The following is a 57,671-nucleotide window of genomic DNA, read 5'->3' on the forward strand; positions in this document are numbered from 1 at the left end:
TCAATCACCGTTTCACCATCATTGGGAATGTACACCACAAGTCAATCATCTATTGTAAAAATTGTCCAAGGTAATTCTTTTTTTTTCTCTATCTGGTATCTGAAATTCAGAACAAAAGATAGAGAAACATACTCGGAAAGAGCAAGTTCTACCTGTGGATACTTTATAAAACGAACTTTGTTTCTGCCCAGATACCGGCAGGAACAGAAATAACAACCGTTATGCTTGGATTATTTCATTTTACAGGAATCATCTTACCTATGGTTCTTTCGGATTGAAAAGAATATGAAAATAAAACTTGACCAATTTAAAAATAGGATTCTTTAGATGGTCCATCGTTCTAGGTCAAAGAAAAACAGAGAAGGAAACATATGAAATTTATTTCTAAAACACTGTTATTCTTTTGTTTTTTCTTCATAGGTTTTTGTACGAGTGATACAACCCCTATTCCCAAACTAGAAAAGGGAATTCTCAACCTTCGAAATTTTTCCTTTTCTCAAGAGCAAAAATTTTCTTTAGAAGGAGAATGGAAATTTACGCCAAGAGAATTCACACTAACACCAAACGAAAAAAGTATTTTAGTTTCCATACCAGAATTGCCCCATTGGAATTCTTACAACCAGGTTCACAACCAGGAGAAAGTTGGATATGGGATGGGAAGTTATCACTTATCTATCCTCCCACCAAAAGAAAGGGCAACGCTTGCCATAGATTTTACAGATTTTTTTTCCGATGCAGAAGTATACCAAAACCAATCCAAAATTGGAACGTTTGGTTCTATCAAAAACCCTAATGCCAACTTCGATATAAAACCTCAATTGATTCGCATTTTACCTTCAGATCAAAATCCAATTGAACTGACTGTATTTGTAAGAAATCGTTTTTATCCATTAGGTGGAATCCGAATTCCGCCAACGATTGGAGTTTACGAATCACTCAAAACATCTCGAGAAAAAGATATACTCACAAATGCCATCGTTGTGGGTGGTTTTATTTTTTTAGGATTTTATCAGTTGGGAATGCATTACACAAGAAAGAAGATAAAGGGATCTTTTTATTTTTTCCTTTTTTGTTTTGTCATGTCTCTTCAGATTCTTGCCGCAGGGCCAAGAATTTTATTCGTATTTTTTGAATCCGTTCCAAGCGAACTAGTATTTCGAATCGATTATTTCACACAATACATTGGAGTGATATTAGGTTTGAATTATATCCATAGTTTGACCAAGAAATACATCTCAAAAAAGATAATCTATATCTCATCTGGATTGCTCATCATCCCGGCCTGCCTTTCCGTCTTTGGGTCTATTTACTTGATTACCTCCATCCATCACTACGTTTTGAGTATCATCATCCCAATACTCATTGTCGCATTATACTTAATCGTTAGTTACATTAGAGACAAACGTGCGGGATATATCTATTTGGGTTTGTCTGTTATACTAATGATCGGCTTTACTAGCCATGATATTATTTTATCATTACTTCACAAAACGCAGCCATTACTACTAAACTATGGATTATTACTTTTTGTTTTTTTTCAGTCCATCTTTTTATCTAAACATATCTCTGGTGAAATAGTTTCCGCAGAATTAAAATTTAAAGATGCCTTACATCAATTGGTACAATCAGAAAAACTATCTTCCCTAGGTGTCATGGTGGCAAGTGTCGCACATGAAATTAACTCACCGCTCAGTGCCGTTATTATGACGAGTGACTCCATTCGAGATGACATCTCAACATTCTTTAAGGAATTACCTTATTATGAACCAATCCCCAAAGACTGTTACCCAATTTTAATTTCCCTAGTGGAGTATTCACTTTCACAGGTAGAACTTTTATCCGGAAAAGAATACCGAGAACAAAAACAAAAGATCAGCCAAAACTTAGAGACACTTGGAATCAATGATACAACAAGGGTTTCAGAATTGTTGGTTTGTTTGGGTTTAAAGGAAATTCCTAAAGAATGGATTTCCGTTTTTTCGGAAAAAAGATCTGATTCCCTCCTTGTGTTGGCAGAAAAAGTGGTGCGCATCCTTCAAGGCACAAACACCATCCAAACTGCGGCAAATAGAGCCATAAAAATTGCCCAAGCATTAAAAAACTTCACACACTTTGATCCGAAAGCCGAAAAACAATCCATTCATCTCTCCGATTCGATTCAAAACATCATTGCCATTCTTGGAGGATACATCAAACAAGGAATTCAAATCTCAACAATTTCAGAAACAATTCCACCTATAGACTGTTATCCGGATGAACTAAACCAAGTTTGGTCGAACTTATTACAAAATGCCATCCAATCAACGAATGGAAAAGGAGAAATAAAAATAGAAATTGGACAAACGAGTTTGCAGAACGAACCTTTTGCATTTGTTTCCATTCAAGATTCTGGCCCAGGGATCCCTGAGGATATTATTGGAAAAATTTTTGATCCTTTTTTTACAACAAAACCAGTGGGACAAGGCACAGGACTTGGACTTTATATTTCCAAACAAGTCATTGAAAAACATAGAGGCATCATTGAAGTTCATTCGAAACCTAAAGAAACTAAATTTATCGTGTATCTTCCGTATGTTTCCAAGGATAACGATATGAAATTAAGTTAGTTTCTAGTTTGAAAATTTTAAAATTATCCTATTTTGGATCTGGCAACCGAAAACTAACAATCGTTCCCTTCCCCTTTTCGCTTGTGGCCCAGATTTCACCACCATGCAATTTGATAAATTCATTACAAAGAATAAGACCAAGACCTGTTCCCTTTTCACCTTCTAATCCAATACTGGTCACCTGGGCATCCACACGAAATAATTTTTCTAAATCCGAACTATCCATACCAATTCCATTGTCATGGCATTCCACTCGAATTCCATCTTCATCTTGTTTAGCGATGATTCTAATTTCCCCATTTTCATTTGTGAATTTAATCGAATTTGTAATTAGATTTCTAAGTACAGCCTGGATCATTTCTGAATCGGCATATACATAGGCTAAGGCGGAAGGGATATCTAAGGTAATACGAATTGATTTTTTTTTGATCAAAGACTCTACTTGGTCAACGATCTTTGTGACAAGACTCAAAAGGTTAATTTGTTTAGGACGGAAAGGCATATTCCCAGTTTGAGTCCTGGCCCAATCCAAAAGTTGTTCTAAAAGACCATACAACATAGATGCAGAATTTTGAATTTCAAATATGGTATCTTTTTTTTCTGCATTGGAATGTGAGTCAAAATCTTCATAAAGAAGTTCTGTTAATTGTTTGAATGCACCCAGCGGATTTCTTAAATCATGAGCAATGATAGAAAAAAATATGTCTTTGGTTCTGTTGGATTCACTAAGTAATTTTTCTGAATTGTGTAAGGCTTCAATGGCTTTGTTCTTTTCAAAAACTTGTTTTCTAAGTAATTTGGTTCGGTCAAAAACCTTTTTTTCTAATTCAAAACGGTAAGTGATCAAACGTTGGTATTGCAGTGTGATAAACTCAGACAAAATTGAAAACGGAATGAGGAAAGAAATTAAATAAATATAAGAATCAAATACCCCTGGGTATACAAATGGCCCCACTCCCATCCTTGTCATAAGGATACTGGAAAGATACAAAAGAAAAACACCTAAGGTTACTCCTCGGATTTGAAACCGATAACCTAAATAAATCAAAATCAAAAAAGATAAAAAGAAAAGATAAGGAAAGTGATAAACAATAACCGCTTGTACTAAGATAAAAGCAGTTGTCCATAAGATGAGTTTGATGGATAAATCCTCTAATTGGAATTTCCTCCATGCCATAAAAAATGGAACGGTAATAAAAATCCCAATGGTGTCCCCAAAAATGATTACAATCAAAGTGCGAACGATTTCAGAATTATTTAGTTTATAAAAATACCCGAAGGAATAGAGAACTCCACCTAAACATAAAATGGAAATTACACTCGAAAGAAAGGAAACATAAGTAACAAAATAAAAATTATCTTTTGCGGAATTAAGACTCTTGCGAATTTTTTTAATCCAAAAAGTATATGCCAGAGCAGATTGGAATGTGTCCACTCCTGCTGTCAGGCAAATACTGAGATACAAATCAAACTGGCTTAAATTGTGATGACTACTGATTAGGCCATCTTTGTTGGAAAGAAAACTTGCCAACCAAACCACTGGTAAAAACCAATATCCAAAAAACAAACAACCAATGAGTCCAATTCCAGAAGGGATCCAGAGGACTGCCAGGTTCACTGGTTGGAAGGCAAAGTATTCCATCCCTAATTTGGCAGTTCCAATATAGAGGAGAAATAAAATGAATGCCTTTAGGAATTGCTTCCAGTTCATGCGGATAGAATAAACGAAGGACAATTAGAGAAAAGCGAAATTATCTTTGAATTTCCTCTATTATGTAAGGAATACCCCAAATACAGAAGAGGATTCTTATCAAGGGATTTAGAAGGTATAAAAATCCTAGACTAATTTCCAGACAAAAGAGACTTAAAATCGCTACTTATGTCTTTACTTTTCATAAAGTAAGTGCCAATTAACATTGAATCGACGATTCCTTTATATTTTTGCCAATCGGCGTAACTTTCTATTCCCGATTCGGCAACACGAATGATGGACTCATCTAATTCAGGAGCAATTTCCTCTATTAGATTTTTATGAATTTCGAATGTGTCTAGATCTCTAGTATTGATACCAATGGTTGTGGCACCAGCATCCAGTGCCGTTTTTACTTCTTCTCGGTTGTGAGTTTCAACAAGTATTGAAAGACCCAAATCTTTAGCATACCGATGTAGAGAAGTTAGATCTTTGGGAGATAGGATTCGCACAATGAGTAAAATCGCCGAAGCTCCATAAGCGTAAGCTTCATCAATTTGTATTGGATCAATGATAAAATCCTTTCTGATCACAGGGATAGAAACGGACTCAGCTACTGCTTTGAGGTCACCCAAAGAGCCAAAAAAATATTGGGAATCCGTGAGAACAGAGATGGCGCCAGCACCTGAAGATTCATAAATAGACGCGATTTCTACGGGAAAATAGTCGGGCCTTAGGATTCCAGAACTGGGGCTTCCTTTTTTACATTCAGCAATGACAGAAATGGAATTTGTTTTGAGTTGGGATTCCCAAGGTCTTAAGGGAAGGATCCGAGGAGGAAGCTTTTTCCCCCTGGCCAAACGAACTTCCTCGTGTTTGGTCTCAACTATCTTATGTAAGATAGGATTCAAAGAGACTCCTTTTAAAATGCTTTTAATGCAGCATCTTCTGAGTCGTAAATATCAAAAAGAGAAGTAAGTTCGATTACGTCAAAAATACGTTTAACAGCGGGTTTGATATTAGAAATTTTTAAGGAACCGTCTTTGGAATTGAGTTTGCGAAGGGTTGAGATACAAGCTCGGAACCCAGAAGAAGACATGTATTCCACATCTTTCATGTTTAATAGAACCTTTCTATGCCCAGCATTATCGATGAGTTCCATTAGGCCCTCTTCCACTTCATTTGCCACAGAAACGTCCAATCGACCTTCCAGATATACAACCAGTTTTCCGTCTTTCACTTCGTGTTTCAGCACCGATTTACCCAACCTGATATGATTTTACAAAATCATCGTATTTTAGCGGACTGTCAATCAATGTTTTCTGAATCCATTCCAACGCCATCCGACCTCGACCAGTTCCAAAATTTCCTGATTTTAGGAGGTGGATCCTCTGGTGATTCCTCAGCCAGGTTATTATCTTCTCTCGGAAAACGTTGTATCTTGGCAGACCAATTTCCCGAACGTGCCAATTCAAGTTTATATGTTTCTGTTTTGTCAGACAATCACCCACAGGAAATTTTAAAAGAAATCCATTGTATCATCAAAAGTCCTGGTGTCTTGCCGAATCATCCTATCTTAGAAGAAGCAAAAAAAAATGAAATCCCCGTTTATAGTGAAATTTGTTTGGCTCGCATTTTTTACAAAGGACCAATCATCGGAATTACAGGGACCGATGGAAAGTCGACCACTACAGCCCTCACCTATCACATTCTAAAATCAAAATTTCCAAATTCAAAGATGGGTGGAAATATCGGAGTTCCATTCACTTCCTTTTGTATGGAACCACTCGATCTCGTTGTCCTCGAACTTTCCAGTTACCAATTAGAAGATTCACCTAACTTAGAATTAACTTCATCTGCTATTTTAAATTTAGCCTCAGACCATTTGGAAAGGCATAAAACCATGGAATCTTATGCAAAGGCAAAATGGAAAATTCAAAACTTAAACAATCCAAACCATAAAGCTTTTGTGAGTCCTAACTTTTTAAATTTTATTAAAACGGAAAATACCAATCACCAAAATTTATTTTTGGTTGGTGAAAACAAAAATTACTCTGTGAGTTTAGATCCGAATCAAATTCACACACCGAGTTTTGTTTATGATGCCTCTTCCTTTCCTTTGAAAGGGAAACACAATTTGATGAATTTATGTTTTGCCATTGCCCTATGTGAAACCATGGATATGAATGAGAAAGAAATCCAAAACGGATTTGAATCCTTTACTGGACTTCCCCATAGATTTAAAAAAGTAGATAACTCAGGATTTCAAAAACAATACCAAAACATTCATTTCATCAATGACTCCAAATCCACTAACTTACATTCAATGCTTTCGGGAATTTCTGGATTTAAAAAGGGAGACGGCTTGTTTTTGATTTTGGGTGGGATTCCCAAATCAGAACCAATAAATCCACTCATCCAGCGTTTGAAAGAATTAAACAATCCAATTTGGGTTTATGGAAAAGCAGTGGAAGTTTGGAAAACAGAGTTGGAAAAAATGGATTTTCCCATCCATTACTTTCCAGACCTTCCCACTCTCCTTGGCCATCTAAAACAAACTATCGATATAGAATTGGAAAACCATTTGGAAAAGGAATCCCAATCCTTATCTGTAATTTTTTCACCGGCTGGTGCCAGTTTTGATTTGTATAAAAATTTTGAGGAAAGAGGAAATCATTTTGAATCTATACTCAAACAAATATTTTCATAAGTTTAACCACGGATATGGTAACCACCATCCACATGGCGGATTTCCCCTGTGATTCGGTTACCAGGTCGAAACAAATAAGCTACTTCTTCTGCTAAATCTTTTGCAGATGCATTTCCTAAAGGAGCCATTTGTTCACAGTTGTTTTCTGCTTGTTCTAAACCTTCGATCGCTGAACCGGCCTTACTTGCCCTGTAGGGAGAAAATCGAATGGCATTCACTTGGACTTGTATTTCTTTACCAAGTTCCATGGCCATTTCTTTCACAAGTCTCTCTAACGCAGATTTGGCGATCCCAATGTTTTTGTAAGGATGTGAGACTATTTTTTCTGCACCTAAATAACTCAGGGCCACAATAGATCCTTTTTTGGCTAATAAATTTCTCTGGTATAAACTTTGGGTTAGAGCAAGAAGTGAAAAGGCAGATACGTTCATTGCATCCATAAATTCTTCCCGGGAAACCGTCATAATTGGTTTTACTTTTCCTTGGCGAATGGTTTTATCCATGGCAATAGAATGTAAAAGAGCGTGTACACTTATTTGACTCGTTTGTAAAAAATCGGCAAAAGAATCTATATTTGCTTGGATGGTCACATCCAAAGGATAAGTGATCACATCATCACCTAACTCTTTTTTAACGGTTTGAGTAAAATCCGAGTAAGTCCTTTCTAAAAAAGAATACCCTGCTTCAGATAAATTTTGATGAAACTCCGTTTTACCAAGCCCAGTGCATATTAATTTGGCACCAAGTTGTTTGCATTCTTTTGCGATGACAAGTGCGAGTGATGACGAATCCGTAATCCCTGTGATGATTACGGTTTTACCTTCTAATTGATAATCCATTTTTACCCTCTCCGTTTAGACCAAAATCGGTTTAAAAAGGAGAAGAAATGCGAAGTTTTTTTCGTGCTTTATTTATCGTTTGTGCAAGATTTTTTCATAGGATTGGCTACCAATAAAAATATCCAAAAGGTCCCCATCGATGTGTTGGTCTCTCACTTCCATCTTTAAAATATCAAAGGCTCTTTCCAGAGGCACAGCCTTTTTATAAGGACGGTCTTGGTCGGTCAGCGCATCAAAGATATCGGCAATGGCCATCATTTTGGCCTGTACTGGGATCTCAACCGCTGAGAGTCCTCTGGGATACCCTGACCCATTTAATTTTTCATGGTGGCCGTGAGCAATGGCAGGAACCATTTTGAGTTCTCTTGTCCATGGAATTTTTGATAAAAATTGGAAGGTATGTTCTACGTGAGATTCAATTTCTCTTCTTTCTTCAAAGTCGAGAGATCCACGCCGAATGGATAAAAAATTAAACTCTCGCGGCATAAGTAAACTGAGCTGGTTCCCTTCTGTTGTGTGATAACTCATTTTAGAAATTTCTTCTAAAAAGTTGGAATTCCCTTCTTCTAAAATGGAAGGTTCATTGGATTCGGAAATTACTCGAACCATTTCTTCCAATTTATCTTTTTCCAAACTGTATTCGAGTTGGATTGATTTTTCAAACTCCGGATAACCGTTGTTACCATGTTTTTTTAAGTATTCAATTTTTTTCTGGGAAAGTCCTGCTTCAACATCTTTTAAGATAAACTGAAAACGCCATCGAATTAAATCCAATTCGTAGTCTTCTAGTTTTTTGGCTTTGACAAGAACCTTTTCCCGAACACCAACCTTTCCAAAATCATGAAGTAAAGATGCGTATCTTATTTCTTTGACCTGTGATTCATTAAAATGAACATCTTTAAATCTTCCGACTTGGATTTCATTTACGGACTCAGCAAGGCCGACTGTATACTGAGCCACTCGGAAAGAGTGACCAGAAGTAGTTGGATCCCTAGATTCAATCGCGGAAACACTCGCCGTAACAAATCCTTCAAACAAAGTTTCAATATCATGAACCAAATTATTATTTTGGATGGCAACTGCAGCTTGTCCTGCCACAGCCATCACCAGTTCCTCTGAATATTTATCATATTCTAAGATGGAATTGGTTTTCATTTCTTCTAAATTGAGTTTCGTTTGAAAATTTTTCTTACGATTGATGAGTTGGATGACACCCACAACTTCATCGTGATGGTCCTTCATAGGAACCACGAGCATGGATTTTGAATAATAATTACTCATTTTATCAAAATCACTATTAAACTTATACTCCTCTTTGCCGGACAATTCGTACACATTAGGAATGTTCAGTTGTTTCCCAGTAAATGCAACATAACCGGCGATACTCTTTTTATTGATGGGTAAAATAAATTCATCAGAATTCAAATCCAAGGCTGAGATTTTGAATCTTAGATTTCTTGGGTTTCCTCTTTCGTCCTTTTCGACTAAATACAGGGAACCAGAATCGGAATTAGAAATTTCACGTGCTGAGTTTAGAATATCACGGAGTAATTTGGTAAAATCTTTTTCGTTGGCAAGACTAATCCCAATCCTTGTGAGTTTAGAAATTTCATTTGTTGAAACATTGATCCGTTTTTGTAATTCAAATTTGTCTACAACCATCTGGAGACTGGTAAAAGCATTGGCCAGAGCTTTGACCAAAAAAACCAGAGGTGCATCATCCGGAACATTCGTAAAAAATAAATCTTCTTCAATGTTTAGAGCAATGTATCCCGTATAATCAATGGGTGCCCTAACAATAAAACTAGACATGATCGTCGGTTGGTTCTTTAGAAATTGGTGGATCTCTTGGTGTTTGGATTCTAGTTCATACCGAGAGATATAGAATAATACTTTGGCTATGCGGCCATGCGAATCAACTTCGATCTGATCTAGATCTGCTAAGGTCAAAACCTTAGCTTTGATTTTTTTGGAATAATCGGCAATTTTGCCTTCAAAAAAAGGGTCATCTGTGATGATGAATTGTGTATCCGGAGATTTGGTCACAAATTTACTATCGACATGAAAAAATCGACTGTCGATTGTTTTTTTGAAAATGAATCTTACTTTTGTTTGTTTAGCAGGATGATTCCAAAACAGAAAGAAGCGGCCAAATAAAAACTCAAAAAATACAGGATCTGGACTCCTAACAATACATAGGGTGAATGCACCCACCCGCTTGGTTCTGCCAGGAAAAAAGGAAGGAAAATTCCCAAAACGGAAGGGTAAAGAAAAGAAACTACCCCTCGGATTCCAGACGCCGACCAAGAAATCGAAGACAAATAGGAATAAATGAGTCGTCCAAAAATTCCAGAGAAAAATGCCAAGGGCAGAACGACTAAAATTTCTGTTCCAAGACATACAGAAAATGCTAAGGCCCCAATCCAAATCCCAGTTTCTGCAGAAGTTGGAACCATTTCTTTTTTGAGTTTGGAAACAAAAAGAAACCCCACCAAGGAAGAGGTTCCATACATTAGGATCGTTGCAACTTGTTTAAAAAATTGAACGTCCACTTTCCAGGGAGATAACACAAGAAAGGCAGCAGGTAAAAAACTCAAATAAACGAAACGTAAGTTATCCTCACCTAATATTTGCTCCTTGCCTCCATCCAGATTCCAAAACATCTCTCGCATCCAAACAAAGGCACCAAGGGAAATGGCAAAAGGCAAAATGAGAGTATTGTCTTGGACAAGGATCGTTTTTTGGAAAAAATAAATTCCAAAAAGTAAAGAAACCCAAAACAAATACAAAAAAACAGAAACAAAGATTCGCCTGAATGGACTAAAATCAAAGATCCGTTCTTCGAAAGAAACATATGATAAAAATAACAAAAGATTACTTTTTGTAATATAAACAAATATAGAATCGGTATTCCAAATTTCGGAGTGGATTCCCCATTTTTTTAAAGTTTCTGTTAAAACAAATCCAAAGACGGTAATCATAGTCCACTGGAAAAGTAAATCGCTACGTTTTGTTTCTTCAGAAATTCTAGAAAGAGAATGGAACAAAAAGAAGCCAGATAAAACACAAAATAGGAATTCTGTTTCAAATAAATTCATAGATTTACTTCCTCACTGACAGTAAAGGGAAGGATGGAATATGGTGGTTCGCCGTTACGATCTAAACTTTGAAAGTTATGATGAAATCCTCTGATGGACTGGTTACCGATTAATATAAATTTTTCACTTCCAGCAGGTTTCAAAAGGATACTGCGGTTGAAAAAGTATAAAACCGGATTTGTTTTTAGTTCCTTTCCTATGTTTTGGAAATGCGGAAGAATTTTTGTATATGGCTCATAAATATCAATGGAGTTTGCTGCACGGATGATGATGGTTTTTCCTTTTAAGTTAGGAATGGGCCGATTCCTTAGAATCCAATTGTTAGGGTTAGAATAAACAGTTTGGAATTCACCCACTCCATCCGCAGAAAGAATCCGAATGTTTGGAAAAGCATAAAGTCTATCTTTTAATTCCTGTTTTACCTTTTTCAAAAACAATTCCACTTCCCCAGGTAACTCCCATAAGACGACCTCCATTCCAGAAAAATGTTTGGCAACAGCAAGAGAGGTAACTCCTGGATATTCAGGATGGTTTAAGGCAGGACCAATATCAAAAAATACAATTTGGTTCCCCTTTTCAAATCGTTTTAAGTCACCAAACAATGTTTTGCGTAAAGCAGACATTGGTTTGGACAGAAAGGCTTTTCCATTTAACAAATCATCCAAAAATAAATTTGTGTCTTCTAATCTATTTTCATATGTCCTTGCACGAATTTCTTCATCTTGGCCATTAAACAAATAACGACCCGTATACGAACGGATGGTTTTTTCTTCTAAATCGGTAAAAGAGTTGGGACTTAAAGTTTCCCAAGTATAAGGATAAATTGGTTTTCCAATTTCAAAACGATCTGTGGAAGGTAAATCAACAATTTGGCCGTATGGTGTTAACCTAACATATTGTTTGTAATAAACATCTGATTGTTCTGGATTGTTTCGAAGTTTAGAAAGAATCGCTAAATTAAAAAGAGCATATCTGTGGTATGGTTTTTCTTCGATTCCATAAATAGACTTGGCAGAAACAAGAGATTCCCATACTGATTTTGCAATGCTCCATTTTCCTAACTCATAAAGTGTGGCTGCATATAAATTATAAGAATACAAAGTTATATCGTGGTTAGCAAAACCATCTCTAATAATAATTTTTCTTTGGTCTTGTAACAATGACAATGCGGTGTCATACCGACCCAAATCAAAATACAACTTAGCTAAATTAAAATCAAAATAGAGGGAATTCAATCCCTTCGGAATCAACCCTCGAATGGAAGACAATTCATACGATGCAAGTTCTGCTTGTGAAAGGTCAGAAAGTAGGAGCCCATAAAAATAAGAATTTTCAATAGATGATGGATCTTGCAACAAACCCAAAGTGTCGTAGAGTTTTCTAGCAGACGTTAAGTAATAAACTGCCTCTTCTTTTTTTCCATCGAGCACTAGTGTTTTCCCAAGTAAGGAAATGGTATCCGCATAATCTGTATGAAATACGGATTTTAGAAGTTCTCTTTCTTTTTTGGCTGCGGTTGCGTATTCTATAGTTTTACTAAATTCTTTTTTTGCGAAATAGAACTCTGCAATGGTTTTTGCAACATAGAACTTCGTGTAGGTGGAGAAATTAGAATTTCCTCCTACATTTCGCCAAATCTCTTTGAATGATTCCTCGGTTCTTTTTTCTAAACTTATACTAATTTTGATGAATTGTAAATACTCAGAAGGAAAATCCAAAGTTTTTAATAGAGAGTTTTTTTCATCCAAGGATAACTTGGGATCATACCCAGACAAACGAACAAACTCTGATTCAGAAAGGAAATCCTCTTCGGAAGGAATTTTCCACTCGGGACTACGTTTCAACAAACGATGCAAACGAATGGTTTCATCCAAAAGATGCGTTAGGGATTTATAAATGGCAGAAACTAATTTTCCACGTTCTTCATAAGGAAGAAATACCGACTGACCAGTGTAAGTTGACTTTTGTTCAATGTCTTTTAGTTTAGGAAAAAACTCGATTCCCTTCTCTTTCCACTCGAAAACTCCCGTAAAAACAAAATTGACTCTTTGTTTTTTAGCATCCGAGAGAGATTTTTCTTTTCCAAGATAAACTCCTCCCGTTACTTTTTGAAATTCAAAATCAATCAAGTCGGAGAGTAGTTGGAGTGTTTTGGGATCGGATTCTGTTCCAGTAATTTCAAAATCTCCCAAACTAAAAAAGGAAACAGTTTCGGCAGACTCATAAGTTACCGGTAAGGTTTCTTTTTGGATCGCATTACGAATTGAATAGTATAATGGAGCATAGGCGACAAACGCCAAAAGGGAAAAGGTAAGGAGGGTGTTTTTTTGAAAGCGGGACAAGTTAAGCAAATTCTAAAAAGTTTAGTTTGACCTATTTTTCTTAGAATTTTGCAGAACTCAAGGAAAAAACGGGGTTTCCCCCGTTAGGAATCGGATCTTATCGTTTGAGACCGAGAACTTCCTGGATCATTTGGTCAGAAGTCACAATGGTTCGTGAGTTTGCTTGGAATCCCCTTTGAGTCACAATCATATCTGTGAACTGGTCAGAAAGATCCACGTTTGACATTTCAAGGAGTCCTGCGTTGATTTTTCCACGGCCTTGGCTTCCAGCTTCCCCAATGTTTGCATCCCCTGAGTTCAGAGAGTAACTATACATTGTGTCCCCTTCTTTATTGAGACCGGCTGGGTTTGTAAAGTTAGCCAGAGCAATCCTTGCAAGTGGTTGGCGCACTCCATTGGAAAATACTCCCGTCACAGTTCCTGTGTTGTCGATGGAGAAAGATTCCATATAACCCATTGGGTATCCGTCTTGTTTCACAGCTTTCGTTGTAAAATCAGAAGAGAACTGAGTGATCCCACCCACAAGACCTGCTTCCCCTAAATTCAAACTAAATTTTTGAGCCGTTGGATTTCCTGGAATTCGGAAGGAAATATCTGCTTTTAGTTTTCCTGTGGTTTGGGAATCCACACCGTCAGAAACAGAGATGATTTTTCCGTCTGGAGTGAAGGATACTTCTAGTTCTTGGTTTCCAGAAACTTTTGTGTTCTCCCCACCTGTTCCACTGACGTCTACAGATACTTGGCTTGCATCTTCCAATTTGAAACGCATCTTCCATACGTTTTCTCTCATTTTGTAAAACTCCACTCCCATTTGGCGAGTGTTTCCAAGTTCATCATACACATTAATGGATGTTACGTGGCCTCTTCTTTGGCGAGGATCTGGATCATTGATATAACGTTGGATGTCTTCTTCTGTTGCGTCAGAAGGAACTGCCGCAACACTTGCATTGAGGTTGGACTGAAAGTCTACGTTTTGAGTCGCACGAGCAGGTTCTTTGGAATAAAGAGGAATCATGATGTCTTCCAAAGATCCTGCGGAGTTGATGTATTTGTTGCCACCATCATCCAAACGAGAATTCCAACCTTGCACTTTTAATCCGTTGGCAGGGTTTACATAAAATCCGTTTTTATCTACGTTGAAGGCACCAGCGCGAGTGTAAAACTGTTTGTCTCCGTCTTTTACAACGAAGAAACCTTCACCCGATACGGCAACATCGGTATTCTTTCCTGTAGTTTGCAAAGCACCTTGCGTCATAATTTTATCAATAGCAGCGATGAGGGAACCAAGACCCACTTGTTTCGGGTTTGTTCCCCCGATCCTTTCGTTTGGCTCAGACGCACCTTGTAACTCTTGCGAGATCATATCTTGGAAGGTAACTCGCTCCGTTTTAAAACCGTGTGTGTTCACGTTGGAAATGTTGTTACCAATAACATCCATTCTTACTTGGTGGTTTTTCAATCCGGAAACTCCGGAGTAAAGTGATCTCATCATAACGTTATATCCTCTCTTTTTTTATCGACCTTTTTGAATTAATCCTGATAAGCTTCTTGTTTTTTTAATGTATTATTCGGTGCTTCAATCGCATTTGCCGGACGTTGGAATTCTGGTTCTGCTTTGAGAAGTGATGGATCAGAAATCAAATTGATTTTTGCAACATCAAGCATCCTTCCATTCACACGAACGTACGTTTTTCCTTCGTTATCAAAAAGAATAGCACCAGCAAGTCCTGTCACATCTTCACCTGTGACTAAATCTGGCCCGGAAACAATTTTTCCGACAACCGAATAACTTTGTTTAGATTCCATTCTGGCAATTCCAGAAGAAATGTTTTTCATCTGTTCGAGAGATGAGAACTGAGCCATTTGTGCAATGAAGTCTTTGTCTTGCACTGGGTTTGTTGGATCTTGATGAGAAAGTTGAGTGAGAAGGAGTTTTAAAAAATCATCCTTTCCTAGTTCTTTTTGTTTCTCACGAATTTCGATTCCCTTTAAACCACTTGTTTCTTCTTTTTCTAACTGGTCCAAATGTTTACGAATATTAAAGGTTCTATCACCTTCAAAGTATTTGGTTCTAGCTGAATTTTGAGTCGATATATCTTGCATTCCGTCTGGCATGGGATCCTCTATTTTTCTATATTTGTTAGTGATTTATGCGAAAAATTCCAATGTTTTGGGTTCTTCAAAAATAGGAGAACCAAGTAAGTCTGATGATTCTTCTAAACCTAAATTGTTTTCTGAATTACGAAACTTTGCCGCATCCACCATAGTTTGGTAGAGTTCATTTTGTTCTTTGCGGTCTGTAAGACCACTTCCATCATCCCATAAATCAATGATGAGCGCTTGTAAGTCGAGACCGGAGTCTTTTAGGTTTTCTTTGATGGTTTGGATTTCGTTTTGTAGTGACTTTTGAAGTTCTTCTGACTCTACAAGGATTCGTCCTTCTACCTTATCCCCATCCACAGTGACTTTCAAAGTAAGCCTACCGTATTCTTTAGGATTCATTACGATCTCTGCACTGGACTTTCCATTTTGTACAATATCAAACCGCGCTTGTTTGATGAGTTCGTCGATATTTTGTTTAAGAACTGTTTCTTTTGGTTTCGCAGTTTTTTCTGCAGAACGAATCTCTTCTGCTTTTTGTATGGATCTTGATTCAAAAGAAGAAAATTGGAAACTTTGTTTCTGACCTTTCTCTTCAAAAGATCGACTACCCTCCTCTCCTGATTTCGTAGAGGAAGAAGAATTTTGAATGGTAGGTATACCTGAGGCCTCAGTCTGTTTTTGTTTTTCAGAAGGAGTTTGTGATTTCAAATCTTGTTTCTGGAATTCTTTATCTTTAATTCCAAGGGATCGAATCATTTTATCAGAGTTTAAACTTTGGTTGGATTTTTCTTGTTCGGCAGAAACTTCTCCCGATTCCGATCCATTTTTAGTTTGTTTATTTGGTTTTATTTTTCCATCAGTTTTACGAACAGAATGTTCGGTGGGAAGTTCTCTCCCTTCCACTTTCACTTCTTTCCCTTTGGCAAAGACCAAATCAGAAACCACAGAACCAGAATGGATGGCTTCTTTTTTGGAACCAATGGATTCTTGTTTTTCATTTCCTTTTTTAATTTCTAAGGCTTTTTTTTCTGCCTTTGGAAAAAGAACCAAATTAGAATCTTTTTCTACATTGATTTTCGATTGAAGAGGAGTAGATTCATTTGATTTGGAAACTTTTTCTGTTTGGAAAAAATGCATAGCCAACTTTTTTGCTTCATCCACAAAGGCAGTCCCTTCTTTAGGAGAATAAGCTGTGGTTTTTTCTGCTGATTTTTGTAACGAAAGTAATACAGTTTTTTCCTTAACTGTCATTTCATTCAGTTGGTTTGCAGGGATAAGTGATCTCTCCCAATCTGCATGAGTTGCCACAAGATCCAGGCTATACTCTAAAGCATCTCGATCCAAATCCTCTTCTTCTTCGGATTCCTCTGTTTCTTCAGAAGGAGTCGACTCTTTTGCAGCCTGAGTCTCAGAAACATTAGATGTAGAATTATTTAATCCTTGTTTGGTGGTATCTTCTGGGAGAGATACTTCTGAAGGAGAACTTGTTTCTTCTTTTTCTCGCCCGATGGTTTTGTATTCAGAGCCAGTTTGTTTTTTTTCTGAATGCACTTGGAATTCTCGTTCCAAAATTTCCCCAAAACTTTCCCGAACCGCCATCATCGAATGGTTTTCTGTTCCATTCGGCTTGGAAGACTTCCCATCAACTTGAGGGAATTGGATTACGTTTTGGTTTGGGGCTTTTACGTTCATAGGGTGCCTTCTCCCTTAAGGATCGAACTTCCCCAGATTTCCTTGAGAGAATTATCTTCTTCCTTTTCCGGTTTATGTCTTGGTGTGGGAAAAAGGCAGGTTTTACGAAATAAATTTCGCTTGACAAATATTCACTAAATTAGAGGATGAGTTTGTTTTATTAAACAAAAGGGCGCAAAAATGAAAAAGTATACCCATATTTCGAACCTAAAATCAACAATTTCTGTCATATTGTGCATTTTCTTGAGTGTGATGAGCTTCTCTTCACTCGCAAGCGAAGGCACTTTCCTCCATGTGTCCTTTGACCCTACAAGAGAATTGTATGAGGAAATCAACAAAGCTTTCTTAAAAGAATGGAAGGCCAAAAAAGGAAGCGAATTTGCCATCCAACAATCGCATGGAGGATCCGGGAAACAAGCACGTGCTGTAATCGATGGACTTGACGCTGACGTAGTGAGCCTTGCTCTTTCTTACGACATCGACAGCATCTCCACCAAATCAGGGTTAATTGATGCAAATTGGCAAAAAAAACTGCCAAACAATAGTGTTCCTTACTACTCAACGATTGTATTTTTAGTCCGTAAATCCAATCCGAAAAAAATCAAAGATTGGGATGACATTGTAAAACCAGGAGTTTCTATCATCACTCCTAACCCAAAAACCAGTGGTGGCGCTCGTTGGAATTATTTGGCAGCTTACGGATTTGCAAAACGCAAATACAAATCGGATGAAAAAGCAACAGAGTTTGTCAAAGCACTTTTCAAAAATACATCAGTTCTTGATACAGGAGCCCGCGGGTCAACAACGACTTTTGTCCAAAGAGGAATTGGTGATGTTCTCATCACTTGGGAAAATGAAGCCAAACTTTCTTTAGATGAAGAAAAAAGATCTGGTAAAAACACTTTAGAAGTGGTGTATCCATCTGAATCCATCAAAGCAGAAACTCCTGTTGCTGTAGTTACAAAAACTGCTACAGAAAAAGGCAATTTGGAAAAGGCAACTTCCTACTTAGAGTTTCTTTATACAAAAGAAGGACAATCGATCATCGCAAAACATTTTTTTAGACCGACTGATAAGGCGGTTGCAAAATCTTCTGCAAAAGAATTTCCCAACATTAAATTATTTTCCCTATCCGATTTAGGGGAAACTTGGGAATCTGCTCAGAAAAAACATTTTGCAGATGCAGGTGTCTTTGATGCCATCTACAAAACCCCTTAAAATATGCTTATAGAAACCCGGCCGTATAAAAAACTACATTTTGGAATCAGTTTAGGACTGACTGTCTTTTATTCGTCCGCGGTTGTTGTCATCCCACTTCTAGGACTTTTTTTCCATTCCCTGGGGATTGGAGTTTCAGGGATCTTAGAAGTGTTTGCCGATGAAAGAATTCGTTCCGCACTCTTTTTAAGTTTCAGTGTGGGTTTTATTTCTGCCATCATCAATCTCTTTGTTGGATTTTTATTCGCTTGGGTTCTTGTCCGTTACAACTTTCCTTTTAAAAAATTACTCGATACCTTAATCGACTTACCTTTCACCTTACCCACTGCGGTGGCTGGAATTGCTCTCACAACAATTTATTCTCAAAATGGAATCATTGGATCCTACTTTGAACAGTGGGGAATCAAAATTGCTTACACTCCGATTGGAATTGTGATCGCTCTTGTTTTTATTGGTTTTCCTTTTGTCGTACGAACTGTGCAACCTGTGATTGAAGAATTACCAAAGGAACTAGAAGAAAGCGCCCGTTGTCTTGGTGCGACACCTTTCCAAACTTTTTATAAAGTTTTACTTCCCGAACTTTGGCCTTCCCTACTTGCCGGAACAGGAATGGCTTTTGCCAGAAGTATTGGCGAATATGGATCTGTTGTTTTTATTTCCGGAAACATTCCAGGAAAAACAGAAATCCTTCCTCTTCTCATTGTCACCAAACTAGAACAGTACGAATACGAAAAAGCAACTTCCATTGCTCTTGTGATGTTACTCACATCTTTTGTTTTTATGTTTCTAATCAATTTACTCCAAGAACGGGCATCCAAAAAGTTATCATGAAAACTAAAATTTTACCCATTTTCCTGGTGATTTTGGCTTATTTTTTTGCTGGGATCATTTTGATTTTGCCCATTTACACTGTGTTTTCCGAAGCATTTTCAGAAGGTTATACAAAGTATATCGAATCCATTACCGGCGAATATGCTCTTTTTGCAATTGGCCTCACCATTAAAGTATCAGTTGTCTCTGTCATACTCAATACAATCTTTGGTGTGACAGCAGCCTTTACCATCACTAGGTTTCAATTCCCTGGGAAAAATGTTTTAGTCACCATCATCGACTCTCCCTTCGCAGTTTCTCCTGTCGTTTCTGGTCTTATCTTTTTATTGTTATTCGGGAGACAAGGTTACTTTGGTGATTTTCTTTCAACACATGGGATCAAAATTGTTTTTAATACACCGGGCCTTATCCTTGCCACCGTATTCATTACCTTTCCCTTTGTGGCACGGGAACTTGTTCCTTTAATGCAAAGCCAAGGAAGAGAGGAAGAAGAAGCTGGGATGTTACTTGGTGCCAGTTTTTTTCAACTTTTAAAACGAGTGATCCTTCCCAATATCAAATGGGGTTTGTTATATGGAATCATTCTTTGTAATGCAAGGGCTATGGGTGAGTTTGGAGCCGTGTCTGTTCTTAGTGGGCATATTCGCGGAAAAACAACCACCTTACCACTCCATATTGAAATGTTATACAATGAATTTGATTCCGTGGGTGCCTTTTCCTGTGCCACCTTACTTGTGTTTCTCTCTCTACTCACACTTATCTTTAAATTGATTTTGGAAAAACGAACTGCGAGCAAGAAAAATGCCGATTGAAATAAATAACGTTAATAAAACCTTTGGGTCGTTCACCGCTCTAAAAGAAGTCAACCTCTCCATTCCTGATGGAGAACTTGTGGCGCTCCTTGGTCCATCGGGATCAGGAAAAACCACTTTACTCCGAATCATCGCAGGCCTCGAAGAACCTTCGTCAGGGAAGGTAGAGTTTGTAGGAGAAAACCTTTCCAAATCCAAAATTCAAAATGGAGAAGTGGGTTTTGTTTTCCAACATTATGCCCTCTTTCGCCACATGACCATTGCTGAAAACATAGCCTTTGGTTTGGAAGTCAGACCAAAAAACCTGCGACCTTCGAAAAAAGAAATTGGGGAAAAAGTTTCGAAACTCCTCACACTCATCCAATTAGAAAAATTTCATAATCGTTACCCACATGAATTGTCAGGGGGCCAACGCCAACGTGTGGCTCTTGCCCGTGCCCTTGCCATTGAACCAAAATTTTTATTACTCGATGAACCTTTCGGTGCCCTCGATGCCAAAGTCAGAAAGGAACTCAGAAACTGGTTACGAAGACTCCATGATGAAATCCACATAACAAGTGTTTTTGTCACTCATGACCAAGAAGAAGCACTCGAAGTCAGTGACCGAGTTGTCATCCTCAATCATGGCCAACTGGAACAAGTGGGAAGCCCTGACGAAGTGTACAACAAACCCAAGTCTCCTTTTGTTTTTCATTTTCTTGGAGATGTGAATCTTTTCCACGGAAGGATCGAAGAAGGAAAAACAAAAATTGGAAATTTGGCCCTGGATAGCACGGAACACCAAGACGTAAAAGAATCGGTGGCCGTGGCCTATGTTCGTCCTTATGATGTGGAAATTGTCAGAGAGTCTGACCAAGGGATCGCCGCCGAAATCCAATACATCCATTCCACGGGAAGGAATGTGAGAGTGGAACTGAAACGTGTGGACACGGGGACACTCATTGAATCAGTTCTCGAGCAGGAAACCTACCGTCTTTTGAACCTTTTGCCTGGCGAGACGGTCTACCTAAGGATTAAAAAAGCAAAAGTATACGTAGAAGACTTCTCTATCTAGTATTTTCCGCTAATATAGTTTACAAATCGTCCAATATACAAAACATTGGACGGTAGGATTGGAAAAAAATGGGAAATTTGGAAGTTTTGACAGAAACCTATGCCTCCCTCTCCCTGGAACAGGGATTACGACAACTTAGTCTGGACTTCTCCGGAAAAGTTGTTTTCACGACGAGTTTTGGATTGGAAGACCAAGCCATCACTCACGCGATTCTCGCAAACCAAATCGAGATTCGAATCGCAACTCTGGATACAGGCCGCCTCTTCCAAGAAACCTATGATGTTTGGCAAAAAACAAACATTCGTTATGGGGCAAAAATTGAAGCCTTTTATCCAAACGAAAAAGAAATTCAAAACTTTGTGGTAGAGAATGGTCCAAATGCCTTCTATGATTCCCAAGATTTACGAAAAGAATGTTGCCGGATACGTAAACTTGTTCCCCTCGATGCCATTTTAAAAAACACAGAAGTTTGGGTGACGGGACTCCGAAAAGATCAATCCGGATTTCGAACGGAAATGTCTATTTTTGAATCGGATCCTCAAAGAAATTTAATCAAATACCAACCACTACTTTTATGGTCTTTTGAAGATACTTGGAAGTATATCAGAGAACACAATGTACCATACAACCTATTACACGATAAAGGTTTTCCAAGCATTGGTTGTGCTCCCTGCACCCGTGCCATTGAACCAGGGGAAGACTTTCGTGCAGGAAGATGGTGGTGGGAACAAGAATCTAAAAAAGAGTGCGGCTTACACTGGGTAGACGGCAAACTCACACCAAAAAAAGGATAATACCAACATGACCGATTTACATCGACTTTCCCATCTAGACCAACTAGAATCGGAGGCCATTTATATTTTAAGAGAAGTAGCAGCTCAATTTGAAAGACCTGCTCTTTTGTTTTCTGGAGGGAAGGACTCCATTTGTCTTGTACATCTTGCACTTAAAGCCTTTCGACCTGGTAAATTTCCATTTCCTTTAGTTCATATTGATACAGGGCATAACTTTGATGAGGCGCTTAAATTTAGAGACAACCTTGCCGAACGAACTGGTGAAAAACTAATTGTTCGTTATGTACAAGACTCCATCGACCAAGGAAAAGCGGTCGAAGAAAAAGGAAAGTTTCCTAGCCGTAATGCCATCCAAGCTGTGACACTTCTCGATACCATTGCTGAATTTAAGTTTGATGCTTGTATTGGTGGCGCTCGTAGGGATGAAGAAAAAGCTCGTGCTAAAGAAAGAATTTTTTCTGTAAGAGATGAATTTGGATCTTGGGATCCTAAACTACAACGCCCAGAACTTTGGAATATCTATAATGGTAAAATCCATGTGGGTGAAAACGTTAGGGTATTTCCAATCAGTAACTGGACAGAACTTGATGTTTGGGAATACATTCGCAAAGAAAAAATCGAACTCCCTTCCCTATATTTTTCACACCAAAGGGAAATTGTATGGCGAGAAGACCTAGTGTTTCCGGTATCAAAGTTCATCTCTTTAGATAATACAGACAAAGTAGAAACTAGAACCGTTCGTTTCCGAACTGTGGGTGATATGACTTGTACGGCAGCCGTAGAATCAGAAGCCAATTCCATCGACGATATCATTCGTGAAATTCAAATTTCTAGAACCACCGAAAGAGGATCTCGTTTAGATGACAAACGTTCTGAAGCAGCGATGGAAGATAGAAAAAAAGGCGGATACTTTTAATGGATATTTTACGTTTTATTACGGCAGGAAGTGTGGATGATGGGAAATCAACTCTCATCGGACGATTGTTATACGATAGTAAATCAATTTTTCAAGACCAATTAGAAGCCATTGAAAAAGCAGGACAGGTTAATGGTCAAATCAACCTAGCACTACTCACCGATGGATTAAAAGCGGAAAGAGAACAAGGAATCACTATCGATATCGCTTATAAATATTTTTCTACACCAAAAAGAAAGTTTATCATAGCCGATGCACCGGGCCATGTCCAATACACAAGAAACATGGTGACGGGAGCTTCTAACTCTGATCTTGCGATCATTTTAATTGATGCAAGAAAAGGTGTGATCGAACAAACTTACCGCCACTCTTATATTGTTTCCCTACTTCGTATTCCCTATGTTGTTGTATGTATCAATAAAATGGACTTAGTTGATTTTTCGGAAGAGGTGTTTTTAAATATCCAAAAACAATATCTGGAATTTGCCAAAGACCTAGATTTAAAATCCATCCACTTCCTACCTATCTCCGCACTGAACGGGGACAATGTGGTTGATTTATCAACGTCCATGCCTTGGTGGAAAGGAAAATCCCTTCTTGGATTTTTAGAAGGAATCGAAATCCATACAGAAGAAGAATCACCTGCTCCCAGATTTCCTGTTCAAAATGTGATTCGTCCTCAAACAACAGAACACCATGATTACAGAGGTTATGCGGGACAAATCAGAAGTGGACACTTCACTGTTGGTGATTCCATTACCGTTTTACCCAGTGGACTCAAATCCAAAATCAAAGCCATTGATACCTATGCCGGTTCCATAAACACTGCCTATGCCCCAATGTCTGTGGCCATTCGACTGGAAGATGAAATTGATGTGAGTCGGGGAGATATGCTCGTTGTCACAGGACAGGAACCAACCACCTCACAAGATTTGGAAGCCCATATCTGTTGGATGGACCAAAAAGCCATGACACCAGGTTCAAAGTATTTACTCAGACAGACCACAAATGCCGTGAAAGCCTCCATTCGCTCTTTGGAATACCGAGTGGAAACAAGCACCCATGAAAAAAAAGAACAGGCAAGTCTTGGACTCAATGAAATTGGTAAGGTGACGATCAGGACAGCAAAACCTGTAGCCTACGATCCCTATTCCAAAATCAGAGGGACAGGTAGTTTTGTTCTAGTCGATGAAGGAACCAACCAGACCGTGGCAGCGGGGATGTTATTATAGAACTTTAGTTCAATATAACAGATTTTTTCTTGCTATAAAATAACAGGGTTCAATAAGATGGCAGTAGTATGAGCCGAGCCACTACCATTGCCACCCATTGGATTCGAAAGTCCTTCATCGGGGAGACAAAACTTCCCATTGTTTACGAACCTGGAGAGGACAAGGATCTAAAAGACCTAACCGCCTGGATCCAGAAAAACCAGAAAGAATGGCGAGAGGATTTGAAAACCTACGGAGCCATTCTCTTTCGCGGGTTTCCTGTTCACGAAGCATCCGATTTCCAATCCATTCTCTTTGCAACAGAGGAAAAAAAACTCGGCGAATTTTATTTGGGCACCTCTCCCAGAGATCAGGTCGTAAAACACGTGTTTACTGCCAGTGAACTTCCTCCTCACTACCCAATCATGCAACATGCCGAGATGAGTTTTCTCGACAACCCTCCGAAACTTTTATTTTTTTATGCAGAAAAAGCATCCGAAACAGGAGGGGAAACTCCCCTTACCGATCTACGGGAAATTTACAAAGACGTAGATCCTAAAATCAAAGATAAAATTAAAAAATATGGAATTCGTTATAGAAGGCGTTACGATGGTCCGTCTACCACAGCACGTTTTTCCTTATGGAAAACAAAACGTTGGGATGAAATGTTTGGAACGACAAATCTTGATGAAGTAAAAAAGATTTCTGATAAAAACAGATTTAAGTTGGATTGGTCGGGAGTTGATTCCTTAACCATCACCAATGAACAATCTGGTTTCCGCGTCCATCCAGAAGCAAAAACAACTGCATGGCACAACCATTCGCAAACCTTTCACTACCAAGCAGCTGTGAGTGAAGTATGGAAAATTTTCAAAAGACAAAAAACATTTCGTTCTTTTGGTGTGGCACTACTCCTCACTCTTCTAACATTAATCAAACGAATTTCAGGACAAGAGTCTCATGATGTTCATGTCACTTATGGGAATGGGGAAGAGATTTCTGCAGGAGAAATGAAATCCATCACAAATGTTTTTTGGAAACATCTAGTAGCCATTCCTTGGCAAACGGGAGATGTTCTTATCATCGATAACTTATCAGTTTCTCATGGTAGACTTCCCTTCACAGGCCCACGTCGAATTCTCGTAGGATGGTCAGATTAAATGGATATCAATGCAGTTCGCCTCAATTTCAACAAAGACTCAGTTTACCTAATCAATGCACTGGTTGGTTTTATTATGTTTGGGATCGCTTTGGAATTAAAACTCCAAGACTTCAAACATCTTTTGCGTTACCCCAAACCTGCGTTTGTTGGTATTTTTAGCCAATACATACTGTTACCCCTTGCCACCCTTCTCATCATTTGGGTGATCAATCCTCATCCAGGACTTGCTCTCGGAATGGTGCTTGTGGCTGCTTGTCCCGGTGGGAGTATGTCGAACTTTTTCACGCATTTGGCAAAAGGAAATTTAGCACTCTCAGTGAGTCTGACAACTTTTTCCTCAGCATTTTCTTTTATATTAACACCACTTGGATTTTTCTTTTGGGGGAATTTACTCCCAGTCACCAGAGAATATCTTAAGTCCATCTCAGTCAGTCCCTATGAGATTTTGGTTTCCATCACAGTGCTCCTGGTTGTCCCACTGATACTCGGAATTCTCTTTCAAAAACTATTTCCCAAACTCACTCATACAGTGAAAAAAGCCGTACAAAGGATTTCCATTTTATTACTTGGTTTTTTTATTGTGGGAGCACTCGCGAGCAATTTCAAATTCTTCAAAGAATACATCCACCTTCTCTTTGGGCTTGTATTCCTTATGAATTTAGCAGGACTCTCTCTTGGATATTACTTTGCCAAACTATTCCGATTGCCACTAAACGATCGTAAAACGGTGGCTATAGAAACAGGAATTCAAAATTCCAGTCTCGGCCTTGCGATTGTATTTGGGTTTTTTGATGGTCTCGGTGGAATGGCAATGATTTGCGCTTGGTGGGGAATTTGGCACCTAATTGCCGGTGCCGCCGTCGCTACTTATTGGAATAAAACAACTCCGAAAGAATTGGAATCTTAGTTTAAGATTCCAATTCGATTGATGTAATCTCCAAAAGACTCTTTGGTGTTTCTTTCTTTCGAAAACCTTCCAAAGAGTCCATCTAGTTCTTGTAATATCGCAGACTCATCTAAATCTTCTTTATACTTACGATTCAGCCTATAACCTTCCGCATCAGCGCCTAAGTGTAAATTGTATTTCCCGTAAGAAGTTCCGACAAGACCAATCTCTGAAATGTATGGCCTTGCACATCCATTCGGACAACCTGTCATCCGGATGGAAACTGGTTCGTCAGAGAGTCCATGTTTTCCAAGAATAGGTTCAATTTTATCGATGAGGCTTGGTAGGTATCGTTGTGCTTCTGCAAGTGCCAAAGAACAGGTGTTTAATGCCACACAGGCAATGGAGTTCTTTCTAATTTGCGAAACTTCATTTGTTTTGCGATGAACACCGAACTTCACCAAGATGGATTCAATCAGATCTTTATCTTTTGGAAAAATATCAGATAGGATCAGGTTTTGGTTACAAGTAAAACGGAAAGTGGCTCTTCTCGTTTTAGAAACTTCAAGAAGGGCCGTTTTTAAATTATAACCATGTTCATCACAAACACGTCCATTTTCCACAAATACCGTATAATGCCAGTTACCCGCAACGTCTTGTTTCCATCCAAAATCATCAGACCTTTGTGTGAACTGATAATCCTTGGCCGGTTCAAAACTAATTCCTACTCGTTTTTCTACTTCTCGTTTGTAAAACTCTACACCAAGACGATCCAAAGTATATTTCAAACGAGATAACTTTCGATCTTCCCTATTTCCAAAATCTCTTTGGACAGTTACAATTTCGTATACTACCTTTAAGATATCTTTTTTAGGAATAAAACCGAATACAGTTCCTACTCTTGGGTAAGTGTCTGGATTTCCATGAGTGGTACCAAGACCTCCACCAACAGCCACATTAAAGCCAAGGAGTTGGCCATTTTCGATGATAGCGATAAGACCTATATCATTTGTGAAAAGATCCACATCATTGTAAGGGGGAATCGCAATCGCAATTTTAAACTTACGTGGAAGATACACATCTTTATATAGTGGATCCTCCGGTTCTTCTTTTTCTGCTAAAAGATTTTCATCGAGCCAAATTTCGTAATAAGCTCTTGTTTTGGGTAATAATGATCTACTAATTTCGCCAGCGTATCCAAACACTTCTTTGTGTAAGGGACTTGTTGCTGGATTAGAGGTACAAGTTACGTTACGGTTCACATCCCCACATGCTGCAATGGAATCCAAAAATACAGAATCAAATGCTTTGATGGTTGGTTTAATTTTTGATTTTAAAATACCATGAAGTTGAACCGTTTGTCGTGTGGTGATTTTGATGGTTCCTGTGGAATTTTCACCAGCAACATTATGTAATGCTTCCCAATGAACAGGACCTATCATTCCACCTGGAATTCGCAAACGAATCATAAAGGAATACAAACGTTCTAATTTTTTTGCGGCCCGTTCTTCTCTACGATCTCTATCATCTTGTTGGTACATTCCATGAAACTTAAGTAGAAGTTGGTCATCAGAACGAAGTGATCCTGTATGTTCATCCTTCAAACTTAATGCTAATGAACCTCTTAGTCCTCGACTGAGGCGTTTTACTTTTTCCGCTAATGTTTCTTTTTTTTGTTCTGCCATGATTACCTCAGTATACGTCCTTAATGTAGCGACCGGCTTCTTCCAATTCTTTTAGATAATCGGAAGCATCTTTTCCTGTATCAAATGTTCTTTCTGATAAAATTTCAATGAGTTTGCGGTCGACATCCTTACTCATTGGATCTTTTGACCCACAAAGATAAATCACTGCTCCATTTTCGATCCATTTCAGAAGTTCTGCAGCATTTTCACCCATTCTGTCTTGCACATATACTTTCTGTTTTGTGTCTCTGGAAAAAGCAGCATTTAACCTGTGCAATACGCCAGTATCCATCAGTTCCAAAAGTTCTGTTTGGTAATAAAAATCGGAGACAAAATTTCTTTCTCCAAAAAATAACCAGTTTTTGCCGTTCCCGGAATTTTGTTCTCTTTCAAATAAAAAACTTCTGAAAGGAGCAATTCCAGTCCCCGGCCCAATCATGATGATATCCGTATCAGGACTTGGCAATCGAAAGGAATTATTTCTTTGAATGAAAAAAGGAACCACGTCTCCTTCTTTCAATTCTGACAAAAAACCAGAACAAAAACCGGTTTTGATTCCCGTAAATGTTTCGATCTCCACCTCTGCCACTGTTAGATGTACTTCCTCTTCCCCATGTGCCGATGGACTGGAGGCAATGGAATAATACCTAGGAACAATCGGCTCTAAAATATCCACAAGAGTTTGGAGTTCTAATTGTTTTTCAGAAGGATTTAATGTTAATAAAACATCCAAATCCAATTTACCCGAAGGTAGTTCTTTTCCAATGAGTCCTGCATATTTTTGAATGACACGGTCTGGCAAAAAACGAATTGAAACTTTTTTACGAAATAAATCATAAGCCATCCATGTTTCCCCTTTATAGGTAACACGAGTTTCACGATCTGTTTTTAATAAGGATAAAATTCTGTTTACTTCATCCTCACGGTTATAAGCAAGAAAACCTGCACTATCCCCAGGAAGATAATCGATCGGCACAGTGGTTTTGATTTCAATATGTCTGGTTGATTTACTAGCACCAACATCATTCAAAACAATATTTGTGACAACTGCCCCTTCATAAACAACCTTTCCACCAGATGTCGGTTTTGACGCAGGATTCTGAGTTGGTTTAGGACTTTGCGTAGTTGCTGTTTTAGAATGTGCATTGAGCTTGGAGATGAGTTCACTCATCCATGGTTTTGCGACCAAATCAAAATCTACGTCACACTTACCTAATGGTTGAATCCGTTCTGCACCTAACTTTTCTAACATGGAATCAACATCTTCACCCGTTTGGCAAAATAGTGGGTAACTCGTATCACCTAACCCGAGTACTGCAAATTTTACTTTTGATAATGAGTCTTTGGAATCATTTAAAATTTGAATGAATGGTTTGGCTGCTTGGGGCGGTTCCCCATCCCCATGTGTGGATACTACCACAAATAAGTATTCTTCTTCTTTGAGATCTTTTGCTTTATACGTATCAGTACTTTTTAATTTTGCAGAAACACCCAACTCTTTTAGTTTTTTAACAAGTTCCGTTCCAAGTTTCTTTGAGTTCCCTGTTTCTGTTCCGTAAACCACGCTGCATTGGATGGGTTGGGTTTTTAAATTTCCATGTAAAGGGTCTGTTCCCGAATCTATACTCACGGGAGGAGTGAGGGAAACATCAACACTTCCTCCAATGCTTGCCTGCGTGAGAGCAGACAAATATCCGGACATCCACACCCATTCATCTTTGGTGGATTCCTTCAGTAACTGTAAAAATCGATTGCGTTTCTCATCGGATAGCATAAAAACCTATTTTTGATTTGGATTCCAGTAAAACATCCAAAAAGTCTGATAAATTGAATCTTTCCCCAGAGATATACCCCAAGTAAACCAAAAAAATGGAGATTTTGTGGAAATAATTAGCCAATCACTTGACTATTTCTTACGATATCGCAAGGTATAACAGATATGTCCTCCAATAAGACAGAACATGGATTTGTCAGTTTTGTGAGTGGTGGCCCTGGCCCCATTGACCTTTTGACCCTCCGAGGACGGAGTCGTATCGAATCCGCTGACGTCATTCTCTATGATGCCCTTCTTGATCCCGGTTTTTTAGACTTATTTCCCGAGAGCGCACAAATCCTTTATGTCGGAAAAAGAGCCTCGGAACACGCCCGCACCCAATCAGAAATCAATTCCCTTCTTGTTGAATTCGCCACCCAAGGAAAACATGTGGTTCGTTTGAAAGGAGGTGACGCTTCTATTTTTGGAAGACTCGCAGAAGAGATCCAAAGTTTAGAAGGAGCGGGAATCTCTTTTGAGGTAATCCCTGGAGTGAGTTCCGTAACTACCGGTGTTGCTGAGCTAGGTCTCTCACTGACTGTTCGTGGAATTTCCAGACAAATCATCATCCTTGACGGTCATACCATTTTAGAAGATGAACGCAGTTGGATCGGGATGGAAAATTTTTTAGGAACCATTGCCATTCTCATGGGAAGTAAAAAAACAAAGGAACTTGCAGAAACTCTCATCCAGAAGGGAATCAAAGGGGAAACACCTATCGTTCTTGCAGAAAATGTGGGAAGAGGAAATCCGATTTATACAACATCTACTCTCGCAGAAACAGCGTTAGACGAAATCAAAAAACAATCCACTGGCCCAGGAATTCTTTATGTAGGAGAGGTGATTCGTCCTTTACTCGATCGTATGGAAAAATCTCTCGGCCTTACTGCAAAAAAATCAAACTAAAATGAATTTTAAAAAATATCCCATCTTCCTCAATTTAGAGAATAAAAATATTCTGATTGTTGGCGGAGGGAACGCTTGTTTAGAGAAACTAAATGGTCTCGAATTTACTGGTGCTAAAATCCATATCATCTCAATCAATTTTAGCCCTGAGGTAAAAAATTTTTTAGCAAAGTATCCAAACATCGCCACAGAAGAACGTGCTGTGAGAGAAGAAGATCTAAATCATCGGGATATTATTTTTTTAGGAACCAGTGATTCAAACACAAATCAAAAATTTAGAGCCCTCGCCAAAGAAAAAGGGATCTGGGTCAATTCAGTGGATGATCCAAAAAATTGTGACTTTTATTCTTCTTCTTCCGTATCCATTGGCCCTGTACAATTTGCAATCTCCACCGATGGAAAGTTTGCTGGAGTGTCCTCTACACTACGAAAAATTTTTGAAGAAATTCTTCCTGAAGAGGATCATGAACTTATGGAAACTCTTTTTGAAATGCGGAGGAACTTAAAAACTATCCTTCCTAAAGATGAAGAAAGAAGACTCGCCTTAAAAGAAATCGTCCAAAACTTAAATTCAAAATACTTTCATAAATCCTAATTTGTATCAGGATAAATCTGAATGGTTGTGATTTGGTGTTCGTTTGACCAAACCGAATGTAAGGGAATATTCACAACTAACTTTTCATTACTATCGAGTCTTGCCGTCCACTCACCCGGAGTTCTTGGATCTGCAAATTTCACCTTTTTAATCGGAAATGGAAATTGAATTTCAAACTGAATGAACTCAACAAGTGTGTTGAACCTAAGTAAATCATCTCGAAGTTTTGCTTCAGTTAAAATGGAGTTAATTTCATCTCTATTGATTTCCAAAGCTGACAAAAGCTGCGAAGACTTACTAGTATCCACAACCAGTTGGATTTCAGGAATTTGATCTTCTGTAAATTGAATGAATCGAAATCCTGGAGGAAGTATATGAGTATAATTTTGAAACCGATACGCCCTTTCTCTGATGCTGATTTCTAATTCACCATTGGGAACAAGTCCCGTCCCAAAAAACATCCCAGATGGTTTTTTTGTAATTTTTTTCTGATACAAAACCAAATCACCAGAGAGATCCGGTTTAATCTTTATTTTAATATTTCCACCAGCACAGGCAGAAAACAACAGACAGAAAAAAAAGGAAATTGAAATCAGTTTCATATCGCCAATAGAAACATTTGTGGTAAGATAACAGAACTAAAAAATGATCTATCCAAAACAGTTTCATGGAAAAGCGAAAGATGTTTCGCTCGAATCGCATTTTTACACGCGTTTTTCTGAGGAAATTCGCTTAAATTGTAATATTTATTATTCCATCACTCTAATCACACCAGATGTACCCATGCGTGAAATTGATTTCCTTGTGGTCTCACCCTACGGTGTGATCACCATTGAATTAAAAAATGGAAGGTGGAGACAAAAAAAAGGAGAATGGGAATTTTATAATGTGAGGCAAAGGGAATGGAAACCCGTGGAAGGGAAATCTTATTCTAACCCCATCGAACAAGTGGTGACACAAAGAGATTTAGTTAGGGAGTTTTTTAAAAACCACAACCAACTCACCGATTTATTTCCAGAAGATTATTATGATAGTGCTATTTTCTTTCTTAAAAATGAAAGAAAAGAATTTCACTTACCCAATGACAGACATCTCTATGTATTGGGAGGAAAAGAAGTTAGGGACGAGATAAGTTTAAATTCTATTATCGAATCAATCCTATTTCGATACAACCGAGAACCATTACCAGAATCCGTTTTAGTCAAAGCTCACGAAATTATCAAAAAAAATCTAAACTTCTTCCAAACCTTTCGATCCCAAAATGAAAAAGAAGAAGAGACTCTATTGTTTTTTACGAAAGAACAATTTGAACTTGTGGAAGGAATCAGTCGTTACCCACATAACTTAGTTTTTGGAAGTAATGGTTCAGGAAAATCGATTTTAGCCGGTGAGTTGGCATTACAAAATGCTAGGCTTGGAAAAAAAGTTTTATTGTGGCAAGGTGCAAAAGCACTCTATGAAATCTGGAAAGAAGAACTCAAAAACATTCCAGAAAAAGAGAATATCGAACTCATTTTTAACTTAAATGAATTAAATCACAATCATATCGACATTCTCATTGCAGATGGGATTGAAGAAATCATCGAACAATCACCAGAAAATGAAATGTATTTATACCTCTCAAAGTTTTTTTGGGAAAACAAAAATTGGATTCTATTTATTTCACGTAGATTCAAATATTCAAAGTCACCTTTGTTAAATTACTGGAATTCCCTTTCTATCCATATCTGGGACATCACTAGAAATATCAGAAATTCACCTGAAATAGTTCATTTTGCCAATACCTTACTTGCTGATTTTTCGGAATCATCTGTCCAAGGTCATTTTTCCGATGTACAATTGATCAAAGTAGACGATGACATAACAGACCAAATACGATGGTGTTTTGGTTATGCAAAAAAAGTTTTAGAAGTAGTAAACGATGAAATTGTAGTTATTTACTATTCTGAAGAATATGTTTTACAAAGTAGATTGAAACAATACCTAGATGAAAATGGAATGCGAAACTATTCCCATAAAGAATTTTCAGGAATGGAAGAAACTTGTGGAATCCTCATTGGATTTGAAAACTGGGATCAAACTGAAACAAAAACCATCCTTGCGGAAACTATTTTAAAAATTAGAAGTTTGGTATGTGTCTTTTATCCACCTAACGAAGAAGTGGTGATCCAAAACATTTTAAAAAAAGGTGACTCTGGCCCGTAAGCCGGATTCTGTTTTATGCGATCATTTATCTGATGCTCTCTACCCACAACCTGGCGGGACAAACTCATAACGGTTGTTTACTTGAGATTGCACATCGGAGGGTTTACCATGCCTCTATTTTTACAAACAGAGCGGTGGGCTCTTACTCCACCATTTCACCCTTACCTACCGAGGTAGGCGGTTTACTTTCTGTTGCACTTTCCGTCCCTTAAATTCCATTTCTGGAATCCAAAAGCCCAAGTGTTACTTGGTCCGATTGTCCCCTAGTGTCCGGACTTTCCTCCCCCTTCCCTCCAGAAGGAAGGAAAAAGGCGATCGCTCGGCCAGAGTCAGTTTCATTAGAAAGTCAGTGTAAAAATCGTCCATGAGTATTTCTTCCCATTGGCACAAAATATGCAAACTAACTAGGACAGAGTCAGTGAGGCTTTAGATTGTATGACCAAATACCAAATTGCTACAATATTCATCATTTCTTTTGGTTTGCATGCAAATCCTGTTTTTGATGAGTCTGCCGATGACATTCTAAGGAATACGAGATTGTCTCGGATTCCATCTGTCATTGCAGGTCTCGAAGAACGAGCCATCCAAAAGATGGAAACAAATGACCTGATTTCTGCCAGGGAAGATCTAAAAAAAGCCATCCAACTCAAACACGCAATTGGAATGAAAGAATCCGAAGGAAGCGCCAGTCTCCTTTTGCAAATCTCAAAGTTAGAATCAAAACTAGGGAATCGGTGTGAAGCCAATCAATATTCGCATTTAGCAAAAAGAATTGCTCTCCGCATTGGAGTCAATCTCGGAGCGGTAGCTTTTGATCGTGCCGTCATTCCAGACAACCGAAAGCCAGAAGGTTGCGTAGAAGTATCCTGGCTAAAAGAGTAAACTCAAGTCACCTTCAGTTAAGGTAAGTGAGTTTATTTAGAATGTTAGTATCCCTCGAAACCCTCTGACAATTGTGAGTGGGTTTACTTTTTAATAGGACTTTCAACTTGAACTTCCCTTGTGAGACTCTACTATTTCTTTGCCTACGTTACTTGATGTAGCCGGTAACGATTGAAATCCACTGAAAAAGGTAAGTGACTTACTTTTTTCAGCCAGGCAAGTTTTCGCCTGGATTTCCAAAGTAAGCCAGATTCATTCGATAGCGACTCTCAAAAGTGAAGGTGTTTCTTTCGAAAGCCATGTTCTCATCCCAGTGAATGAAAGGAGAAACTCAGTTTCTATAAAAATCTAAATTCCAATCCCTACCAAATTTGATTTCCAAAAGAACCGTTTCATTGATTAAAAAATCCTCTCATTCCTTTTGGAATTTTAAAGAAGCAGAGTTCACACAATACCGTAAACCCGTGGGCCTTGGACCATCTGGAAAAACATGACCGAGGTGAGCTCCACAGTTCTGGCAAAGAATTTCTGTCCGAACCATTCCATGTGTCTGGTCTGATTCTGTTATGACTGCTTCTTTTTTTACTGGCTCATAATAACTAGGCCAACCACTCCCCGAATCATACTTCGCTTGAGAGGAAAACAAAGCCTCTCCACAACATACACAAAGGTAAGTCCCCTTCTCTTTATGTTCATAGTATTCACCAGTGAACGGGCGTTCGGTGCCTTTTTCCCTTGTGACTTGGTATTGTAAGGGAGTGAGTTTTTCCTTCCAGTTTTCTTCGTTCATCATAAACCATTCCTTATTAATTGAGACTTAGTTTCAATATCATATTTTATTTTTTTAGGGACTGACAATCTTGTGACAGTTGGAACCTTGTATTTGATAGAATAAAATTATGTGGTCAAATCTGATTCTATTACATTCAAATGATCCCATAGATAAACCTTTAGACGAAAAATGCCTAGAGGTTTGGCAAACATGCCAAAGATCCATTGCATTTAGTGACCGTCGTATTTTCTCCATCTCTGAATCCGAAAGATTTTACAAAGGATACGAAGTTTTTCACGGTTATGAAGCCTATCGGTTTCTTCTGGAAGTTGTTTCCGGTCTTCGATCAAAACTTTTTGGAGAGTCGGAAATCCAAGCACAGTTTAGAGATCGCTTTAGAGAAGAAAAAGCAACTGACTCTACATTTGCACTCTCTCTCTTAAGATTACGTGATCAGATTTTAGAACATACCAAACAAATTCGATCCAAATATTTAACAGGGATTGGCAGACAAACTTACGGAAGTGTAGCAGACTCTTATTTGCAAAATCATAAAACAGTTACGCTACTTGGAACTGGTAAATTGGCAAATTCCATCCTTCCCTATCTTGTTTCCAAAGATAAGGAAGTGCACCTGATTGGCCGTAACCAAACAAAACTCGCGGAGTTACAAAAAGAATTTTCGATTACAACTCATCACTGGGAAGATTACAAACCGATGAACGAAGCTATCGTCATTGCATCTAGTTTTCTGCCATTTAACTGGGAATCAATGATTGAAAGTTCTTCTTTAATTTTAGATTTTAGAGAAACGACAATCAGTAACTCTAATTATAAAAATTATATCCCACTTTCAAAAATTCTAAGTGATCTACAAGAAACCGATGAACAAATTCAAACTGTAAAGATGGATTTACAATACTTTCTCACTGAACTCACCAGGGAACGCGAGGAGGAACAAATACACATAATGAATGGATGGGAAGATTTACTTGTCTGATACTATTAAAATCGGAGGAAGGTCATCTCTTCTTTCTCGAATCCAAATCCTTTCTGTAATAACAGCACTCCAACAAAAAAATAAAACAAAAACATTCCAAACCGTGTTTCGTGAATCTGCAGGTGACAAAGATTTAAAAACACCTCTCTGGCAGTTTCCTGGGCAAGGAATTTTTACAAAAGACCTACAAGAAGATTTATTAAATTACAAAATTGATATTGCCATTCATTCCTGGAAAGATATGGATTTAAGGGAACGTAAAGAAACAATCCTTGTCCCAATCCTACCAAGAGAAGATGTGCGAGATGTTTTATTATTCAAAAGAAATAAGTGGATTTCAGCACCAACTGACATCACAATCCTAACGTCTTCCCCCAGAAGAGAACACCATATTAAGGACTTCGTAAAATCTTATTTTCCAACTCCTATCAATTCGTTTCAAGTCAACATTGAATCGGTCAGAGGAAATATCCAAACTAGACTACGAAAATATTTAGATCATGAAAACGGCGGAATCATCGTAGCCAAAGCAGCTTTAGACCGAATTTTAAATTTTGAAGATTTAGAAAATCAAATCCCAGAACTAAATGAAGTAAAACAACTGATTAGAGATACAATCAGCCTTTCTTTGTTTATGGTGATGCCTTCCTCTATTTTCCCGAGTGCCCCAGCACAAGGCGCTCTTTGTGCGGAAATCAGAAAAGGAGATAAACACCTAGAATCTTTACTTAGAGAAATCAGCAATGCAGATGCGGAAACCACAGCCAATGAAGAAAGAAAAATATTATCACAGTATGGCGGTGGCTGCCACCAAAAAATCGGAGTTTCTGTATTAATCAGAGATTACGGAAAGATAACTTTCATTAGCGGAGAAACCGAAGATGGGAAAAAACTTTTTTCCAAAGAATTATCCGAAAGTCCCGATTTAATCTTTAACAAAACTGAAGTCTGGCCTCCCAACGCGAAAATGGCTGCAAGACAAAGAGAACGACTCACGTATAATATCCCCAAAGATGTGGATGTTTTTGTTTCACGAGGGTATGCTTTCCCACTGGATTTATCCGTAAATCCAACAAACCAAATCCTTTGGTCTGCAGGACTTTCTACATGGAAAGATTTAGCACTTAGAGGATTTTGGGTCAACGGCACCTGTGATGGATTAGGTGAAAGTGAACCACCTCTAATTGACCTACTTTTAGGCCGAACACCGAACTTTGTCAAACTCACACATGTTGATTCAGACAAACACAATAGTATATATCCAGTCATTCCAACCTATTTTGTTTCAGCACCAGAAATCCCAGTTCCTTTTGATATTACAAATATCAAAGCAGCATATTGGCGCAGTGGCTCTGAGTTTGATATTGTTACCAAACGATTTCCCGAATTATTAGATGTCATTCATTTTGTAGGACCAGGTTCCACGTTCAAAAAAATCAAACAGACCATCGGTGAAGAAGCATCCAAGGAAAGAGTTTTTGTTTCATTATCTTTTGATTCTTGGGTAGAAAAGTATATAAAACCATGAAAAAACAAACACTACGATTACGTTCCAATGAGTATTTAAGGAATCTTGGAGAAACAGGTTCGCTCAATGTAAAAAAGATGATCCAACCACTTTTTCTCGTAGAAGGGATAAAAGACAAAGAACCCATCAAAGGACTAACTGATGTTTTCCGTGATACAAATAAAACTATTTTAAACCAAATCGAATCTGATTTAAAAATGGGAGTCACACAATTTTTATTATTTATGGTTCCGAAAGATAAATCGGACACAAGTTTTCCTAAAGATTTTTATCATACAAATATCAGTTTTATCAAAAAAACTTTTCCAAACATGTTCTTATGGTTGGATACTTGCATCTGTTCGGTGACAACCACTGGTCATTGTTGTCATTTTCATAAAACAGGTGCCATTGATCTTGAGTTCACTTTACAAAGACTATCAGACCTTGCTCTCATTTATGCAGATGCTGGAGCTGATGGCATTGCACCAAGTGATATGATGGATGGTCGAGTTGGCTCCCATAGAAAAATCCTGGATGCCAATGGCCACTCTATGACACCTATCATGAGTTACTCGACAAAATTTAAAAGTAATTTCTATGGACCATTCCGAGGTGCTGCCGACTCTGCACCACAATTTGGGGATAGAAGTGGATACCAATTGGATGTTCGCGATCGGGACACTGCAATTCAAACCTCCATTCGAGACAAAGAAGAAGGTGCAGACTTACTGATGGTAAAACCAGGAATGACGGCAATTGATCTCATTGGCCCTATCAAAGAAAAAACTGGGCTTCCCACTGGTGCCTACCAAGTGAGTGGCGAGTATGCAAGCCTTGTGTATTTGGCCAAAGAAGGTTTTCTAAACTTTGAAGATGGGTTAAAGGAAACTTGGGATGTCTTTCGAAGGGCTGGTTCTTCTTATTTAATTACTTATGGTGCGAGATTGGCTCAAAGGTTGTATTTATGAATTCAGAAGATTTATTTCTTCGATCTAAAAATGTTGTTCCCGGTGGTGTACATAGCCCTGTTCGTTCTTTTGCTTCTGTGGGAGGAACACCTGTTTTTTTTAGCGAAGCAAATGGCGCCTATTTAAAGTCAGTCGAAGGGAAAAATTACATTGATTATTGTCTTAGTTTCGGTCCCCTCCTATTTGGACATAGGCATCCAGAAATCCAAGAGGTAGTGGAAGAAACGGTAAGAAAAGCCTGGTCTTTTGGAGCCTGCGAACCCTATTCTTTAGAACTGGCCGAGTTCATTGTTAGCCGCATTCCTTGGGTAGAAAAAATTCGTTTTGTTAACTCAGGAACAGAAGCTGTGATGAGTGCCCTACGCGTCGCGAAGGCTGCCACTGGTCGAAACAAAATTTTAAAATTTGACGGATGTTACCATGGCCACCTCGACCAATTACTTGTTAAAGCGGGCTCTGGACTTGCTGGACTTAGTTCCAGTGATAGCAAAGGGATTGGCCCTGAAATCATTCAGAATACCCTTGTACTGCCGTTAGATGATGAAATCGCATTAGAAAATTTATTCAGGGAACAAGGAAAAGAGATCGCATGTCTTGCCATAGAACCTATTCCTGCAAATTACGGCCTCCTTCCCCAAAGAATTGAATTTTTAAAAAAATGTAGAGAACTCTCAACAAAGTATGGCACCTTACTTTTATTTGATGAAGTTATTTCAGGATTTAGAGTATCTTTCCAAGGAATGGCTGGCCTTACAGGAATTGTTCCTGACCTTGTTTGTTACGGAAAAATCATCGGTGGTGGATTTCCAGTCGGAGCCTATGCTGGCAAAAAAGAATATATGGATTTAGTGGCACCAAGTGGACCTGTTTACCAAGCAGGAACCTTATCCGCAAATCCCATTGGAATGCGTGCTGGTCTCAAAACATTAACCAAAGCATGGCATGAAAACCCTTATCCCGAGCTCGAATCTAAAACAAAAAAACTAACCTCAGGTATACTAAAACTTCTTGTGGAATCGGGAGATTCTAATTGGGAAGCAGTTACATTTGGAAGTCTATTTTGGTTGAAAGGAAAAACCAAGGAACCTGTTCGAACCATAACCGATATCCCAAGTGATCATAAAGCAAACTTTGCATCGTTTTTTCACAAACTATTAAACCAAGGCGTATATCTGGCACCCAGCGGATATGAGGTTGGATTTTTATCCACTGCTCATAGTGATGAAATTATAGAAGAAACCATAAATAAAACAAAACAGGCATTAAAGGGGAAATAATGATTACTACTCAGTTCAGAAATGAAAGATTTTCAAATGCCTTAAATTTGATTCCACAAAACATTCCACCAATCTGGTTTATGCGTCAAGCTGGCAGATACCATTCTCATTATCGTAAACTCAAAGAAACATATAGTTTTATGGAACTTTGTAAACAACCGGAACTTGCAGCAGAAGTGGCACTAGGACCAGTCAAAGAATTTGGGTTTGATGTGAGTATTTTATTCTCTGACTTACTGTTTCCTTTGGAAGCATTGGGTATGGGTTTGACTTACGATCCAGGCCCTAAACTTTCATTTTCACTTACCTCAGAAAAAGATCTTCTAAAATTAAAATCTAGTGATGAAGCCATCGAAGGACTTAAATTCCAAAGGGATGCAGTGGTTCGAACCCGCGAAGTTTTACCAAAAGATGTTTCACTCATTGGATTTGTAGGTGGACCTTTTACCTTAATGACCTATGCAAGTATTGGTAAACATGACGGAAACTTATCCTTTATCAAAACCAACCAAAACTTTGTGGATCAATTCTATTCCATTCTTGTTCCTCTATTGAAACAAAATATAGAATTACAATTACAAGGTGGAGCCGAGGTGGTTATGATTTTTGATACGGCTGCGGGAATGTTAGATCCTTATAACTTCCTTCGATATGTGGCGGAACCAATGAATGAACTGGCTAAACTTTTTCCAAATCAAATTGGTTATTATGCCAAAACTTCTACGGAAGCACAAATAACACAAATTCATCAGATTCCAAATCTTGCTGGCTTTGGAGTGGATCATAGATTTTCCATTCAAGAAACACTAAAGAACTTCGGAGGAAAAGGATTCATCCAAGGAAATTTTGATCAAGAACTCCTATTTGCTGAAGAAGGAAAACTTAAAGAAAAAATTAGGGAATACTTACTACCAATTAAAGATCTAAATCCAGAAGAAAGAAAGGGATGGGTGGCAGGTCTTGGGCATGGAGTTTTACAATTCACACCAGAAAGTTCGGTTCACCTTCTTATCGATGAAACAAGAAAGGTGTTTAGCGAATGAAACACCTACTCGAAAAATACGATATACCTGCACCAAGGTATACAAGTTATCCAACTGTTCCCTATTGGACAAACTCACCCACGTTAGATGAATGTATCCAATCATTAGAAACTTATCTTTCTCCCAAAGAATCAAAATTAGCAATTTACATTCATATTCCTTTTTGTGAGACACTTTGTACGTTTTGCGGCTGTAACACATCTATCACAAAAAACCATACAGTGGAAGAACCTTATATTACAGCTTTAAAAAACGAACTTCAATTATACGCGGGAAAAGTATCAAGTTTAAGTGGAAAACATTTAAGCGAACTTCACTTAGGTGGAGGAAGTCCAACCTATTTATCTGATTACAATTTACAATCAACCATTGAATTCATATTAAACAAATTAAATCCAACAGAAGATCCCCAATATTCCATCGAAGTGGATCCAAGAAGAACCCGAGTATCCCAACTCAAACTTTTGCAGAAACTAGGTTTTAGAAGGATTAGCCTGGGTGTTCAAGATTTTGATCCAGAAGTCCAAAGATTAGTCAACAGAATACAACCATTCGAACTCACTGAGAATACCACTCTAGAAGCAAGAGCACTCGGATTTGATTCCATCAATTTTGATCTTATCTATGGACTACCAAAACAAACATTGGATTCAATGAAATATTCTATTGAAAAAACTCTAGCCCTTCGTCCAGACCGAATCGCATTTTATTCCTATGCTCACGTTCCCTGGATCAAAGCTTCCCATAGATTATTTACTGAAAAAGATCTCCCCGAAGCATCCATAAAACGAGAATTATATGAAATTGGACGATCCTTACTTGAAAGTGCAGGTTATAGAGAAATAGGAATGGATCATTTTGCCCTCCCTCATGATAAACTTTGGAAAGCATTTGATACAAACAAACTCCATCGAAATTTTATGGGTTATAGTGAATCCAAAACGGATGTGATGTTAGGACTTGGCTCTTCTTCTATTTCCGAAACTCCTGATCTATTTTTTCAAAACCAAAAACTAGAAATGAAATACCGTAAATCCATTCTAGACGGAACCGTTCCCATCCTTCGAGGACATAAACTAAACCCTTCTGACCAATTACGAAAACATTTGATTTTAGATCTCATGACATCTTGGAAGGTAAATGTTCCGAACGAAATGAAATCTCATGTAACCGATTTTTTACAAGAAATGGAATCTGATAAATTGATCCACTGGGAGGACAATATACTCAGCGTAACAGAAAAAGGAAAACCTTTCTTACGAATCATAGCGATGGCCTTCGACGAAAAATTACAACTAAGCCAACCAACAAAACCTGTTTTTTCCAAAGCAATATGAGTGAAGAAATTCATATCGTTGGTGGAGGAATCACAGGACTATTCCTTGCCTACCATCACGCCAAACGAGGTGACTCAGTTACTTTATATGAACACGCAGAAAAATTAGGAGGTGTAATTGGAACAAAAGATACAAACGAAGGACTTGTAGAACAAGCAGCCAATGGTGTTTTACTGACAGATGAAATAAAATCCATGTTAGAAGACATTGGACTCACACCACTTTTTCCAAACAAAGCGGCCAAAAGAAGATACTTTTGGGCAAACGGAAAAACATCTCTACTGCCAATTTCAATACTAACAGGCGTAAAACTATTATTTACCATTTTATTTAAAAAAATCAAATTTAATGAAAGTCAAAATTTAGAAATCTGGGCAAACCAAATGTTTGGAACATCCGTAACAAAAAACATCATTGAACCAGCAATTGGTGGAGTATATGGAACGAGGCTAGAGGCATTGCAAGCAGAATCAATTTTTTCTAAATGGGACGGCTCCGGGACAAAAACTATTTTGGAAGAAATGAAAAAAAGCGGTAAAAAATCCTACGGAACCGTTTCTTTCCCTGGGGGAATGGGAGATTTAGTAAGTCACTTAGTTACTTATTTAGAGTCAAAAATTCAAATCAAAACCAACTTCCGATTTGAATCATTGGATGAAATTTTAAAACTAAAAGGCAAAATTAGATTTTGTATTTCACTAAAAAATCTAATTCCACTACTCGGGAACAAAATCCAAACTTATGAAGTTCCAAATCTACTTTCCATTACAACAATCACTAGGTTTGGAAAAGACCACCTAACAAAGAAACCTTGTTTCGGAATCCTTTTTACAAAAAATGAAGGGATTCGTGCACTAGGAGTTTTATTAAATTCGGACATATTCCCTGGACGGGTGAAAGAAGATCTTCATTCGGAAACATGGATTTATCCAGAATCTGCCAAAGAAAATAATGGAGAAACTTGGGAATCCATTCTTGAAAAAGATAGGAAATTGGTTAGTAAAAAATCAGATCTACCCGAAACTATTTACGTTACCTCCTGGAGTGGAGTGTTCCCAGCCTATGATCGAAAACTATTTGTCTTCAATCAAAAATTAGATGTTTTAGAATCGGAATGGATCTCTCGCGGAATCGATATCCGTTTTTATGGAAATTATAGAAAGGGAATTGGACTTAGGTCTTTATTTGAATCGACAAGTAGAAAGTGATTCCCCACCCATTTCCTTACATAGACAATGATGAACCTCCGCATCAGCGTTCATTACTTTTTCAGAAAGAAAATCCATAAACGGAAGGTAAGTTCCAAAGGCCGGAATTCGTGTAAACGTTTTGGCTCCTGACTCCATTGCGAGATCTTTGAATTGTTCGCCGATCTCTTCCAAAGTTTCCAAATGATCACTCACAAAACTAATGGGATATACCGCTATCGATTTTCCTGCTTTTGCCAGAGATTCAATCATATTTAAAGAACTTGGCTCAGTCCACTTGGCTGGCCCCACCTTACTTTGGTAAGAGATATGTATGTTTCCACGATAACCTAATTTACGTAAATCACTCGTGATCCCGGCAACAGAAGATTCAATTTCTTTCATATACTGATCACCTTTATGAATCAATCGCATGGGAACACCGTGTGCTGAAAAAACCAAATCTAAATTTTTCCAATCAGTGTTTGGTTTCTCTTTAGGAAAATGCAAAAAGTCTCTTGGATTTAAATCACCAGTAAAGAATTCGTATATAAATTTAGCAGAGATTTGATGGAACTTTGGATCTGATGCAAAAGTAGGAATGTATCCGCCACTTCCTACAGGACATTCTTTAAACTTTTTTTCCAAATGATGGAGAGTAGACAGGACTGTGGAACGAGAATATTGAGGATATAACGGTAGATAGATGGTATTTGGATTTGGTTTTCCGAATTCGGGATCCCGGATATGTGGATATCCGCAAGTCATCGCTATTTTTACGGACCAATCGATATTTGTTTTTTGGTTCAATATACTTTCAAGAGTTCTCGCTTGTTTTTCGGTTTCAGATACCAGAGGGGATCCGCCACCAAAACCCATTGATTCGTAAGTTTTCCGAACCTTAGGAGTTCTTCTTTTAGCAATGAAACGAGCCAGAGGCAATCGCAAAAATTCAGGTAGGGGCAAATCAAAAACAAATGGATCTGTAAATAGATCCGTCAAAAAAACTTCAATTTCATCTGTGGTTCTTGGGCCACCTAAGTTCACAAGAATGAGAGTTTTTTGGGGTTTAAGATTCATAGGTGATGTAGTCACAATGCGGGTAACGCGAGCAGAAATAAATGGTTTTTCCTTTTTTCCCTAGTTTCGTTTTTACGACTCCTTCGTTACAGACGGGACAAGTTTTTGTATTCGTCTGCTCTTTGGGGATGGAAATTCTAGTTGTAGAGGCTTTTATCTTCGCGGAACGATTTGGATTTGGGTTTGGTTTTGCATAAGAACCAGGAAGAGTTTCTTCTTTATTTTTTGGATATTTTATTTCCGTACTCCTATATTTTTTTCTCGGTGTACGCAACAAAGCAAACAAACTATCATAAAAATTTTGAATGAGACTGATACGTGATGATTTATCTTCTGTAATTTGGTCTAATTTGTGTTCCAAGTCTTTGGTGAATGATTCTCCAATCATCTCTTGAAAGTTAAGGAAAAGATATTCATCTACTTTCATCCCAAGAGCTGTCGGTCCAATGGACTTATGATATTCTACGATGTATTTCCGAGTTCTTAAAGTTTCGATGATACTTCCATAAGTGGATGGTCGACCTACGCCTGTATCTTCCATCTTTTGAACTAACTTACCTTGCGTATATCTTACAGGTGGTTCTGTTTGTTTTTCTTCGATTGTGTTTGATTCGTATAAGAACTGGTCACCCAACTTCCAGTTTACTTTTTCTGAGTTTTTTCTCTTCTCTCTTTTTCCAAAAGCCTTAAATCCAGAATCTGTGATGAATTCGTTTTTATAGATAAAAACATGATTGTTTTTATGAAATTCATAAACAGTCTCTTCACCTAACTCTGGCTTCATTAGAGAAGTCAAAAACCTTTCCCAAATTAAAGCATACAAACTTCTTTCTTCATTTGACAAATAGGATCCAATGGTTTCTGGACTATACTCTGGAAAAATTGGAATCACAGCTTCGTGAGCGTCTTGCGAGTATTTTTTTTGTTTTTTAGGAGTGATAGATCCATCCAAAACCAAACCAGGAAAATGTTTATTTAAATATTCTTTCCCTAACTCACGTTTCGAATCGGAAACTCTCGTACTATCTGTACGCATATAAGTAATAAGACCAACCCTTTCTCCTGAACCAATCCGTTTCCCCTCAAAAAGTGTTTGCGCCAATTTCATCGTTTTTTTGGAATCAAAACCTAAAACACGAAAACTAGATTCGAGTAAACTTGCAGTCGAAAATGCCGGTGCTGGATTTCGTTTGATATTTTTCTTTTTGATCCCGGACAATAAAATTTCTTTTAAATGATTTGGTTCCGGTAAGACTTCTATATCCTTAAGAATTTTTTGAATTGCATTGGAATCTAATTTATCTTTTGATTGATAGTCTAATTCCACAGATTTGCCAGAAACTGATCCCTGTAATTTTAATTGGTAGTAAATTTCCTTAGAGAAATTTTGAATTTCTTTTTCCCTTTCACAGATCCAATGTAAGACGGTTGATTGAACACGTCCCGCTGATAAGGAAGAGATTTTTAATTGTTTCCATAAATCAGGTGAAACTTCAAATCCAAAAATTCGATCTACAATTCTTCTCGCAATTTGTGATTCAATTTCAGCAAAATCCAAACCAGACTTTAATTTAATTTGTCTGTTTACTTCTGTTTTAGATATTTCTTTTAAACGAAGCCTAAAGATTGGTTTTTTTAATTTTACCAATTCGTCAAAACAATGTTTGGCGATAATTTCCCCTTCTCTGTCTGGGTCACTGGCAATATAGATAATGGAAGCTAACTTAGCTTTGGTTTTGATGGCGGAAAAAACAGTTTTTTTACCTTTTAACCATTCATATTCCGGTTCAAATTGATTCTTAAAATCGATTCCATAAGATTTGGCGGGAAGGTCTTTGATATGACCTTTGGTAGCAACAACAATCCAGTCCTTATCTAAATAAGACGAGATTGTTGTTGCTTTTGTCGGTGATTCGACTATTAAAAGTTTGGTGATTGTGAATCCCTATTAAACGAAAAGACCTTCAACAGATAAGTATCTTTCTCCTGTATCATAACAGAAAGTAAGAACCTTAGAACCTGCTGGGATTTCTTTTAGTTTTTTAGATACTGCGGCAAGGCTAGCACCAGAAGAAGTTCCAATAAAAATTCCTTCTTTTTTGGCAGCAAGAACAGCCATAGTAAATGCTTCGTCTTTACCAACGGTAATGATACCATCAAGTAATTCTGTTTTACAATTTTTAGGAATGAATCCAGCACCAATTCCTTGGAGAGGGTGTGGGCCAGGTTTACCACCGCTAAGAACTGGAGAACCTTCTGGTTCCACAGCAAATACTTTTAGCTTTGGAAATCGTTTTTTTAAGTTTTCAGCACATCCAGTGATATGACCACCCGTACCAACTCCTGTAATGATATAGTCGAGACCTTCTGGAAAATCTTTTGCGATTTCTTCCGCTGTTTTTTCTCTATGAACTTGTATGTTGGCTTCGTTTTCAAACTGTTGTGGCATCCAAGCATTTGGATTGGCAGCAACAATTTCTTGTGCTTTTGCAATCGCACCTGGCATCCCTTTTTCTCGTGGTGTAAGTTCAAACTTAGCACCGTAAGCGGCCATAATTCTCCGTCTTTCCACAGACATATGTTCCGGCATGACAAGAGTGATGGAGTATCCTTTAACAGCTGCTACCATAGCAAGGCCAATACCAGTGTTTCCTGAAGTAGGTTCTACAATGAAAGAATCCTTTTTTAATTTTCCTGATTTTTCTGCTTCTTCGATCATCGCAAGAGCAATTCGATCTTTAATGGATCCACCTGGATTTTGTCTTTCGAGTTTCATATAAACTTCATGGTCGTTACCAAAAAGTCGTGACAATCTTACGTGAGGTGTATTTCCGATGGCTTCTAGAATGCTATTTATTTTCATAATTTCTCCGCTCTGTCACATTTTAAGAGAAAAAGCGGATTTGTCCACAATGAAAAATAGAAAACTTAAGGAGTATGAAAGGAAACTAAAAACTCGTAATCAGACTTCATTTGTTTTAAAACCTTCGGATCATTTTCGGACTCAATCACCTTTTCTAAGTAAGGTGCCGAGGTGCGAAAGTCCAATCTCCGAAGAGCATCCGATGCTTTGGCCCGAACTTGTGGGTCTTTATCTGAGAGTGATTCTAAAACAGCTTTATAATTCTGATTGGGCAATCGTTCCAGTCCAACAACAGCAGATAAAATAGAAATTTTCGTGTAAGGAACAGTCTCCTTACCCAAGGCATCATTCAAGTTCGAAAGTGACTCTCGTTTTCCAGAAAAATAGAGAGCATCGGCCGCCGCACTCCGCAGATAAAAATTGGGACTTGTCAAAGCCTGTTTGATTGTGGATTCCGACTCTGAACTCAAAGGTAAGGAACCTAAAGCCCGTAAGATTTCCCCACATGCCAAGGTAATCGGAATTTCGCCGTCTTCATAAAAATACGGACTGGAAAGAGAATTACTATCCGCAACTCCGTCCTTCCACGTTCTTTTTTTGGGAGGATTGTGTTCTGGAATGTTGGCTGATTCCTTTTGGTAGGTTTTGATTAAATAAGGAACTGCTAACTTCTCACCCTTCCTACCGAGAGCCTGCGCTGCATAAAACTTAACAGCAGGAGCATTTCCTGGACTTGTCGGAAAGTTGGAAGATCCTTCCATAGCAGAAATAATATCCCGAATGCCCCTATTTGATTTAACAAAAGTAAGTTGGTCTATAGCATCACGGATTTCAAATATATCAGAAGAAGAAAGTCTGGTTCGTTGGATTTCAAAAAAACGTTCCTCCGATTCAGCAAAAATAAATGCCGGCAAAACGAGGACATACAAAAACAAAATGGACTTTCGAATCATTCTAAACTACCCCCCATTTGGGACGGATATTCTAGCCGATTTCTACTAATTTTCTTTTAATTTTTCTGCGACTTCTTTTAATTTTTCGGAAAGATCGCCAAGTGTGGCCTTATTTTCTTCCAAAATGGATTGGCTGAATTTTTCCAAATCTCTTTGGATTTGTTCCTTTTTTTCACTGGCCCGAGAGGCCATTTTGCGTAATAAATCTTCTCGGTAATGGCTAAAATCTGCTTCTTTGAGTTCGCCTAGTTCTACCATAGAATTTACAATTTTTTCTAGCCGTTCTGAGGTGAGGTAGTTGGCTCCAATACCCCCGAGAATCAATCGTTCAAAAAGTCCGGAAACATCCCGACCAGTTTCACGGATGAGAGAGGTTAACATAAAGTTTGAAAAATCTTCGTTCCTTTGTCCAAGACTCACCTTTAGAAAAGTTTGGCCCAAAATTTTAGGAGTGATGTCTTCTCCTGTCATATTGTCTTGGACTTTGATTTCTTCTCCCCCAATGATCATCTTAGCCACATCTTCTAATGTGATTGTGGAACTAGTTTCTGGATCATAAAGTCTACGGTTTGCATATCGTTTAAGGAGCTTCATCGGAGATGCTTTTTAAAATGACTTTCAAGCCTGGGGGGTCAACTAAAATACAATCGTAATGGACTCTCTATTCGGTGCTGTTTTGACACAACTTCCGGAGCTTGAAAAAAACCTCCTCGTCTCATGGTTAGAAGTCCAAGGATTCGTCATAAAAGAATGTACACAGAAAACTTGGAAAGACCATTCAGATTCCCTTCGTCTTTTTTCCAAACCAACACCAGAAATTGCAAAAGAGTTATTGGACTGGAGCATTGAACCAATATTATGCGGCAATTTTACAACGGCAGAAAAAGAAAAATATAAAGATATGGGTGTTTCCTTATTATGGGAGAAACTATATACAGAAATCCATACTTTCCCTTCTAAAACCTTACCTTTGTCAAAATTGACTTGGGTTGTTTACACAAAAGACCAAAACCTAGACAAACATCTGTCAGTATTTTTAAAGGCAATGGGACAAACTGTATTTACCGAAGGTAATTTGGAATTTCTAATCAAAAGAATCCAAACTGGGCCTTGCCATTTTCTCATTTTGGATTGGGATGTCATTGATCCAAGAATCACCGTTCCTGGACTTACAAAACTAAAAAGTGAAAAACAGTTTTTATCTCTTGGAATCAAAGATTTTATGAAAGAACATCTTTACCGGGATTTAAAAACAGGGATTGGAACCATATCTGAAGTTTTAGTATCTAAATCAGATTTTTGGCAAGTGTTACTCCAAAGTTTTCCACTCACAGAAGAATCAAAAAATGAGTATGGATGGAAAGAAACACAGAAACCTATTTCGAAACTTCAGTTTACATTTCAGGAAAAACATATCCCGATAGGAATGGCACTTGTCGAGTCAACGGATATAAAGATGATACAAACCCATCCGCAAATCCAAAACATTCTAGATTTATTTCGTTGGTTTACTTAAAGTCAGTTCATTCAAAAAGTAACATATCATCACTGGAAAGTTCTCCCGCACCTCGGTTCGGGAAAGCTTGTTCAAAAAAGAGAGCTGCAAGTAAATCGAAGTCTTCGTCTTCTTCGCGATTTTCCAATTCCCAATGTTCATTTCTACGTTTAATGAGGAGTGATACAGTGGCATCTTCCAAAGCAAATTCGATTTTCAGTCGATTTAAGGTGCGAATGAAAAAGTTTAAATTATAAATTACATAATCTCTAAAGTAAGTAAGTCCTGCTATGGTTGGTTCGTATTTCAAAAGTGCTTCTGTTAAATAACAGGCAGTTTTTAAATCTTCCGTTGCCCCTGTTTCTTTATAGGCTTTAAAAATATGATGAATCGTTTCATGCATAGACATTGTAGAATGGTAGGAGTCTTCGATGAGTCTTATGGCTTCTGGATGAGATTCCATATAAGCAAATACATCTACGATTTCACGACTGGCCGCAGCTCGTTTTCTCTCGGCATCACTCGGATCGTCAGTGATTTTAGGATCAACAAGAAGGATAAAAAGATATTTAGTTTCAAAAGCAAATCTAGATTCTTTGGGAATATAGTATTCGATCCAAATGGGTTCTTTGTAGTAGTCGAGTGATTCTTGGAAACTGAGTTCCGGTGTGACTTTGAGAGATTTGAGTTTTTTAACGTCATCAGTGATGACTTTCTTTCCTTCAACCCGAGTTTTACTGCGTTTGATTTGTCGGAGTTCCGACTTGTTCAAAAGCGGTTTGGGTTTGAAGGAAGAATCCATATTATATCATCGACAGTTTAGAAAAACCGCAAAAGAAAAGTACGGAGCCAAAATCCAATGGGACTAAGGATTCCTGTATCTGAAAAAACAACCTTTCCTTCTTCATTTAAAAAAACAGTCGTGGGATAGGCCGAAATTCTCCATTCCTTTAACATTCGGTAGTTCGCAGCATAGATCGGATGTTTGGCTTCCGGAGTGAGTTTTGTCATAACCTCTTTGGTTTCTTCGGAATCTTCTGCTTCTAGGACGGAAAGGAAAATGGTGGATTTTGGTAAAAAACTTAAATTGGCATCGAGTATGGGTGCGTAGGCCTTACAGATCGTACACCAAGTGGCCCAAAAATAAACCACCTTGGGATGTCCCTTCCAGGAATTGGCTTCCGTGGGTGTGGTTGCCAGTACTTCAATGGGAACCCCTGGTCTTGTGTCCCTACCCTTAAAGTAAGCAAAACAAAGGGTGGTCGAAAAAAAGAAAACAAAGGCGGAGACCACCTTCCATCCATAGGGTAATTGCTTCCAAATTTTCATAGTCTCTTAATGTAAGACTGGTGGTTGGCCTGATATGTTCCCAAACATTAAAAATAAGATGAGAAGCAACCAAATAAACCCAGAGATAAGGACACTAACATCGGTGAGAATGGCTTTGGTTGGGTTATGACCCATGTTCTTTATATAAATGATATAGAGCGAACGAAAGACCGCATACACAACAACCGGAACCGTATAAACCATATAAGGAGTTCCTAAACTTTTTGCGGTTTCAGGACTCACGGTATACATCACGTAACTAACGAGTGTGAGTGTAGCAACAACAGCCATCATCAAATCCAAAAACTCAATAGAATATTCTTCTAGAATTTTTCTGTGTTTGCCTGCATCCGTTTTTAGGATGTTGATTTCTCCTCTACGTTTGGAAAATCCCCAAAACAGAGCCAACATAAATGTACAAAGTAATAACCAATGAGAAAACTCCACTCCAATGACTACAGCGCCAGCGATGGCACGTAACACAAAGCCGATCGAAATACTCATTACATCCAAAATCACAATATGTTTTAAAACTTTGCTGTATAACATATTAAAAAGGAGATAGAAGATGGTGAGGTAGAAAAATACAGGAGAAAGTTTGTAAGCTCCAATGAGTGCCACAGGTAAAATCACACCGGTAATGGCTAGAGCAATCCCAGAATCTAGTTCCCCACTCGCCAGTGGTCTATGTTTTTTTTCTGGATGGGTTGCGTCTTCTTTTTGGTCTAAAAAATCATTAAACACATATTGGCAACTAGCCACGAGCGAAAAACAAAGAAAGGCCAAACAAACTTTTGTTAGTGATGGAAGTTCAAATATTTTTTTCGAAAAAATTAAGCCAGCAAATAGGATCACGTTTTTGATCCACTGGGGAACTCGCATTAGTTTGAGATATAGATAGATCATTTTTTCTTCACTTTATGGGCTTCAATGTATTTCATTTTGAACTGAATTTTTTTTGCATCATTTAGAGTTGGGAATACCAGTTGGATTTGAGGATCAGACCCTGTGGTAATCATTTCCACAATTTCACCTGGGGATTGTTTACCAGCAGTTTTAATGTCGATAATTTTCAAAAAATCTTGGTAATCTTCAGGGAGTAAATTAGGACTCACAACTATTTTTTTAAAATAGATTTCCTTACCTTGGGAATCAAAGATCCTAATTTGATCCAAAACAAAATGAATCCCTCTTTGTTCGAGAGGATCAATCCGAAGGCCTCCAAAATTGGACATGGATTCGTTAAGTTCAAATTGGAACTCCACCCAATTACCAATATCTTTTTTCAGAACTGGTAATGAAACCATCCTTGCTTCGGAAGTTTCAGGTTTATCCTTATTCACAAAGGTAAAAATTTTGATACTTTGGTCTTTCAACACTGGATATTTGTATTGGTAATAAAGGTATCCGAAAAGACTGAGAGATAAAACAACACTTAAAAAAATAATTCGGATTTGTTTGATCCGCTGAAACCGGTCGAGGGCAGTCGTATAACGCGCCTTAAAATCTTTTTTGGATTCTTCTAAAAGAAATTCATAAGTATCAAGGGCATAAGAAAAGTATTCATCCAGTTCCTTACCTGAAAGTTCTGCTAGTTTTCCGAAGGACTCTAAAAACCGAAATGGTTTGAATTTTTTCTCTGATTCTGGGATGGAAAAATGCGAAAGATCTTCCCCAAATGGAATTTCTTTTTGGTCAGTTCTTGTCAGTTGAAAGTTTACGAGGTCATAAGTTAGGTAACGAAATAGAAGTTTGGCATCCTCCCATTTGTCACTCGCCATAAGAAGTTCTATGGATTCCAATCGGGACTCGAGTAAAGATAACCCTTTTTTTTGAGATTCTTTTCCCTTCTCTAATTCAAGTTCAGACGTAGATAAAACCGGGCTCTTCCAGGTGGAAAACAATAGATTTCGAATGCTTAATTTCACAAATACCAAGTCTTCCCTATCCTCAAAATACTAAAACTGATTTTTATCTGGATTCTAACCGACTTGGATTTTCACACCATCGTCGACAGTTCCCATTTTTGGAACCCCAGAGTGACCCGTGGCTGCGATGAGAACCGTAAAAATCCCAACTCGTCCCACATACATCACAGCAGCATAAAATAACTTTTCAATGTCCCCCAGTTGGGATGTTAAGTTCAAACTAAAACCAACCGTGGAAAAAGAGGAGATAAGTTCAAAAAAAATCACATGGAGAGAATGTTGGTTTTGATCCAAAATCCCGAGAAAAATAAAGATAAATGCCAAAGCGATGGTAGCTAAAAAGTAAACACGGATGGCAACGGCCACAGAGTTTTTGGAAACTATTTCACCAAACAACATTACCGGTTTTGAGGGTTGAATCACATTTTTTAAGTAAGCCAGTAACAATACAAACGTAGTAATTTTAATACCACCGGCGGTTCCTTGAGGACCACCTCCAATAAACATTAATACAGTAATGATAATGACAGTGGCATCATTCAAATGACCTAAATCCATTGTTGAAAATCCAGCCGTACGAGAACATACCGACATAAAAAAGGCATTAGATATTTTATCGACAAAAGCTAACTCGTGGAAGGTATGAGGATTAAACCGTTCTAAAAAATAAATCCCTACAAAACCAAACAAAAGCAAGGCGAAAGAACCATAAACCAAAACTTTCGATTGGATCCTTGTGGTTTCCCCACGTAAATGTTTGTTATAATCACCCAACCGGTTTTCTAAAAATGCAGAAAACTGAGCAGGAAGTAATAAAAGCCTAGGAACATTACCAGTTTTTAAGGCTTTTTCCATCATCAAAGTTTCAGCCATTACTTCTATCCGGTAAACAATCCGCACAAATACTGTGAGGAGAAATTTTTCTAAAAGAATGATCACGGGAAATCCAATCCCTCCAAAGATCACAAGACCCGAAACGATGTACAACGAAAATGGATCTAACCTTAAGGCACTGAGATCATCTGTGATAGAAAACCCCGCGTTATTAAAAGAAGAGATGGCAGTGAAAAGAGAAAAGAACCAACGACTGTTACCTTCCTCCACTCCTTCCGGCATATGGAGATAGAGCCCGATGGCTCCGAGTATTTCTAACGAAAAAGATATATTGATAATGGAAAGTAACATCCGATTGACTTCGTTTGTGGCAAGAGATTCTGTCTCCGCTTGGGTATCAATGGCTGCTCCCACAAAGGCATTGAAACGAGCGTTCCGCGAAATCCCCTGGGTGATGAGAAAGCCAACAATCACCGTAAAACTGATGATCCCAAGTCCACCCAGTTGGATGAGAAAAAGCATAATCCAATGGGTGGAATGTTCCAGTCCCGAAAGGCGGACGGGAGAGAGTCCTGTGACACAAATGGAGGAAGCGGAAAGGTAAAAACTATCCACATAGGAAAGTTCTCCCCTTTCAGAAATATAGAGGGCTAGGGATCCCAAAAGGATGGCCGCAAAAAAACCCAAACAAACCACTCGGGCAAAGGACAGTGTTCGAAAAAATCGATTGAATCGCGCTAGCGGCATATTCCCCTAATCTCTACTTTCTCCAGGATTTTCCCTTTGACCAAAAATCCCAAGTACTTTACAAACGCGGTCGATTTCAGATTTTGGTAGAATCAATTCAACTTTAACCTTATTTTTGAGGAAAATATGACCTCTGCGACAGAAACAAAACGCGACCCCAAATTGGAAAGAATCCGTAACATCGGAATTTCCGCACACATTGACTCAGGGAAAACAACCCTTACAGAACGTATTTTATTTTATACGAACAAAATTCACGCCATCCACGAAGTACGTGGTAAAGACGGTGTGGGTGCGACTATGGACAGTATGGATCTTGAAAGAGAAAGAGGGATCACTATCCAGTCGGCAGCAACTTATGCAACTTGGAAAGACATTACGATCAATATCATCGACACTCCGGGTCACGTTGACTTCACGATCGAAGTAGAACGATCCTTACGCGTACTTGACTCTGCGATTATGGTTCTTTGTGGGGTTGCGGGCGTTCAGTCTCAGTCCATCACTGTTGACCGTCAGATGAAACGTTATAGTGTTCCTCGTGTTGCTTTTATCAACAAACTCGACCGTACAGGTGCTAACCCATGGCGTGTGATCGAACAACTTCGTGAAAAACTCCACCTCAATGCACATGCGGTACAACTTCCTATCGGACTCGAAAACGATCTGAAAGGGATTGTTGACCTAGTAGAGATGAAAGCGTATTATTTCGAAGGGCCAAACGGACAAGATATCAAAATCACTGACATCCCTGATGAATTAAAAAACCAAGCTAACGAAAAACGTGAAGCTCTTCTTGATGCAGTTTCTCTTTTCAGTGATGAACTCACAGAAGAGATGTTAGAAGGTGCACCTACAGAAGCTCGAATCAGAGAAGCGATTCGTCGCGGTGTTCTTGCCCTTAAATTTGTTCCTGTATTTATGGGTTCTGCCTTTAAAAACAAAGGGGTTCAAAGACTTCTAGATGGAGTTGCTGATTACCTTGCATCTCCTTATGATGTAGAGAACAAAGCAAAAGAAATCGGAAACGAAGAAAACGAATTCAACTTAGAATCAGATCCAGAAAAACCATTAGTTTGCCTCGCATTCAAACTAGAAGATGGTCGTTACGGTCAGTTAACTTACGTTCGTGTTTACCAAGGTAGACTTGAAAAAGGTATGACGATCTACAACTCTTCTAACAACAAACGCCATAACATTGGTCGTCTTGTTCGTATGCACTCAAACGATATGGAAGATATTTCTAAGGCAGAAGCTGGGGATATCGTTGCTCTATTCGGTATCGATTGTGCCTCTGGGGATACATTCACTGATGGAAAAGCAAAAGTGACTATGGAGTCCATGTTCGTTCCAAATCCGGTGATCTCTCTTACCATTGAATGTAAAGAATCAAAACAACTTCCAAACCTTGCGAAGGCACTCAACCGATTCACTAAGGAAGATCCTACCTTCCAAACAGAAATCGATAAAGAGTCTGGACAAACCATCATCAAAGGAATGGGAGAACTCCACCTCGAAGTTTATATCGAACGTATGAAACGGGAATACGGAGTGGATCTAGTCACGGGAGCACCGCAAGTAGCTTACCGTGAAACCATCACTAAGTCCGCAGAATTTGACTACACTCATAAAAAACAAACTGGTGGTCAAGGTCAGTTCTCTCGTGTGGCTGGTTATATTGAACCGATCCCACAAGAAGAAGGAAAGGACTACGAATTCGTAGATAAAATCGTGGGTGGTTCCATCCCTCGCGAATACATCGGTTCTTGTGATAAGGGTTTCCGTTCTTGTTTAGAAAGAGGATCTCTCATTGGATTCCCTATCATTGGAGTTCGTTGTGTGATCAATGACGGTGCTTACCATGATGTGGATTCATCGGATATGGCCTTCCAAATTGGTGCTCGTTACGGGTTCCGCCAAGGATTTGGAAAAGCAGCTCCTATCATTCTCGAACCAATCATGAGAGTGGAAGTAGAAGGCCCAACTGAATTCCAAGGTGCGATCCTTGCTTCCGTAAACCAAAGACGTGGTATGATCTTAAACACAACCGAAGAAAATGGTTATGCTAAGATCGAAGCAGAAGTTCCTCTTGCTGACATGTTTGGTTACTCCACTGTTCTTCGTTCCTCTACTCAAGGAAAAGCAGAGTTTGCTATGGAATTTTCCAAGTATGCTCCTGTTCCAAGAAACGTGGCAGACGAACTGATGAAAAAATACAAGGTCAACAACAAAGACGAAGAATAATCATCATTTCTTCTCTTAGTTCTATCTTGGAAAAGGCGGGGGAACCCGCCTTTTTTATTGCCCTCTCTCTTTTAGCTGTCGATACATTTAGAAAGGACAGCGGATGCGAAAACTTCGATTCTATCTAATTTTTTTAGGGTTCTTTCTTTTATCTCCAGTTTCCGCCAAACAAAGTCCAAAATCGGAAATCCCATCTTCTTACCGAGTGGTCAAAGGCGATTCCTGGTTTGGGATTGCTAGAAAATTCAAAATTTCCGCAGAAACCTTAGCCAAGTTAAATGGCCGCACCACCGCCGAAAACCTCTATGAAAAAGAGCTACTTCGGATTCCCAAAGGAAATGAAAAAATTTCAGTTTCACCCGAATCATTCATCAAAGAAAAACCTTCCCACCCTTTGGATAAGAAAGAACGAATCACAAAGAAGTTTTCAGAACTCACTTACGATCCTCATAAAGGGATCCAATTTGCAAGGGGCACATCTTCTCTTGTACGTGCCAGTCTTCCTGGAAAAGTAGTACATGTAGATTATATGGATGGGTATGAAAACTTTGTAGTTCTAGAACACCAAAACGGACTCTATTCTGTTTATGGAAACTTGGAGCGAATCCAGGTCACAGAAGGCCAAGAGGTAAAGTCCAAAGACCGACTCGGAATTTTAGGAAAAGAAAAAGGCCTCTACTTCCAAGTGAACAAACAAAAACAGAGTTTAAACCCCGAACGAATTTTGGAGGGAGGAATTTAATGGCGAACTCGATCCTTTTCCAATCAGCTTCTGTTTATCGGAATGGAAAATTAGAAACGAATGACCTGTTTGTTGAAGGTGAAAAAATTTCTAAAATTGATACAAACCTATCACCAAACAATGATTCTATTGCAATTTCACTGAAAGGAAAAAAAGTTTATCCTGGTTTTATCAACTCCCATGACCACCTGCTAGCAAGTTACCTCCCGAAAGTAGGAGGAAATGAAAAACACAAATCTTGGCTGTCTTATGACAATTTATACAAAAGTTCGGGAGTTTTTGCTGAACGCCAACAAGTCGATCCTGAAATTT

General features: G+C 38.3%; 49 protein-coding genes, 1 other RNA gene and 2 pseudogenes (1 of these 52 running past the window's edge). 27 read left to right on the top strand and 25 right to left on the bottom strand.

Annotation, left to right across the window (positions count from 1 at the left end):
• Together EHQ24_RS19300 and EHQ24_RS06035 are read left to right on the top strand one after the other, a co-directional pair.
• Positions 1 to 213, top strand: a 213-nt coding sequence (locus tag EHQ24_RS19300; protein ID WP_208725721.1) for a hypothetical protein, incomplete at its 5' end; no start/stop codon positions are given.
• 158 nt (positions 214 to 371) lie between these two features.
• Positions 372 to 2,606: an ATP-binding protein gene (locus tag EHQ24_RS06035; RefSeq protein WP_135600780.1), complete on the top strand. Its 2,235-nt coding sequence runs from the start codon at positions 372 to 374 to the stop codon at positions 2,604 to 2,606.
• Between the two features lie 28 nt (positions 2,607 to 2,634).
• On the opposite strand, the gene EHQ24_RS06040 is transcribed toward EHQ24_RS06035, so the two are convergent.
• From EHQ24_RS06040 to EHQ24_RS06050, 3 genes are all read right to left on the bottom strand, one after another.
• On the bottom strand, positions 2,635 to 4,317 hold the full coding sequence (locus EHQ24_RS06040; RefSeq protein ID WP_135600781.1) for a sensor histidine kinase: 1,683 nt from the start codon (positions 4,315 to 4,317) through the stop codon (positions 2,635 to 2,637).
• 131 nt (positions 4,318 to 4,448) lie between these two features.
• Entirely contained in the window at positions 4,449 to 5,207 is a 759-nt protein-coding gene (locus EHQ24_RS06045; RefSeq protein WP_135600782.1) for a beta/alpha barrel domain-containing protein, read from the bottom strand.
• An 11-nt stretch (positions 5,208 to 5,218) separates the two neighbouring features.
• Positions 5,219 to 5,551: an STAS domain-containing protein gene (locus EHQ24_RS06050; RefSeq protein WP_135600783.1), complete on the bottom strand. Its 333-nt coding sequence runs from the start codon at positions 5,549 to 5,551 to the stop codon at positions 5,219 to 5,221.
• 60 nt (positions 5,552 to 5,611) lie between these two features.
• Between EHQ24_RS06050 and murD the strand changes: the two genes are divergently transcribed.
• Positions 5,612 to 7,006, top strand: coding sequence for a UDP-N-acetylmuramoyl-L-alanine--D-glutamate ligase (murD, locus tag EHQ24_RS06055; RefSeq protein ID WP_135600784.1), 1,395 nt, complete (start codon positions 5,612 to 5,614; stop codon positions 7,004 to 7,006).
• 2 nt (positions 7,007 to 7,008) lie between these two features.
• On the opposite strand, the gene EHQ24_RS06060 is transcribed toward murD, so the two are convergent.
• The 7 genes and pseudogenes from EHQ24_RS06060 to EHQ24_RS06090 all read right to left on the bottom strand — a co-directional run bounded on the left by EHQ24_RS06060 (position 7,009) and on the right by EHQ24_RS06090 (position 17,080).
• Entirely contained in the window at positions 7,009 to 7,845 is an 837-nt protein-coding gene (locus EHQ24_RS06060) for an enoyl-ACP reductase FabI (protein WP_135600785.1), read from the bottom strand.
• Positions 7,846 to 7,917: 72 nt separating this feature from the next.
• Positions 7,918 to 9,891 carry an HD family phosphohydrolase gene (locus tag EHQ24_RS06065; protein WP_135600786.1) on the bottom strand — a complete coding sequence of 658 codons (1,974 nt, stop codon included), beginning with the start codon at positions 9,889 to 9,891 and terminating at the stop codon, positions 7,918 to 7,920.
• Positions 9,892 to 9,947: 56 nt separating this feature from the next.
• Positions 9,948 to 10,943 carry a hypothetical protein gene (locus EHQ24_RS06070; RefSeq protein WP_135600787.1) on the bottom strand — a complete coding sequence of 332 codons (996 nt, stop codon included), beginning with the start codon at positions 10,941 to 10,943 and terminating at the stop codon, positions 9,948 to 9,950.
• Entirely contained in the window at positions 10,940 to 13,285 is a 2,346-nt protein-coding gene (locus tag EHQ24_RS06075) for a tetratricopeptide repeat protein (RefSeq protein WP_208725722.1), read from the bottom strand. Before EHQ24_RS06075 ends, EHQ24_RS06070 begins: the two co-directional genes overlap by 4 nt.
• Before the next feature lie 97 nt (positions 13,286 to 13,382).
• Positions 13,383 to 14,777 (bottom strand): flagellar hook protein FlgE, encoded by a 1,395-nt coding sequence (flgE, locus tag EHQ24_RS06080; protein ID WP_135570415.1) that lies wholly within the window; start codon positions 14,775 to 14,777, stop codon positions 13,383 to 13,385.
• Positions 14,778 to 14,893: 116 nt separating this feature from the next.
• Positions 14,894 to 15,388 (bottom strand): annotated as a pseudogene (locus EHQ24_RS06085) (flagellar hook capping FlgD N-terminal domain-containing protein); the annotation flags it as partial.
• Between the two features lie 45 nt (positions 15,389 to 15,433).
• Entirely contained in the window at positions 15,434 to 17,080 is a 1,647-nt protein-coding gene (locus EHQ24_RS06090; protein WP_135600789.1) for a flagellar hook-length control protein FliK, read from the bottom strand.
• 180 nt (positions 17,081 to 17,260) lie between these two features.
• On the opposite strand from EHQ24_RS06090, the gene EHQ24_RS06095 reads away from it, so the two are divergent.
• From EHQ24_RS06095 to EHQ24_RS06135, 9 genes are all read left to right on the top strand, one after another.
• Complete coding sequence (locus tag EHQ24_RS06095; protein WP_135600790.1) at positions 17,261 to 18,298, top strand: sulfate ABC transporter substrate-binding protein; 1,038 nt, start codon at positions 17,261 to 17,263, stop codon at positions 18,296 to 18,298.
• Positions 18,299 to 18,301: 3 nt separating this feature from the next.
• On the top strand, positions 18,302 to 19,129 hold the full coding sequence (gene cysT, locus EHQ24_RS06100; RefSeq protein ID WP_135600791.1) for a sulfate ABC transporter permease subunit CysT: 828 nt from the start codon (positions 18,302 to 18,304) through the stop codon (positions 19,127 to 19,129).
• Complete coding sequence (gene cysW, locus EHQ24_RS06105) at positions 19,126 to 19,941, top strand: sulfate ABC transporter permease subunit CysW (protein WP_135600792.1); 816 nt, start codon at positions 19,126 to 19,128, stop codon at positions 19,939 to 19,941. Before cysT ends, cysW begins: the two co-directional genes overlap by 4 nt.
• Complete coding sequence (locus EHQ24_RS06110) at positions 19,931 to 20,995, top strand: sulfate/molybdate ABC transporter ATP-binding protein (protein WP_135600793.1); 1,065 nt, start codon at positions 19,931 to 19,933, stop codon at positions 20,993 to 20,995. The genes cysW and EHQ24_RS06110 overlap by 11 nt, the downstream gene beginning before the upstream one ends.
• A gap of 68 nt (positions 20,996 to 21,063) precedes the next feature.
• The gene (locus EHQ24_RS06115) at positions 21,064 to 21,789 is read left to right on the top strand and encodes a phosphoadenylyl-sulfate reductase (RefSeq protein ID WP_135600794.1); all 726 of its coding nucleotides are present in this window, start codon (positions 21,064 to 21,066) and stop codon (positions 21,787 to 21,789) included.
• A gap of 7 nt (positions 21,790 to 21,796) precedes the next feature.
• Positions 21,797 to 22,705, top strand: a complete 909-nt coding sequence (cysD, locus tag EHQ24_RS06120) for a sulfate adenylyltransferase subunit CysD (RefSeq protein ID WP_135600795.1) — start codon at positions 21,797 to 21,799, stop codon at positions 22,703 to 22,705.
• Positions 22,705 to 23,937 (top strand): sulfate adenylyltransferase subunit 1, encoded by a 1,233-nt coding sequence (locus EHQ24_RS06125; protein ID WP_135600796.1) that lies wholly within the window; start codon positions 22,705 to 22,707, stop codon positions 23,935 to 23,937. Before cysD ends, EHQ24_RS06125 begins: the two co-directional genes overlap by 1 nt.
• A 68-nt stretch (positions 23,938 to 24,005) precedes the next feature.
• On the top strand, positions 24,006 to 25,076 hold the full coding sequence (locus EHQ24_RS06130; protein WP_135600797.1) for a TauD/TfdA family dioxygenase: 1,071 nt from the start codon (positions 24,006 to 24,008) through the stop codon (positions 25,074 to 25,076).
• Positions 25,077 to 25,985, top strand: a complete 909-nt coding sequence (locus tag EHQ24_RS06135; RefSeq protein WP_135600798.1) for a bile acid:sodium symporter family protein — start codon at positions 25,077 to 25,079, stop codon at positions 25,983 to 25,985.
• Here the strand turns inward: EHQ24_RS06135 and EHQ24_RS06140 are convergent.
• Together EHQ24_RS06140 and EHQ24_RS06145 are read right to left on the bottom strand one after the other, a co-directional pair.
• On the bottom strand, positions 25,982 to 27,649 hold the full coding sequence (locus EHQ24_RS06140) for an NADPH-dependent assimilatory sulfite reductase hemoprotein subunit (protein ID WP_135600799.1): 1,668 nt from the start codon (positions 27,647 to 27,649) through the stop codon (positions 25,982 to 25,984). The genes EHQ24_RS06135 and EHQ24_RS06140 overlap by 4 nt on opposite strands.
• A 7-nt stretch (positions 27,650 to 27,656) precedes the next feature.
• Positions 27,657 to 29,423: a diflavin oxidoreductase gene (locus tag EHQ24_RS06145; RefSeq protein WP_135600800.1), complete on the bottom strand. Its 1,767-nt coding sequence runs from the start codon at positions 29,421 to 29,423 to the stop codon at positions 27,657 to 27,659.
• 165 nt (positions 29,424 to 29,588) lie between these two features.
• Here EHQ24_RS06145 and cobA point away from each other — a divergent pair, with 165 nt between their 5' ends.
• Both cobA and EHQ24_RS06155 read left to right on the top strand, forming a co-directional pair.
• A complete protein-coding gene (gene cobA, locus EHQ24_RS06150) occupies positions 29,589 to 30,368 on the top strand; it encodes a uroporphyrinogen-III C-methyltransferase (RefSeq protein ID WP_135600801.1) in 780 nt (259 codons plus the stop codon).
• A 1-nt stretch (position 30,369) separates the two neighbouring features.
• Positions 30,370 to 30,963, top strand: a complete 594-nt coding sequence (locus EHQ24_RS06155; RefSeq protein ID WP_135600802.1) for a precorrin-2 dehydrogenase/sirohydrochlorin ferrochelatase family protein — start codon at positions 30,370 to 30,372, stop codon at positions 30,961 to 30,963.
• On the opposite strand, the gene EHQ24_RS06160 is transcribed toward EHQ24_RS06155, so the two are convergent.
• Positions 30,960 to 31,565, bottom strand: coding sequence for an LBF_1134 family protein (locus tag EHQ24_RS06160; RefSeq protein ID WP_208725723.1), 606 nt, complete (start codon positions 31,563 to 31,565; stop codon positions 30,960 to 30,962). The two genes, EHQ24_RS06155 and EHQ24_RS06160, sit on opposite strands and share 4 nt — an antisense overlap.
• A 43-nt stretch (positions 31,566 to 31,608) precedes the next feature.
• Here EHQ24_RS06160 and EHQ24_RS19470 point away from each other — a divergent pair.
• A pseudogene (locus tag EHQ24_RS19470) lies at positions 31,609 to 31,998 on the top strand (nuclease-related domain-containing protein); the annotation flags it as partial.
• A gap of 1,151 nt (positions 31,999 to 33,149) precedes the next feature.
• Here EHQ24_RS19470 and rnpB read toward each other — a convergent pair.
• An RNA gene (rnpB, locus tag EHQ24_RS06170) (RNase P RNA component class A) lies at positions 33,150 to 33,499 on the bottom strand.
• Between the two features lie 104 nt (positions 33,500 to 33,603).
• On the opposite strand from rnpB, the gene EHQ24_RS06175 reads away from it, so the two are divergent.
• On the top strand, positions 33,604 to 34,050 hold the full coding sequence (locus tag EHQ24_RS06175) for an LEPBI_I1174 family sigma 54-regulated protein (protein WP_135600803.1): 447 nt from the start codon (positions 33,604 to 33,606) through the stop codon (positions 34,048 to 34,050).
• Between the two features lie 412 nt (positions 34,051 to 34,462).
• Here EHQ24_RS06175 and msrB read toward each other — a convergent pair whose 3' ends face one another.
• Complete coding sequence (gene msrB / locus EHQ24_RS06180; RefSeq protein WP_135600804.1) at positions 34,463 to 34,843, bottom strand: peptide-methionine (R)-S-oxide reductase MsrB; 381 nt, start codon at positions 34,841 to 34,843, stop codon at positions 34,463 to 34,465.
• A gap of 106 nt (positions 34,844 to 34,949) precedes the next feature.
• Between msrB and EHQ24_RS06185 the strand changes: the two genes are divergently transcribed.
• Genes EHQ24_RS06185 through EHQ24_RS06215 form a run of 7 tightly spaced genes read left to right on the top strand, consistent with a single transcriptional unit; the run spans position 34,950 to position 43,165 of the window.
• Entirely contained in the window at positions 34,950 to 35,822 is an 873-nt protein-coding gene (locus tag EHQ24_RS06185; RefSeq protein ID WP_135600805.1) for an NAD(P)-binding domain-containing protein, read from the top strand.
• Positions 35,815 to 37,350, top strand: a complete 1,536-nt coding sequence (gene hemC, locus EHQ24_RS06190; protein ID WP_135600806.1) for a hydroxymethylbilane synthase — start codon at positions 35,815 to 35,817, stop codon at positions 37,348 to 37,350. Before EHQ24_RS06185 ends, hemC begins: the two co-directional genes overlap by 8 nt.
• Positions 37,347 to 38,300: a porphobilinogen synthase gene (gene hemB, locus EHQ24_RS06195; protein WP_135600807.1), complete on the top strand. Its 954-nt coding sequence runs from the start codon at positions 37,347 to 37,349 to the stop codon at positions 38,298 to 38,300. Before hemC ends, hemB begins: the two co-directional genes overlap by 4 nt.
• Complete coding sequence (gene hemL / locus EHQ24_RS06200) at positions 38,297 to 39,577, top strand: glutamate-1-semialdehyde 2,1-aminomutase (protein WP_135600808.1); 1,281 nt, start codon at positions 38,297 to 38,299, stop codon at positions 39,575 to 39,577. The genes hemB and hemL overlap by 4 nt, the downstream gene beginning before the upstream one ends.
• Entirely contained in the window at positions 39,577 to 40,620 is a 1,044-nt protein-coding gene (locus EHQ24_RS06205; protein WP_135600809.1) for a uroporphyrinogen decarboxylase family protein, read from the top strand. Before hemL ends, EHQ24_RS06205 begins: the two co-directional genes overlap by 1 nt.
• Positions 40,617 to 41,957 (top strand): oxygen-independent coproporphyrinogen III oxidase, encoded by a 1,341-nt coding sequence (gene hemN, locus EHQ24_RS06210; RefSeq protein ID WP_135600810.1) that lies wholly within the window; start codon positions 40,617 to 40,619, stop codon positions 41,955 to 41,957. The genes EHQ24_RS06205 and hemN overlap by 4 nt, the downstream gene beginning before the upstream one ends.
• A complete protein-coding gene (locus tag EHQ24_RS06215; protein ID WP_135600811.1) occupies positions 41,954 to 43,165 on the top strand; it encodes a protoporphyrinogen/coproporphyrinogen oxidase in 1,212 nt (403 codons plus the stop codon). Before hemN ends, EHQ24_RS06215 begins: the two co-directional genes overlap by 4 nt.
• Here EHQ24_RS06215 and hemH read toward each other — a convergent pair.
• The 5 genes from hemH to EHQ24_RS06240 all read right to left on the bottom strand — a co-directional run bounded on the left by hemH (position 43,139) and on the right by EHQ24_RS06240 (position 48,634).
• Positions 43,139 to 44,224, bottom strand: a complete 1,086-nt coding sequence (gene hemH, locus EHQ24_RS06220) for a ferrochelatase (RefSeq protein WP_135600812.1) — start codon at positions 44,222 to 44,224, stop codon at positions 43,139 to 43,141. The two genes, EHQ24_RS06215 and hemH, sit on opposite strands and share 27 nt — an antisense overlap.
• Positions 44,214 to 46,115, bottom strand: a complete 1,902-nt coding sequence (locus EHQ24_RS06225; protein WP_244310318.1) for a type IA DNA topoisomerase — start codon at positions 46,113 to 46,115, stop codon at positions 44,214 to 44,216. The genes hemH and EHQ24_RS06225 overlap by 11 nt, the downstream gene beginning before the upstream one ends.
• A gap of 57 nt (positions 46,116 to 46,172) precedes the next feature.
• Positions 46,173 to 47,087: a cysteine synthase A gene (gene cysK, locus EHQ24_RS06230; protein ID WP_135600814.1), complete on the bottom strand. Its 915-nt coding sequence runs from the start codon at positions 47,085 to 47,087 to the stop codon at positions 46,173 to 46,175.
• Between the two features lie 65 nt (positions 47,088 to 47,152).
• The gene (locus EHQ24_RS06235) at positions 47,153 to 48,040 is read right to left on the bottom strand and encodes a HEAT repeat domain-containing protein (protein ID WP_135600815.1); all 888 of its coding nucleotides are present in this window, start codon (positions 48,038 to 48,040) and stop codon (positions 47,153 to 47,155) included.
• Between the two features lie 45 nt (positions 48,041 to 48,085).
• Complete coding sequence (locus EHQ24_RS06240; protein WP_100720313.1) at positions 48,086 to 48,634, bottom strand: polyhydroxyalkanoate synthesis regulator DNA-binding domain-containing protein; 549 nt, start codon at positions 48,632 to 48,634, stop codon at positions 48,086 to 48,088.
• Between the two features lie 58 nt (positions 48,635 to 48,692).
• Between EHQ24_RS06240 and EHQ24_RS06245 the strand changes: the two genes are divergently transcribed.
• Positions 48,693 to 49,556, top strand: coding sequence for a hypothetical protein (locus EHQ24_RS06245; protein WP_135600816.1), 864 nt, complete (start codon positions 48,693 to 48,695; stop codon positions 49,554 to 49,556).
• A 7-nt stretch (positions 49,557 to 49,563) separates the two neighbouring features.
• Here EHQ24_RS06245 and EHQ24_RS06250 read toward each other — a convergent pair whose 3' ends face one another.
• The 5 genes from EHQ24_RS06250 to EHQ24_RS06270 are packed head-to-tail and all read right to left on the bottom strand — an operon-like array spanning position 49,564 to position 54,373.
• Positions 49,564 to 50,337 (bottom strand): hypothetical protein, encoded by a 774-nt coding sequence (locus EHQ24_RS06250; protein WP_135600817.1) that lies wholly within the window; start codon positions 50,335 to 50,337, stop codon positions 49,564 to 49,566.
• A 17-nt stretch (positions 50,338 to 50,354) separates the two neighbouring features.
• Positions 50,355 to 50,864, bottom strand: coding sequence for a TlpA family protein disulfide reductase (locus EHQ24_RS06255; RefSeq protein WP_135600818.1), 510 nt, complete (start codon positions 50,862 to 50,864; stop codon positions 50,355 to 50,357).
• 6 nt (positions 50,865 to 50,870) lie between these two features.
• Positions 50,871 to 51,770, bottom strand: a complete 900-nt coding sequence (locus tag EHQ24_RS06260) for a decaprenyl-phosphate phosphoribosyltransferase (protein ID WP_135600819.1) — start codon at positions 51,768 to 51,770, stop codon at positions 50,871 to 50,873.
• Positions 51,767 to 52,801 carry a hypothetical protein gene (locus tag EHQ24_RS06265; RefSeq protein ID WP_135600820.1) on the bottom strand — a complete coding sequence of 345 codons (1,035 nt, stop codon included), beginning with the start codon at positions 52,799 to 52,801 and terminating at the stop codon, positions 51,767 to 51,769. Before EHQ24_RS06265 ends, EHQ24_RS06260 begins: the two co-directional genes overlap by 4 nt.
• 45 nt (positions 52,802 to 52,846) lie before the next feature.
• The gene (locus EHQ24_RS06270) at positions 52,847 to 54,373 is read right to left on the bottom strand and encodes a TrkH family potassium uptake protein (protein ID WP_135600821.1); all 1,527 of its coding nucleotides are present in this window, start codon (positions 54,371 to 54,373) and stop codon (positions 52,847 to 52,849) included.
• A 126-nt stretch (positions 54,374 to 54,499) separates the two neighbouring features.
• On the opposite strand from EHQ24_RS06270, the gene fusA reads away from it, so the two are divergent.
• From fusA to EHQ24_RS06285, 3 genes are all read left to right on the top strand, one after another.
• Entirely contained in the window at positions 54,500 to 56,617 is a 2,118-nt protein-coding gene (gene fusA, locus EHQ24_RS06275; protein WP_135600822.1) for an elongation factor G, read from the top strand.
• Between the two features lie 103 nt (positions 56,618 to 56,720).
• Positions 56,721 to 57,359: an LIC_10271 family cell wall hydrolase gene (locus EHQ24_RS06280; protein ID WP_135600823.1), complete on the top strand. Its 639-nt coding sequence runs from the start codon at positions 56,721 to 56,723 to the stop codon at positions 57,357 to 57,359.
• Positions 57,359 to 57,671: the 5' portion of an amidohydrolase family protein gene (locus EHQ24_RS06285; RefSeq protein WP_135600824.1), read on the top strand. 917 nt of this gene lie beyond the right edge of the window; the window shows 313 of its 1,230 coding nt (coding positions 1-313); its start codon is at positions 57,359 to 57,361; its stop codon lies beyond the right edge, outside the window. The genes EHQ24_RS06280 and EHQ24_RS06285 overlap by 1 nt, the downstream gene beginning before the upstream one ends.

It is taken from the genome of Leptospira noumeaensis (assembly GCF_004770765.1).
Lineage (GTDB): Bacteria > Spirochaetota > Leptospiria > Leptospirales > Leptospiraceae > Leptospira_A > Leptospira_A noumeaensis.

Coding starts and splice junctions, on each gene's coding strand:
- EHQ24_RS06035 (WP_135600780.1), top strand. CDS start 372: ATGAAATTTATTTCTAAAACACTGTTATTCTTTTGTTTTTTCTTCATA.
- EHQ24_RS06040 (WP_135600781.1), bottom strand. CDS start 4,317: ATGAACTGGAAGCAATTCCTAAAGGCATTCATTTTATTTCTCCTCTAT.
- murD (WP_135600784.1), top strand. CDS start 5,612: ATGTTTTCTGAATCCATTCCAACGCCATCCGACCTCGACCAGTTCCAA.
- EHQ24_RS06060 (WP_135600785.1), bottom strand. CDS start 7,845: ATGGATTATCAATTAGAAGGTAAAACCGTAATCATCACAGGGATTACG.
- EHQ24_RS06070 (WP_135600787.1), bottom strand. CDS start 10,943: ATGAATTTATTTGAAACAGAATTCCTATTTTGTGTTTTATCTGGCTTC.
- flgE (WP_135570415.1), bottom strand. CDS start 14,777: ATGATGAGATCACTTTACTCCGGAGTTTCCGGATTGAAAAACCACCAA.
- EHQ24_RS06090 (WP_135600789.1), bottom strand. CDS start 17,080: ATGAACGTAAAAGCCCCAAACCAAAACGTAATCCAATTCCCTCAAGTT.
- EHQ24_RS06095 (WP_135600790.1), top strand. CDS start 17,261: ATGAAAAAGTATACCCATATTTCGAACCTAAAATCAACAATTTCTGTC.
- cysT (WP_135600791.1), top strand. CDS start 18,302: ATGCTTATAGAAACCCGGCCGTATAAAAAACTACATTTTGGAATCAGT.
- cysW (WP_135600792.1), top strand. CDS start 19,126: ATGAAAACTAAAATTTTACCCATTTTCCTGGTGATTTTGGCTTATTTT.
- EHQ24_RS06110 (WP_135600793.1), top strand. CDS start 19,931: ATGCCGATTGAAATAAATAACGTTAATAAAACCTTTGGGTCGTTCACC.
- EHQ24_RS06115 (WP_135600794.1), top strand. CDS start 21,064: ATGGGAAATTTGGAAGTTTTGACAGAAACCTATGCCTCCCTCTCCCTG.
- cysD (WP_135600795.1), top strand. CDS start 21,797: ATGACCGATTTACATCGACTTTCCCATCTAGACCAACTAGAATCGGAG.
- EHQ24_RS06125 (WP_135600796.1), top strand. CDS start 22,705: ATGGATATTTTACGTTTTATTACGGCAGGAAGTGTGGATGATGGGAAA.
- EHQ24_RS06130 (WP_135600797.1), top strand. CDS start 24,006: ATGAGCCGAGCCACTACCATTGCCACCCATTGGATTCGAAAGTCCTTC.
- EHQ24_RS06135 (WP_135600798.1), top strand. CDS start 25,077: ATGGATATCAATGCAGTTCGCCTCAATTTCAACAAAGACTCAGTTTAC.
- EHQ24_RS06140 (WP_135600799.1), bottom strand. CDS start 27,649: ATGGCAGAACAAAAAAAAGAAACATTAGCGGAAAAAGTAAAACGCCTC.
- EHQ24_RS06145 (WP_135600800.1), bottom strand. CDS start 29,423: ATGCTATCCGATGAGAAACGCAATCGATTTTTACAGTTACTGAAGGAA.
- cobA (WP_135600801.1), top strand. CDS start 29,589: ATGTCCTCCAATAAGACAGAACATGGATTTGTCAGTTTTGTGAGTGGT.
- EHQ24_RS06155 (WP_135600802.1), top strand. CDS start 30,370: ATGAATTTTAAAAAATATCCCATCTTCCTCAATTTAGAGAATAAAAAT.
- EHQ24_RS06160 (WP_208725723.1), bottom strand. CDS start 31,565: ATGAAACTGATTTCAATTTCCTTTTTTTTCTGTCTGTTGTTTTCTGCC.
- EHQ24_RS06175 (WP_135600803.1), top strand. CDS start 33,604: ATGACCAAATACCAAATTGCTACAATATTCATCATTTCTTTTGGTTTG.
- msrB (WP_135600804.1), bottom strand. CDS start 34,843: ATGATGAACGAAGAAAACTGGAAGGAAAAACTCACTCCCTTACAATAC.
- EHQ24_RS06185 (WP_135600805.1), top strand. CDS start 34,950: ATGTGGTCAAATCTGATTCTATTACATTCAAATGATCCCATAGATAAA.
- hemB (WP_135600807.1), top strand. CDS start 37,347: ATGAAAAAACAAACACTACGATTACGTTCCAATGAGTATTTAAGGAAT.
- hemL (WP_135600808.1), top strand. CDS start 38,297: ATGAATTCAGAAGATTTATTTCTTCGATCTAAAAATGTTGTTCCCGGT.
- EHQ24_RS06205 (WP_135600809.1), top strand. CDS start 39,577: ATGATTACTACTCAGTTCAGAAATGAAAGATTTTCAAATGCCTTAAAT.
- hemN (WP_135600810.1), top strand. CDS start 40,617: ATGAAACACCTACTCGAAAAATACGATATACCTGCACCAAGGTATACA.
- EHQ24_RS06215 (WP_135600811.1), top strand. CDS start 41,954: ATGAGTGAAGAAATTCATATCGTTGGTGGAGGAATCACAGGACTATTC.
- hemH (WP_135600812.1), bottom strand. CDS start 44,224: ATGAATCTTAAACCCCAAAAAACTCTCATTCTTGTGAACTTAGGTGGC.
- cysK (WP_135600814.1), bottom strand. CDS start 47,087: ATGAAAATAAATAGCATTCTAGAAGCCATCGGAAATACACCTCACGTA.
- EHQ24_RS06235 (WP_135600815.1), bottom strand. CDS start 48,040: ATGATTCGAAAGTCCATTTTGTTTTTGTATGTCCTCGTTTTGCCGGCA.
- EHQ24_RS06240 (WP_100720313.1), bottom strand. CDS start 48,634: ATGAAGCTCCTTAAACGATATGCAAACCGTAGACTTTATGATCCAGAA.
- EHQ24_RS06245 (WP_135600816.1), top strand. CDS start 48,693: ATGGACTCTCTATTCGGTGCTGTTTTGACACAACTTCCGGAGCTTGAA.
- EHQ24_RS06250 (WP_135600817.1), bottom strand. CDS start 50,337: ATGGATTCTTCCTTCAAACCCAAACCGCTTTTGAACAAGTCGGAACTC.
- EHQ24_RS06255 (WP_135600818.1), bottom strand. CDS start 50,864: ATGAAAATTTGGAAGCAATTACCCTATGGATGGAAGGTGGTCTCCGCC.
- EHQ24_RS06260 (WP_135600819.1), bottom strand. CDS start 51,770: ATGATCTATCTATATCTCAAACTAATGCGAGTTCCCCAGTGGATCAAA.
- EHQ24_RS06270 (WP_135600821.1), bottom strand. CDS start 54,373: ATGCCGCTAGCGCGATTCAATCGATTTTTTCGAACACTGTCCTTTGCC.
- fusA (WP_135600822.1), top strand. CDS start 54,500: ATGACCTCTGCGACAGAAACAAAACGCGACCCCAAATTGGAAAGAATC.
- EHQ24_RS06280 (WP_135600823.1), top strand. CDS start 56,721: ATGCGAAAACTTCGATTCTATCTAATTTTTTTAGGGTTCTTTCTTTTA.